This window comes from Streptomyces odontotermitis, assembly GCF_050510915.1.
Lineage (GTDB): Bacteria > Actinomycetota > Actinomycetes > Streptomycetales > Streptomycetaceae > Streptomyces.
In genome coordinates this window covers 1-55,605 of the sequence record NZ_JBNJLS010000034.1, presented here as the reverse complement: position 1 = coordinate 55,605, position 55,605 = coordinate 1, and the positions used below count along the sequence as shown (strand labels likewise).

The window sequence follows — 55,605 nt, the reverse complement described above, 5'->3', positions numbered from 1 at the left end:
GCCCGAACCGGGGTCGACGGCGAGGCCGTGGCGCATGCCGGAGACCGTGAACACCGCGACGGCGGGCTTGCCTTGAGCGTCGTCGTAGGTGTCCCGCGTCGTGTTGCCGGGCAGCGACTGGCTGCTGGACGGGGTCTGGCCCAGGCCCTGGACGTCGGTCCACTGGTCGCGCAGCGCAGTGGCGTTGGCGGGTGCGACGGTGGTGTCCGCGGTGCCCTGCCAGATCGCCACGCGCGGCCAGGCGGTCGTGCCGCCGGGAGCCGCGGCGCGCACCAGGTCGCCCCACTGGGCAGGGGTCTTGCGCGGTGGGGCGTACATGCAGGTGTAGGCGTTCGTCATGGTGTCGGCGCAGTGGGCGGCGATGCCGGAGTCGACGGCGCCGCCCGCGAAGACGTCGGGATAGGCGGCGAGCATGTCCGCGGTCATGGCGCCGCCCGCCGAGAGCCCGGTGATGTAGACGCGGCGGGCGTCGCTGCCGTACTGGGCCACGGCCTTGTCGACCATCTGCTTGAGGGACAGCGCCTCGCCCTGCCCGCGCGTGGTGTCGCCGGCCTGGAACCAGTTGAAGCACGAGTTGGCGTTGTTGCCGCTGCTGGTCTGCGGGAAGACGAGCGCGAAGCCGTACTGGTCGGCGAACTTCGGCCACCCCGAGTGGCCGTAGTAGTCGTTCGCGTTCTGGGTGCAGCCGTGCAGGGCGATGACCAGCGGGGCGTGGGCGGGCAGGTTGTCGGGGGCGTAGGTGTACATGGAGAGGTTGCCGGGGTTGGACCCGAAGTCGGTGACCTGGGTGAGCCCGGACGCGGCGTGCGCGGATCCGGGGTTCGTGGATGCGGAGTGCGCGGATGCGGAGTGCGCGGACGGTGCGCCGGCCAGCAGGCCCGCGGTGAGGGCGAGGGCCGCCGTCGCACGGGACATCCAGCGGCGCGGGGCGTGGGGTGCGGGGCGGTTCGGGGTGGGGGGATGAGCTGCCATGAACTGCTCCTGGGAAAGGGTGAGTTGCGGCTCGTTCACCGACCCGCAGGAGATCCGGGGGGCCGGTGTGACGTGCATCATGCGGGCGCCGGGTTCGGTACGGACATGGGTGGGGCGGCCACGCCGCGAGCGCGCGCTGTGTGCCCGGGAGCCATGTCGGGGGTGCCGCGCGGGCTCCTATCCTCCGAGCCCGCCCCTCCTCACCCCTTCTTCACCTCCCCGCATACCGGAGCCTGTTCATGCATCCCTTCGCAGATACGGCGGGCAGGACGGCCCGCACCGCCGCTGTCGCCTTCACCCTCGCCCTCACCCTCGTGACCTTGACCGGCACCGCCCTCTCCCCCGCCGCCGGAGCGAGCGAAGGGCGCAACGGAAGCAGCGGGAGCAGGGAAGGCGGGACGGGAGCCGCGCACTGCGCCCGCATGGCCCACCTCCGCGTCCCCGGCGCCGCCCACCAACAGGCCGCCTGCCTGGCCGAGTTGACCACTGCCGGGACCGTCGCCTCGGGCCACACCGACCCGGCCGACTGGGCCGGTCTGAGCCCGAAGGGCCTGGCGACCCCCACGGGTGTGCCCGGCGTGCAGATCGACGGGTACTTCCCCGACACCTCGGCCACGAACACCCATCACGGCTGGGACCACGACGCCCAGTTCGTCGTCCGGCTGCCCGACCACTGGAACGGCGGCCTGGTCGTGGCGGGTACGCCCGGCAACCGCGCGCAGTACGCCAACGACCGGGCCATAGCCGACTGGGTGCTCGCCCGCGGCTACGCCTACGCGGCCACCGACAAGGGCAACACCGGCCCGGCGTTCCACCGGGACGGCGCCGCGCCGGGTGCGGCCATCGCCGAGTGGAACCAGCGCCTCACCCAACTGACGCGCGCCGCACGGTCGGTGACGGTCCGGCACTACCGGCGTCCGCTGTCCCGCACCCTGGTGACGGGCATGTCCAACGGCGGCTATCTGGTGCGCTGGCAGCTGGAGAACCACCCCGAGCTGTACGACGGCGGCGTCGACTGGGAGGGCCCGCTGTGGCGCCCCGAGGGGCCCCACCTCCTGACGTCCTTGCCGGTCGCGCTGCGCTCCTACCCGCGCTACGCGGAGGGCGGCGCGGGGGCCCGGCGGGCACAGCAGGCCATGCACGCCGCCGGGTTCCCGGCCGGTTCGGAGTTCCTGTGGCCCTACCACCACCGCGTCTACTGGGATCTCACCCAGCGCATCTACCGCGAGGAACTCGACCCGGGCTTCGACGGCGCGGCCGAGGCCGGAACCCCGTACTGCCCGAGCGGCACACCGCGCTGCGACGCGGACTACGACTACTTGGCCCGCCCGCCCGAGGTCCGCGAGGCGGTGGCGGGGATCGCGCTGACCGGGCGGATCGGGAGGCCGCTCATCACCCTGCACGGCACCCTCGATGTGCTGCTGCCCATCAGCGAGGACTCGGACGTGTACGCCCGTATGGTGCGGCGGGCCGGGCGCGGCGGGCTCTTCCGCTACTACCGGGTCGAGGGCGGCACGCACACCGACGCGCTGTTCGACGCGTTCCCGGACCGGCTCCGGCCGATCACCCCGTGCCATCGCGCGGCCTTCGCGGCGCTGGAGCGGTGGACCGGCTCCGGCCACCGCCCGCCCGCGAGCCACACCGTCGCCCGGCCGACGGGGCCGGACGCGTCGGCGCTGCTGGCACGGTGCTCCCTCGCCGGCCCCGCCAGGCATCACGGCCCCGGCCGGAAGGCCGGACCTCTCGGGATGCGATGACGTGGAGCGCACACTTCCGCCCACTGGCCACATAGCGCCCTTACCCGCGCCCCCGCGCGGCGCCCACGATGGCCTGAGACCAGGACGGAGACCGGGACCGCAGAGGGGCAGCACCGCATGGGGCGACGGGCACAGGGCCGGTGGAGCAGGGCAGTTGTCGTGGGCGGGGGCCACGCGGGGCTGGTGACAGCCCGGGTGCTCACCGACCATTTCCGCGAGGTGGTGATCCTGGAGCGGGACCAGGTGGACGCGGACACGGGGGTGCATCCGCGCACCCCGCAGGGCTACCACGCGCACGCGCTGCTGGCGAAGGGCGCCGAGGTCCTGGAGAAGTACTTCCCCGGGCTGCGCGCCGAGCTGGAGGAGGAGGGGGCGCCGGTCTTCGACTACGGGGAGGGCCTGAGCTATCTGACCCCGGCCGGGTTCGCGCCGCGGCGGCGCACGGGGGTGCGCATCCAGTCGTTCACCCGGGACGGCCTGGAGCGGCGGCTGCGCCGACGGGTGCTCGCCCTGCCGGAGATCACGCTGCTCGCGGGCGTACGGGCCGAGGGCCTGGAGGCGTCGCGCGGCGGGACGGTGACCGGCGTGACGTACCGGACCGAGGACGACGGCCAACTGACCCACCTCGACGCCGACTTGGTGGTGGACGCGTCGGGTCGGTCCAGCGCGCTGAGCGACTGGCTGGAGCGGATCGGTGTCGACGTCCCGCCCAAGCGCGTGGTCAAGACGAGGATCACGTACACGTCGATGAACCTCGACCGGCCCGAGGACCCCGCGCCGGACTTCCAGATCGCGTACCAGATGACGTTGGCCCCGCACATCTCGCGCGGCGGCGTCATCCTCGCGGTGGAGCGCGGCCGTTGGACGTGCTCCCTCTTCGGATACGAGGACGAGCTCCCGCCGACGGACGACGCGGGCTTCCTCGACTTCGCCAAGAGCCTCGGCAACCCCCGCCTCGCCGAGCAGATCGCCCGCCGCACCACGCAGGAGCCGGTCCACCGGTACACCAACGTCAACAGCCAGTGGTTCCCGTACCACGCGTGCAAGAACTGGCCGGAGCGGCTGCTCGCGCTCGGCGACGCGGTGTGCGTCTTCAACCCGGTGTACGGGCAGGGGCTGACCGTCGCCGCCCTGGAGGCCGACCTGCTGCACCGCATGCTCGCCGGCCGCAGGTCGCGCGGCCAGGGGCTGCACGGGCTCAGCCGCCCCTACCAGCGGGGCGTGGCCCGCGTCGTGCTCGGCCCCTGGACCCTGTCCAGCAACTCCGACCTGATGTGGACCAGCGGCCGCAAGCCGTTCGGGGCGAGGGCGGCCCACTGGTACAACAAGCACCTCTTCGAAGTGGCCGTCACCGACCCGGCGGTCTGGCGGCGCTTCGCCCGGGTCGTCAACATGGTGGCCCCGCCGACCCTCCTGTTCCATCCGGCCGTGGCGGGCAAGGTGCTCGCGCGCGCGGTGGCGGGCAGGAGGTGACGGGCGGTGTGGGAGGCGAGGAATTCCGGGCCCGGGAGCCCCGCGCAAGGTCGGCCCGTCACTCCCCTTCGACCGCCAGCGGCGACACCTGGCGCTCGAAGAAGGTCTCCAGGACCACGGTCGCCTGCGTGCCGCTGACCCCGTCGATCGCGTAGATGCGGCGCAGCACGTCCTGGAGCTGCTCGGTGGTCGCGGTCCTGACCTTGACCAGGACCGAGGCGCTCCCGGCGATGACGTGGGCCTCCAGGATCTCGGGCAGCGCGGCGAAGCCGTCGGCCGAATCCCCCATCCAGGACGTCGAGTCGACCATCACGTACGCGAGGACCCCGCTGCCCACGGCCGCGGGGTCCACCTCTGCGGTGGTGCGCCGGATGACGCCGCGCTCGCGCAGCTTCCGCACGCGTTCGTGAGCCGCTCCCGCGGACAGGCCGACGGCCTCGCCCAGCGCCGCGTACGGCTGGGTGGCGTCCTGCTGGAGCTGGGCCAACAGGGCTCGGTCGATGTGATCCACGACTCTCCATTCGAATAAGGATTGCACTCACCGTATCTCATCCAGCAATCTTCACTCCGAGCCGAAGCTGATTCGGCAGACCGTGATGGGGAGGATCCGCATGACCAGGGACAGCGACAACGCCAGTGAGCGCCCCGCGCTGTACGAGATGCTCGACGACCGCTTCCGCACGGGTCGCTGCATGAACGGCGACCGGGACCTGGAAGTGCTCCACACCGGCTGCCGCTGGGCGGAGGGTCCGCTCTATGTGCCGGCCTGGCGTCAGTTGATCTGGAGCGACATCCCCAACGACCGGATGCTGCGCTGGGACGAGGAGACCGGCAGCGTCAGCGTCTTCCGCCGCTCGGCCGGGCACACCAACGGCAACACCCTGGACCGCCAGGGCCGGTTGATCACGTGCGAGCAGGGCAACCGCCGGGTCACGCGGACCGAACACGACGGCACCCTCACGGTGCTGGCGGACCGCTGGCAGGGCAAGCGGCTCAACAGCCCGAACGACGCGGCGGTCAAGTCGGACGGCTCCATCTGGTTCTCCGACCCGGACTTCGGCATCACCAGCGACTACGAGGGCTATCGCGCCGAGAGCGAGATCGGCGCCAACAACGTGTACCGGATCGACCCGGACAGCGGTGAAGTGCGCCTGGTGGCCGACTGTTTCGGCGCCCCCAACGGCCTGGTCTTCTCGGCCGACGAGCAGCAGCTGTTCGTCTCCGACACCCGCGCGGGCTGCATCCGCGTCTTCGACGTCCAGGGCGACGGCACGCTCTCGGACGACAAGATCTTCGCCGAGGCGGGCGCCCGCGAACGGGCCCGCTTCGACAACCTCCGCTTCGACGACGGCGGCCGTCTCTGGGCCGCCGCGATGGACGACGGCGTGCACTGCTACGACCCCGACGGCACCCTGATCGGCCGCCTCAACGTCCCCGAGGCGGTCGCCAACATCAGCTGGGGCGGCGCAAAGCGCAACCGCCTCTTCATCGCGGCGGAGACGAGCCTGTACTCGGTGGTCATGGGCGTCACGGGTGTGCACCCGACGGGGCCGGGGCGGCGGCCTTGGCTGGGCTGATCAGTCGCGGGACCAGCGGGCGGGCCGACTCCGGGTGGCGTGGATCGAGCCGAGCAGGGTGAGGGAGTGGGCGCTGGGGCTGCCGGGCTCTGCGTGGTAGATGACGAGTTGCCGGCCGGGCGCTTCGCGGACGTCGAACGCCTGGTAGGTGAGAGCGAGGGGGCCGACCTCCGGGTGGAGGAAGTGTTTGGCGTCCCGGGTCTTGCCGCGCACGGTGTGGGCGTTCCAGAGGCGGGTGAAGTCCGCGCTGTGCTCGGTGAGGGTGCGCACCAGGTCGCGCAGCCGTGGGTGGTCCGGGTCGAATCCGGTGGCGTCGCGGAGGTTGGCGACGGCGGCCTGTGCCGACCGGTCCCAGTCCGCGTAGAAGCTGCGGCCCGCGGGGTCGAGGAAGACCATGCGGGCCAGGTTGTCGGCCGGCGTGAACGGGGCGTACAGGGCATCGGCCAGGGCGTTGGTGGCGAGGAAGTCCAGGGTCCGGCTCATGACGAGCGCCGGAGTGTTGGGGTAGCCGTCCATCAGCTGTCGCAGCGCCGGGCTGACCGGCTCGGCGGCGTGGCCGCAGGGCCGGTCGTTCGGCGTGGCCCCGGCCAGCCGGTACAGGTGCGCGCGGGCGTCCGCGTCAAGGCGCAGCGCGCGGCTGAGCGCGTCGACGACCTGGGGTGAGGGGTGCCGCTCGCGGCCTTGTTCCAGGCGGGTGTAGTAGTCGGCGTTCACTCCGGCCCGGACGGCGACCTCTTCGCGGCGCAGTCCGGCGACTCTGCGGGCCCCGTGGCTCGTCATGCCGACGTCCTCGGGCCGCAGGCCGGCTCGGCGTGCGCGCAGGAAGTCTCCCAGGTGGTTGTCGTCCATGGGTGCAGGCTAGGCGGCTGTCGCGGGGGCTGCCTGGGTGTGCCGCACCCAGGCAGCGTGCGTCCTGGTCGATGGCGGCCGAGCTGCCCAGACTCGGTGGAGCGGGAGGGACCGCACCTCTCGCGAGACATCGCACCCTTCGAGGAGAGGAGTCCGCCTTGGCCGGGACCGTCGAGGGCGACGGCCACGTCGACGTGGTCGGGATGTGGGTGACCGCCGATGGCCACATTCGTCAGGAGCTGCTGCCGGACGGCCGCTACGACGAGGCCCGCGGCGAGCGGCGCAGCGCGTACACCGGCCGGTACACGGTGACCGGCAGCCACCTGGACTACGTCGACGACACCGGGTTCACCGCCACGGGCGACATCCGGGACGGAGTCCTCCATCACGAGCACCTCGTCCTCCACCGCGAGCAGTAGCCGACAACAACCAAGGACCAACTCCATGGCAGTACCACGACTTGACGGCAAGGTCGCGCTGATCACCGGCGCGACCGGCGGCCTCGGCACGGCGACCGCCGAACTCTTCGCCCGCGAGGGCGCCCGGCTGGTGCTCACCGATGTCGCCGAGGGCCCCCTGCGGGACCTGTCCCGCAGGATCGGGGCACACGGCGCGGAGGTCGTCGCCGCCCGCCTCGATGTCTCCTCCGCCCAGGAGTGGGACGACGTGATCACCGTCGTGCGCGAGCGCTTCGGAACGCTGGACGTCCTCGTGAATCTCGCCGGCATCCTGGACTGGCCGGGCATCGAGGACACCCGGGAAGAGGCGTGGGACCGCGTCATCGACGTGAACCAGAAAGGCACTTGGCTCGGCATGAAGGCGGCGATGCCGCTCCTGCGTGCGAGCGGCAACGCTTCGGTGATCAATACGTCGTCCGTCCTCGGCCTGGTGGGCAGCGGTGCGGCCGCGGCCTACCAGGCGTCCAAGGGGGCCGTGCGCCTGCTGAGCAAGACCGCCGCGGTCGAGTACGCCCGGCAGGGAGTGCGGATCAACTCAGTGCACCCCGGGGTGATCGCCACGCCGATGATCCAGGAACTCCTGGACGACCAGGGCGACCAGCAGCCGGACATCCGGCGCACACCCATGCGCCGAGCGGGCCGCGCCGATGAGATCGCACCCGCGATCCTCTTCCTGGCCTGCGACGACTCCTCGTTCGTCACCGGCTCGGAGCTGGTGGTCGACGGCGGGCTCACCGCGCACTGAACACCCCCGCCCGTGCGGCGTGCGGCGTGCGCGACGGCCCGTCGTGGCGCCGGTCAGGGCGCCGCGTTCAGCAGATCGAGCGCGCTGTGCTGGCGGTCCGCGCCGATCCGGTCGAGCGGTCCGGACCAGCGCAGCCCGTACTGGTCGAGCGCGTTGCGGTCACCGCCATGGGCGCGGTCCGCCTGGCGGCGCAGGTAGGCGGTGTAGGGGTGGTCGGGCAGTGCCTCGTTGAGCCTGCCGAGGCCCCGCACGTGCGCGCCCTTGAAGGACGGGCCGTCGCCGCCGCAGTCCCCGGCCGCCTCGCACGGGTCGGCGAGCACTCCGTCGGCCGTGTGCAGCTCGGGGGTGCGGACCGCCGCGTCGGCGATCTGGCGTGCGGCGTCGAGGAGTTGGGCGTCGCCCGTCGCGCGGTGCAGTTCGGTGAGGGCGCCGAGGAGGACTCCCTGGTTGTACGTCCAGATCTCCTGGCCGTTGTTGCGGCAGGTGCCGAGGTCGATGCCGTCGTTGACCAGGTGCGAGGAGTTGACCATGCCGGTGGAGCGGAACCACTCCCACCCGGCCCTGGCCCGTTGCAGATGGCTCGTGTCGCCCGGGATCCGGTTGTGCAGGGCCGCGTTCAGCTGGATGTAGAGGGAGTTGGCGATGGCGTTCTTGTACGTGCGCGCCGTGCTCCACCACACTCCCCCGCCGCAGGTGCCGTCCCAGTACGCGGCCATGTGCGCGGCGTCGGCGCGTGCGGTGTCCAGGTAGCGCTGCTCGCCCGTCGCGTCGTACGCGGCGATCCAGGCCAGGCCCCACCAGCCGGTGTCGTCGAGGTAGTCGTTGCGGAACTCGCCCTGGTAGGCGTCGCGTTGGAGCTCGTAGGTGCGGGAGATGGCGTATGCGTAGCTGCCCATGCCCGAGGCGTCGATGTTGTCGATGACCGCGGTCAGGGCGTTGGCGGAGTTCCACCAGCCGGTGGTCGCGAACAGGCCGGTGCCGTAGTCGTAGAACTGCATCTGGGCGGTGGCCGCGGCCCGGCGCCGGTCGCCCGCGTTCCACGTGGTGCGCGCCCACTCGGTGCAGGCGATCTCGGGGCGGTCGCCCGCCTTGCCGCAGGCCCTGAGCGCGCCCACGCCGTGGGCGGCCCAGTCGTCGACGTTGAACATCGTGGTCGTGGTGGAGCGTGCGCCCGCCGGTATCGCGGTGTCGCCGAGCCTGCTGCCCCGGCTCCAGGTCCTGCCGCCGTCGAAGGAGCGGTCCAGCCACAGCTCGTCGCCCGGATCGCCGTTGCCGATCGTGGCCCAGCCCATGGCGTCGGCGTCGTCGAAGCGCAGGGTGATCGCGCGGGAGTGGACCGACGTGCCGACCGACGTGCGGTCCTGGGGCGCGAGTGCGGGATCGCGGCCGTCGCAGTAGGTGTTGCAGATCGCGGCGGCCCGCACGGCGCCGGGGACCGCGGCTCGCTGCCCGCTCGGCTCGTCTCCGCGGGCCGCCGCGGAACCGCCGCCCAGCGCCGCCAGGAGCGCGAGTACGGCCGTGAGGACGGCGAGCGTGCGGCCGGGCAGGCGGACGGACAGGCGGGCAGGTGGGCGCGGTAACGGCCGTACCGGTGACGTCATCTGGCCCCTCCGGCGGCTTCGCATCGTTGTAAATCCGTGGCGGACTGCTACCGCAGCACCCCACGGCAACGCTGTCCAGACCTGCCACGGAGATGGCCACATCCCGCCCCTGCCCCACGGGCATCACCTGCCGACCGGCCCGGCCGAGGCCCCGTCTAGCATCGTGGGCATGGCAACACGAGCAGTGCGCAAGCGGGCCCGGAAGGTGCTGGGTGAGGAACCCGTGGCACTGGTCTGGTGCGAGATCCACAAGCCGATCCCCGCCCCGCCGAAGGACGTGCACCGGCCCGCGGGCAAGGGCCGGCTGAAGCCCGGTCACCACTGGCTGCTCTACGTCGGCGGCGCCGTGTTCTTCTTCGTCGTCGTCCCGTGGATGCTGATCGACAAGCTGGTCGGCCGCGTGGACGGGGGCACGCCGCAGCGCCGGAGCCGCGGGCCCGAGGTGGCCAGCCGCCCCGCGCCCGACCCTGCCCACGCCGTGTTCGACGGTGACTGGAACCTGACCGCGGGCCGGCTCCTCCTGCGCTGGTACGGGCACTCCCCCAACCCCAAGCGCCTCGTCCTGCTGGCCCGCGACCGCCTCTGCCTCGCGGCCTCACCACGACGCCGCCTCTCGCCCACCAAGGCCGACGACTTCAGCACCGTCGCGGAGTTCCCCCTGGCCGAGGCCCGCGTCGAGGCGGAGCCCGGCCAGCCGCGCGGGTTCGCCACCTTCCGGATCCGCTTCGCCGACGGCTCGTGGATCCAGGTCGGCCGCCTCGGAGAACCCGAGGACGCCGACCACTTCCTGCGAACAGCCGCCGCTACGGACTCTGGTGCGTCGGCTGCGGCGTGAGCGGCTGGAGCACCGAGGCCACGATCTGCTTGGCCAGGTCGATGCCGAAGGCCGCGAAGCTGTGCGACGTCAACAGGGACAGCTGCGTCGTCAGCGCGGTGCCGTTGGCCAGGACCCCGGCGTAGTCGCCGTTCGCCCGTGCCCGGGACAGCTGCCGGGTGTCCTTCTTGATCTCGTCCACGATGGCCTTGAGGACCGGGTCGGCGACCCGCCTGCTCGGCGCGCCGCCCGGGATGATGGCCAGCAGGTTGTCGAGCGAGGCGTCGACCTTGGCCTGGCCCTCGCGCACCTTCTTGGGGCTCATCCCGCCCTGGAACACATCGCCCGCGAACGTGGCGACCGTGGAGTTCGCGTTGCCCGTCCGGCCGAAGCTGTGGAAGGCGTGCGCCTGGTTCCGCAGCTCGCGTTCGGTGGCCGGGTTCGGTGGTGGTGGTTCCGCTGCCGATGCCGAGGGGAGCGGTCCGAGGACGATGGCTCCGCACGCGAGCGCCGCCGCGCATCCCAGAAGTGACTTACGCACACTCAACTCATCTCTCCGAACGGATATCTGTCGTGTGGTCAGATTCCGTGAGGAGTGATCACCCCGCCATCCGGAGCGGCGCGGCGTTGCTCCACTCGGCGGGCCGCCTCGGCCGGCCACGAGGCTCGCATCACAAGTGGGGGCCCTGTCTCGTCGTAAGGGGGAGGACCACGACACCAAGGGAGCAGCCACACCATGACGAGTGAGCGCCGCCAGCTGATCAACGTCGCCTACCGGCTCCTCGGCTCGCTCGCCGACGCCGAGGACGTGGTGCAGGAGGCGTACGCCCGCTGGTACGCAATGCCCGCACCGCAGCGCGGCCGTATCAAGTCCCCCGGCGCCTGGCTGACGACCGTCACCGGCCGCATCTGCCTCGACCTGCTCCGCTCGGCGCGCGCCCGGCGCGAGAGCTACGTGGGCGCGTGGGTGCCCGAGCCGCTGCCCGACCGCACGGAGTGGAAGGCCGGGGCCCGCGATGCCGGGACCGTCGACCCGGCCGACCACGTCACCCTCGACGAGTCGGTCAACATGGCCTTCCTCGTCGTGCTGGAGTCGATGACCCCGGCCGAGCGCGTCACGTTCATCCTGCACGACGTCTTCCGCTACTCCTTCGCCGAGGTCGCCGATATCGTGGGCCGCACCCCTGCGGCCTGCCGCCAGCTCGCGACCTCGGCCCGGCGCCGCATACCCGGGCCCCGGTCCGCCGCCCCGGTGAAGCCCCAACAGGCGGCGGTCATACGGCAGTTCAAGCAGGCGTGGGACGCCAAGGACATCGACGCCCTCATCGGCCTCCTCTCCCCCGGCGTCACGACCGTCGCCGACGGCGGTGGCGTCGTCAGGGCCGCCCTCCACCCCGTCCACGGCAGCGAGGAGGTGGCGCGCTATCTCGTCACGATCCTCGACCTGACACCCGGCCTGGAGGTCCTGGAGCGCACGGTCAACGGGCAGCCGGGCCTAGTGCTCCAGCTGGACGGCGCGATCTCGTCGGTGCTCGCCTTCGACGTCGTGGACGGGCGGGTCGAGCACATCTGGGCCGTGCGCAACCCGGAGAAGCTGCGGCCGTGGACGACGAGCTGACCCACCCGTACGACCTGGGAAGGGGGCGGCGTTCCTACAAGAACCTCCACAGGTGGTCCGCCGTCCCGTTGTCCTCGAACTGCACCACCTCCGCGCTGTTCTGCGTCGACATCCCGTCGACGCCCAGGACCTTGCCGCTGTGCTTGTTGCGGACGCGGAACCAGCCCTCCGTGTCCTGGTCGAGGCGCCACAGGTGATCGGCCGTCCCGTTGTCCTCGAACTGCACCACCTGCGCGCTGTTCTCGGTCGACATCCCGTCGACGCCGAGGACCTTCCCGCTGTGGCCGTTGCGGATCAGGAACCAGCCGTCGCCCCGGTCGACGAGCTGCCAGGCGTGGTCGCCGGTAGGAGTGTTGTCGAACTGGACGACGTGGGCGCCGTTGTCGAGGGACATGCGGTCGACGGCGAGGACCTTGCCGCTGTGCCTGTTCTCGATGCGGCGGAAGGGCGGGGCGGGCGTCCAGGCGGTGCCGTCCGGTGCGGCGGTCGGGAAGGACGTGAGGCGCAGCCGGGCCGCGCCCATGGGGATGAGCGTGATCTCCTCGACGGCCGCGTCGCTGCGGGCGGGGCTCTGCCGGAGCGGGGTGACGACGTGCTCGTCGTCGGCGGTCCACGCGGTGATGCGGCGGGCGCGTGCCGTCATGCTGACCGGGCTGCCCTCGTGGGTGAAGGGGTTGGCGGGGAGCGCGCCGCCGCGGCGGTGGACGGTGGGGGTCCGGCCGGGGACGAGGCCGTAGTTCCAGGGGGTGGTGGCGTGCACCTCCTGGTGGGGGAAGGTGGCGTCGCCGTCGTAACGGACGTACTTCTCCCCGATCTTGAGGGAGTACGTGAGGGGGCCGCGGTCCACGCTGACGGCGCCGTGCGGCCAGGTGCGCAGGGTGGTGCGCTGCGGCAGGCGCAGGGTGACCACGTCGCCGTCGCGCCAGGTGCGGTCGATCCGGGCGAAGGCGGGTCCGTCGGCGGCGGGCACCCGGCGGCCGTTGACCTGCACTTCCGGTGCGGTGCACCAGCCCGGGACGCGCAGGTACAGGGGGAAGGCGACGGGTCCTGAGGTGGTGGCGAGGGTGAGGCGGACCGTGTCGGTGAACGGGTAGTCGGTGTCCGACGTGACCGTGAGGCGCCGGCCCGCGCCGACCGTGGCCGTGACCTCGCTCGCGGCGTACATCGCGGCGGCGAGCCCGTGGTCGGGGGTGCCCAGCCACAGCTCCTCGGCGAAGTAGGGCCAGCCCATGCCGTAGTTGTGCGGGCAGCAGCGGTACTGGTGGATGCCCGGCTGGTACGCCTGCATGGCGAAGCCGTTCTGGAACTGGCCCTGCGTCTTGGCCTTGTCGTCGAGGTCGATGCTGTTGGCGCTGGTGATGTAGTGGACGCCCTTGCCTTCGGGGTCCAGCGCGGCGGGCAGCATGTTGAAGGCCAGGTCCTCGCAGCGGTCGGCCCACAGCGGGTCGCCGGTGAGCCGCGTGAGCAGCTCGTGGCTGGCCATGAACTCGACGATGCCGCAGGTCTCGAAGCCCTGGCGGGGGTCGGCGAAGCCGGGGCGGAAGTTCTCGTCGCCCGCGAGCCCGCCGCCGGGGAACTGCCCTTGTTCGGAGCGGGCCTTGGCGTAGGTGCGGTAGGTGGCTCGGGTCAGTTCCTCGTCGCCGGAGCGGCGCGCGTACTGGGCGGGTTCGCGGAAGCCCTGGGAGATGTTGACGTTGTGCGGCGAGGGGATGTTGTCGGACCAGTCGGCGCCCTGGGCGTGCATGGTGTCGCACAGGTCGAGGAGGAATGCGTCGCCGGTCCGCTCGTACAGCCATTGCGCGATGTCCTGGGCGTCGCCGAGCCGGTAGGAGATCCAGCTCTCCTTGAACACCTCGGGGCGCTGGGCGTTCATGTAGTGCAGGAAGCGGGTCAGGAAGGGGACGATGCGGTCGTCGTCGGCGTACTCCTGCCAGGTGCGCAGCGCCATGAGCAGCGGCAGGAAGGGCCAGAAGTCGGGTCCGCCGCCCAGCGCGGTGCGCAGCCGGCGCGGGCCGAAGAAGCCGTCGTCCTGCTGGGTGGCGAGGATCGCGTCGACCCACCTGCGGCTGGTGGCGAGGGCGGTGGCGTCGCGGGTGGCGATGGCGAGGGGGAGGTAGCCGCGCAGCCAGTACGGGAGTTCCTCCCAACCGTCGTTGTCGGGGTGGACCCAGCCGGTGGTGGCGAAGTCCAGATACGGGGAGATGTCCGCGAACTTGCCGCAGAGACCGGCGAGTTGCAGCTCCAGCTGCCCCGCCAGCCAGCCGCGCGCCCGGATGCTGCCGGTCTTCAGGCGGGTGAAGGCTTCGGGGGCCAGGGCGCTGCGGCCGCGCGCGGCGGTGGCGGTGGCGGCGTGAGTGGGGGCGGCCAGGAGCGGGGAGCAGGTGAGCGCGGTGAGACCGAGCGCACCGGCGTGCAGGAAGTCGCGTCGGTTCAGGGGCATGAGGGGCTCCAGACGAGGTGGGAGGTCCAGAGGGTGCGGGGGCACGGGGCTGCTCCCCCGGAGGCACCCGCTCCGCCCGCCGCAGCGGCCGGGGCGGGTGCCCGGAACAGCCGGCCTAGCGGGCGGCGCAGGGCAGCGTGCCGTCCTGCGCCCCCTTGATCAGCGCTTCGTGGGCGGCCTTGATGCGCTGCGCATCGCCCTTGAGCACCTTGCGGTCGTACGTCATCAGGCCGTTCAGCTCGCCCTCGACGTCGGTGATCTGCGTGTACACGGCGCCGTTTCCGCCCTTGCAGGCCAGTGCGCGGACCTCGTCGAGGCGCTTGAGGTAGTCGTCCGTGTACGTCTCCGGGTCGACGTTCACGTACGACATCTGCACCGACCAGGCGTGTCCCGGCACTCCGAGGCCGAGGCCGCCGTACTCGCCGCTGATCAGGGCCCGTTTTCCGTCGGGGGCGGGCAGGGCGGGGCTGGGGTAGCCGTGTTCGTCGATGAGGTCGCCCGCCTTGCCGTCGGCACCGAGGTTGATGCCGGACTGGTTGTTGACGAGGCGGGTCGGGTCCCAGGACTTGGCCTGCTCGGCGATGCGGGCGACGTCGTACTGGCCCCAGCCCTCGTTGAAGGTGACCCACATGACCACGGCCGGGCTGTTGCCGTGCTCGTCCATGATCTGCTTCATCTCGCGCTCGTACTCGGCGCGGGAGGCGGCGTTCGGGTCGACCCCGGCGGTCATCGCGGGCATGTCCTGCCACACCAGCAGGCCCAGCTTGTCCGCCCAGTAGAACCAGCGGTCGGGCTCGACCTTGATGTGTTTGCGGACGGAGTTGTAGCCGAGCTTCTTGTGGGCCTTGAGGTCGTACGCGAGGGCCTCGTCGGTGGGCGCGGTGTGCAGACCGTCGGGCCAGAAGCCCTGGTCGAGGGTGGCCATCAGATAGACCGGCTTGCCGTTGAGGAAGGTGCGCGGCGTGCCGTCGACCTTCTGGACGGAGACGGAGCGCATGCCGAAGTAGCTGCCGACCTGGTCGGCGCCGGAGCCGCTGCCCACGGTGACCTTCAGGTCGTACAGGAACGGGTCGTCGGGCGACCACAGGTGCGGCCTGGCGATGGTGAGGGTCAGCGGTCCGCTGCCCTTGCCGGACGCGGTGGCGACCTTCTTGCCGTTCTCGTACGCGGTGGCGGTGACGGGCACGCCGTCGCCGACTCCGCGTGCGGACACGGCCACTTGGCGCTTGCCGACGTCCGGGGTGATCTTCAGGGAGTCGGCGTGGTCGGTGGCGACCGGCTCCATCCACACGGTCTGCCAGATCCCGGACGACGGGGTGTACCAGATGCCGCTCGGGTCCAGGCGCTGCTTGCCGACGGGCGGGTTCTCCCCGTCCTTGGCGTCGGTCGGGTCGTAGACGCCGACGATCAGCTCCTGGGTGGTGCCGGGCTTGAGGGCGTCGGTGACGTCGGCACTGAACTTGTCGTAGCCGCCCTGGTGTTCGGTGACCTTCTTGCCGTTGACGTACACCTCGGCCTGCCAGTCGACGGCGCCGAAGTTGAGGTTCAGACGCTGTCCGGAGCCGATGCGCCAGTCCTTGGGGACGGTGAAGGTGCGCCGGTACCACATGCGGTCCTCGTGCCGTTCGAGGCCGGAGAGCTGCGACTCGACGGGGTAGGGCACGCGGATCTTCTCGGCGAGGTCCTTGCCGACGGGCGGCTGCTCCCCGGCCTTGGCGGCGGCGAACTGCCACCTGCCGTTGAGGTTCTGCCACTTGGTGCGGGTCAGCTGGGGGCGCGGGTACTCGCGCAGGCCCTTGCCGGACTCGGCGTCGTCGGCCCAGGGGGTGCGCAGTTCGTACGTGGAGTGGTTGGCCCCGCTGGACCAGAAGGCGCCGACGCTCTTGCCGCCGTCCGCGGCGGCCAGGCCGCCCTTGCCGTCGTAGCGCAGGTCGGCCATGCCGGGGGCGTTGCCCTGCTTGTTGCCGACGACCGGCTCCTTGAGGGAGACGAGGAGCGCGGTGGGGTCGGCGGGGTCCAGCGCGGCCTTGTCGAGGGGCCACTTGGCGCCGCCGATGATGGCTTCGACATGGTCGGTGAGGCCGGCGGGCGGGGCGGCCAGCTGCTGCGGGAAGGCGAGCCTGAGGGTGCGGCCGTCCTTCTCGACGGTGGCGTCGGTGGCCCCGTCGTAGTCCCAGCCCTCGGGGGTGCGCAGCACCGAGCGGGGCACGGCGGTCTTCTCGCCGCCGGGCGGGGTCCAGCGCAGGTGGAGGTTGGAGCCGCCGTAGTGCTCGAAGTACTCGAGCTTGATGTCGTAGGACTTTCCGGCGGTCAACTCGACGGCCTGTGAGGTCTGTTCCTTGTCCCAGTCGTCCACCCAGTGGTCGATGGCGAGCTTGCCGTCGACCCAGAGGCGGAAGCCGTTGTCGCCGGTGAGGGAGAACGTGGTCGGTCCCGTCGTGGCAGGGACGAGGCGGCCGGTCCAGCGGACGCTCACGTCGTCGCCCTGTCCGGTGGCGGTGCTCAGGCGCGGTTCCAGGTTGCCGAAGTCGACCTGGGGGTCGAGGACGGTGGCCTTGAGCTTGTCGAAGTCGAAGGCGCCGGGGGCGGATTGGGTGTAGTACTCCCCCTTGAGGCCCTGGATCTCGCCGGGCCCGGCGGCGTGTCCGGCTCCGGGCCGAGCTGCGGCTTCGGCGGCGGTGTCTACGGCGGTGTCGGCTCCGGCTCCGGGCGCCACCGCGAGTCCGGCGGCGCCGAGCGTGAGGGCGGCGAGTAAGGCCAGGGGGTTGCGCAGGCGTCGGGGTCTGCCCCGTTCGCTGGATTTCGGTGGGCGCACGGATCCTCCTTTGGTGAGGAAGGGTGGCGGCTCGTCGCTGCAGTCGGTACAACGAGTCTGTCTGTACAACGTTGGAAGGCGACGAGTCGCATGACAGCATGCGCCCCGGCGCGCTGTCCAGGGGGCGGCACGAGCCCTCCAGCCCCAGGCGCGTTATCGATGCAAGGAGAACCGGTGCGAGTAAGCCTCAAGGACGTCGCCGAGCGCGCGGGCGTCTCCATCAAGACCGTCTCGAACGTGGTGAACAACTACCAGCACGTCACCCCCGCGATGCGGACGCGGGTGCAGACGGCCATCGACGAACTGGGCTACCGCCCGAACTTGACGGCACGTCACCTGCGCAAGGGCCGCACGGGCATCATCGCCCTCGCCGTGCCCGAGCTCGGCAACCCCTACTTCGCCGAGCTGGCCGCGGCCGTCATCGACGCCGCCGCCGAGCACGACGTCACCATCCTGCTCGACCACACCCGCGGCGAGCGCGAGCGCGAGGTCCTGGTCAGCCAGGGCTTCAGGGCCGGGGTCATCGACGGGCTGATCCTCAGCCCGCTGGAGCTGGAGGCCGAGGACCTGCGCGGCCGCACCGACGACGTGCCCCTGGTGCTGCTCGGCGAGCGCGAGTACGACCTGCCCCACGACCACATCGCCATCGACAACATCGCCGCCGCGCGCACCGCGGTGCGCCATCTGCTCGGCCGCGGCCGCACCCGCATCGCCTACCTCGGGGCCCGCACCGACTCCGCCAACCGCCCCGCCCATCTGCGACTCCTCGGCTGGCGCGAGGAGTTGACCGAGGCCGGGATAGCCGCGCCCGACAGCCTGGTGGGCCCGACCGGCGGCTGGGACCGGGGCGACGGCGCCGAGGCGATGGCGCGGATGCTGGACGCGGGGGTCCGGCCCGACGCGGTGTTCGCCTATAACGACCTGGTGGCCATCGGCGCCATGCGGGTGCTGCACGAGCGGGGGCTGCGGGTGCCCTGGGACGTGGCGGTGGTCGGCTTCGACGACATCGCCGAGGGCCGCTACGGGGCGGTCACGCTGACCACGATCGCGCCGGACAAGCAGGCCATCGCGCGTCTCGCGGTCCAGTCGCTGCTGCGCAGCCTGGAGCACCCCGGCGAGCCCGGCGGGCGTGAACTCACCGCGGAATACCGCCTGGTGGAGCGCGAGAGCACCCTCGGGCGGCGCTGAGCCGACCCTCTCGCCGGACCGAGGACCCGGCGGACCCGGCAGCTCCGCGGGCGCCCAAGTGGCCGTGCGAGGAGGGTTTACAGCGTCTCTCCAACGATGTAAAACCCTCCCTAACGCCGAGCCGCGCACCGGAACCGCTCGCGATGTGCGCAGGTACCAATCCTCCCCGTGAGCGCTCCCAGGGCGCCGGGGCCGTGCCGTAATGGGGACTCCATGAAGCCGATCGCATCCGTTCGCCGCACCCCCGCCCGGACCCTCCTCGTCGCCGGCCTCGCCGCGGGCCTCGCGCTCGCCACCGGCTGCACCAAGTCCGAGGACGACGGCAGCTCCGGCTCCTCCTCCGCCAAGGGCGGGGCGGGCCAGTCGGTGAAGGAGAACAGCAGCGGAAAGACCTGCGCCATCGGCCAGTTCGGCGGCAAGAAGCTGGACCTGAAGAACGCCACCGTCGGCTTCTCCCAGTCGGAGAAGGAAGCGAACCCCTTCCGCATCGCCGAGACCGCCTCCATCAAGGCCGAGGCCAAACAGCGCGGCGTCAAACTGCTCACCGCCAACGCCCAGTCGCAGTTCTCCAAGCAGATCAGCGATGTGCAGGACCTCATCGCCAAGGGCGCCGACCTGCTCGTCATCGCCCCGCTCAACTCCGACGGCTGGGAGCCGGTGCTGCGCTCGGCCCAGGCCAAGCACATCCCCATCGTCACCGTCGACCGCAAGATCAACGGCGCGGCCTGCAAGGACTATGTGAGCTTCATCGGCTCCGACTTCACCGAGCAGGGCCGCCGCGCCGCCGACCAGATGATCGAGGCCACCGGCGGCAAGGGCGAGGTCGCGATCCTGCTCGGCACCGCGGGCAACAACGTCACCACCGAGCGCACCAAGGGCTTCGAGGAGCGCATCAAGGCCAAGGCGCCCGGCCTGAAGGTCGTCTCCCGGCAGACCGGCGAATTCGCCCGCGAGAAGGGCCAGTCGGTCACCGAGAACCTCATCCAGTCCAAGCCCGGCATCAAGGCCGTCTACGCCGAGAACGACGAGATGGGCCTCGGCGCGGTCAACGCCCTCAAGGGCGCGGGCAAGAAGCCCGGCGACGTCAAGATCGTCACCATCGACGGGACGCGCAACGCCGTCCAAGGCATCGTGAACGGCTGGATCAGCGGCGTCATCGAGTCCAACCCCCGCTTCGGACCGCTCGCCTTCCAGACCCTCGACTCCTTCACCAAGGGCGAGAAGGTCAGCGAGGACATCGTCATCAAGGACAGCGCGTACACGAAGGACAATGCCAAGTCCGACATCGACAAGGCGTACTGACGTGAGCGCACCCGCCGACGTCCTGGCCGTGCGCGGGCTGACCAAGCGGTTCCCCGGCGTCCTCGCCCTGGACGATCTGACCTTCACGGCCCGCGCCGGCGAGGTGCACGCCCTCGTCGGCGAGAACGGGGCCGGGAAGTCCACCCTCATCAAGGTCCTGACCGGCGTGTACAAGCCGGACGAGGGCGAGCTCTCCTACCGGGGCGAGCCCGTCTCCTTCGCCACGCCGCTCGCCGCGCAGCACGCCGGGATCTCGACCATCTACCAAGAGGTCAACCTCATCCCCCTGATGAGCGTGGCCCGCAACCTCTTCCTGGGCCGCGAGCCACGCAGCCGCTGGGGTCTGATCGACTTCGGCCGCATGCACCGCGAGACGGCGCGCGTGCTGCGCGAGTACGGCGTGGACGTCGACGTGCGCCGCCCGCTGCGCGAACTCGGCGTCGGCGCCCAGCAGATGGTCGCCCTGGCCCGCGCCGTCCAGGTCGACGCGCGCGTGGTCATCATGGACGAGCCCACCTCCTCGCTCGAACCGCGCGAGGTGGAGACGCTGTTCGGCGTCATCCGAGGACTGCGCGACCGCGGCATCGCGGTCATCTACGTCAGTCACCGCATGGACGAGCTGTACGAGGTGTGCGACACCGTCACCGTGCTGCGCGACGGGCGCCTGGTGCACACCGGGCCGCTGGCCGAGACCGACCGCCTCGGCCTGGTCGCGCTCATGCTCGGCCGCGACCTGGGCCAGGTGCGCGCCGAGGGCGTCACCACGTTCAGCGGCGAGCACGCGGCCGGGCAGGAACCCGTGCTCAGCGCCGAGGGCCTGACCCGCCCCCACCAGCTGCACAACGTCTCCGTGCGCATCCGCCCCGGCGAGGTCGTCGGGCTCGGCGGGCTGCTCGGCTCCGGGCGCAGCGAGACCGCGAAGGCGATCGCGGGGGCGCTGCCGATCGGCGCGGGGCGCGTCACCGTCGCGGGCGTGCCCGTGCGCACGGGCTCCACCCCGGCCGCCATCCGTGCCGGGATCAGCCTGCTGCCCGAGGACCGCAAGGCCGAGGGCATCCTGCCGGGCCTGTCGGTGCGCGAGAACATCGCGCTCGCCGCCATGCCGCGCATGTCCCGCTTCGGCCTGGTCTCCGAGTCCCGCGTCGACGCGATCGTGGACACCTTCATGAAGCGCCTGAGCATCAAGGCGTCCAGCCCCCGGCAGAAGGTCGGCGAACTCTCCGGCGGCAACCAGCAGAAGGTCCTGCTGGCCCGCTGGCTCGCCATGCAGCCCAAGGTGCTGCTCCTGGACGAGCCGACGCGCGGCATCGACGTCGGCGCCAAGGCCGAGGTCCAAAAGCTCATCGACGAGCTCGCCGACGACGGCCTGGGCGTACTGCTCATCTCCTCCGACGTGGAGGAACTCGTCGAGGGCTCCGACCGCGTGGTGGTCCTGCGCGACGGCGCCGTCGTCTCCGAGCTCACCGGCGACGACGTCACCGAGGGCCGCCTGATGCAGGCCATCGCCGCGGCGGCCGCACAGCACGCCGCTCCCCCGCCGGCCGAGTCCGGCGCCGACGCACCCGCCACCGCAGAGGGGACCACCCATGGCTGACCTCGCCCTGCGCAGAACGGCGGCGCCCGACCGTGCAGCCGTACTGCGCTGGCTCCAGGACTACGGCGTCTACGCGGGGGTCGCCGCCCTGCTCCTGTTCAACGCCGCCTTCACCGACCACTTCCTGTCCGCCGAGAACTTCCGCACCCAGGCCGTCCAGGTCGCCCCCGTCCTGATCGTCGCCCTGGGCATGGCCCTGGCGATCGGTACCGAGGGCATCGACCTGTCGGTGGGCTCGGTCATGGCCCTGGCCACCTCCCTGGTCTCCCTCTACATGGGATACGGGCCCTGGATCGCGCTCCTGGTGGTCCTCGTCGGCGGCGCCGTCGTGGGCCTGGCGGGCGGCTCGCTGATCGCCTTCATCGGGGTCCAACCCATCGTCGCCACGCTGGCGTTGATGGTCGGGGTGCGCGGCCTTGCCCTGGTCTTCCTGCCCCAGCTCAAGGACGTCAACGAACCGGGCATGGCGTCCCTCGGCTCCGGCGACCTGCTCGGCATCCCCTACCTGGCGCTCATCGCCGTCGCCCTCGCCGCGGTCGTGGCCTTCGCCGTCCGCCGCACCACCTTCGGCCGCCAGCTCCTCGCGATCGGCGACAGCCGCCCGGCCGCCCAGCTCGCCGGACTGCCCGTGCGCCGGGTACTGATCATCGTGTACGTGTGCTCCGGCGTCCTCGCGGCCATCGCGGGCTTCCTGGCCACCGCCCGCCTGTCGGCCAGCGACCCGACGTCGCTCGGCAACCTCATGGAACTGTCCGCGATCACCGCCGTGGTCGTCGGCGGCACCCCCCTGACCGGCGGCCGGGTCCGCATCGGCGGCACCGTGGCCGGAGCCGTCCTCATCCAGCTGCTGACGGCCACCCTCATCAAGCACGACCTGCCGCCCTCCTGGACGCAGATGGCCCAGGCCGCGGTGATCGTCCTCGCCGTGTACGCGGCACGGGAGAGAGGCAAGCGGTGACGACCACCAACTCCACGATGAAGACGCCCGGCACCCCCGTCATGACGGTCACGGCCCCCGAGGAACCTCCGGCGGTGCGCCGGGGCGAGCGTCTGAGCGCCCTGGCCCAACAGCACGGCGCGCTGGTCGCGTTGCTCGTCATCGCGACGGTCGCCTCGTTCTCCTTCGACTCCTTCGCCACCGACGGCAACCTCACGAACATGGCGCTGACGTCGGCGTTCCCGGCGCTCATCGCGCTCGGCATGACCTTCGTCATCATCACCGGCGGCATCGACCTCTCCGTCGGCTCGGTGTTCGTCCTGGGCGGCGTCCTCGCGGCCTGGGGCTCTCAATACGGCACGCTGGTGGGCCTGTTGGCGCCCCTGGCCGTGTGCGGTCTCATCGGCCTGGTCAACGGACTGCTCGTGGCCCGCACGGGCCTCGCCCCCTTCATCGTGACACTGGCGTCGATGCTGGCCGCGCGCGGTCTCATGCTCAACATCACGGACGAGGGCGCCACGACCTACCTGATCGGCAAGAACTCCGTCCTCTCCCGACAGCTGGGCCAGGGCGAACTGCTGGGCATCGGCGTCCCGGTGTGGATCACGGTGGCCCTCTTCGTCCTCGGCGCGGTGGTGCTGCGCCGCACCCGCTTCGGGCAGCGCGTCTACGCGGTCGGCGGCAACGAGGACGCGGCGGCCCTGATGGGCGCCCCTGTGGCCCGCACCAAGACCTCGGTCTACGTCATCTCCTCCCTGACCGCCGGGCTCGCGGGCATCCTCAACGCGGCCTGGCTCGCCTCCGGGGTGACCATCCTCGGCTTCGGCATGGAACTGGACGCGATCGCCGCCGTCGTCATCGGCGGCACCCTCCTCAGCGGCGGCCTCGGCTACGTCAGCGGCTCTCTGGTGGGCGTGCTGCTCCTGAAGGTGATCCAGAACATCATCAACCAGATCGGCACCCTCGACTCGGCCTACCAACAGGTGGTCAGCGGGGCGTTCCTGGTCCTGGTGATCATCGCGCAGACGTGGCTGGGCAGGCGGCGGAGGGTGGCCTAGCACGCACATCGGACCCCACACCCATGCCCCTGTGTCGGTCCTCTCCACTACGGTGCGAAGATGTCGAACTTCGTACTGGTCGCAGGGGCATGGCTCGGATCGTGGGCGTGGGACGAGGTGGGGCCGGGGCTTCGGGAAGCCGGCCACGGCGTCCATCCGCTGACGCTGTCCGGCCTCGCCGAGAGGCAGGACGAGCCGGCCGCGGGCGTCGCCGGACAGAAGACCCATGTGCAGGACATCGTCGGCGAGGTCGAGCGCCTCGACCTGCGTGACGTCGTCCTCGTCGGGCACAGCTACTCCGGCATCCCGGTGGGGCAGGCCGCCGAGCGCATCGGGGGCCGCCTGCAGCGGGTGGTCTTCGTCGACGCCAGCGTCCCCGTCGACGGCGAGTCGTTCGTCTCCACCTGGTGGCAGGGCCCGGACCAGCTCCAGGCGGCGCTCGACGCCAACGGCGGCATGTGGGAACCGCTCACCGCGCCCGACTGCGAGGGCCAGGAGCTCACCGGCGAGCAGATCGCCCGCCTCACGGGCGGGGCCACGCCGCACCCCGGCGCCTCCCTGGCCGAGGCCGCCGTGCTCGAACGGCCGCTCGGCGAGCTCCCGGCGACCTACATCAAGTGCCTGCTGGACGGCGCAGATCCCCAGGGCGACGCGGCAGAGCTGCTGGCCGGCAGCGACCGGTGGCGCCTCGTCGAGATGGACACCGGCCACTGGCCGATGTTCTCCCGGCCGCGCGAACTGGCCCGGATCCTCGTCGACGAGGCGGCCCGGGACGGCCACTGAGCGCACTCCTGCGTCCAGGGGCTCCGCCGACGGGCGGGCGAGGACGCGGCGAACGCGACGTGTACGGCCGATGCACTCTCGGCGCACCGCACGGACCTCTACAACCTCATCCGGTCCCGTGCGTGTCGAACTCTGCGCCTGGTCGCAGCAGATCAGGCGAGACCGACGACACCACCCACGGACTACGGAGTTCCCGTGCACCTTCGCCTACCGGTCGCCGCCCGGCTGACCGCGGCCGCCGCTCTCGCGCTCGCGACCGTCGTGGCCGCAGCCCCCGCCCACGCCGCGCAGGCCGCGCCCGCGCAGGACGAGCCGCCCGCGCAGGAGTTCACCGTGACGCTCTCCAGCAGCGCCGCGGCGACCGACTACGACCACCGTTCGACGAACCTCAGCGGCACCGTCACCCGCGCCGACGGCACCCCGGTCGCGGACGCGCCGGTCAAGCTCGGCAAGGACGTTCAGTACAACACCTGGAACCCCTGGGGCGACCCCATCGACCCGACCGAGCGGGAGAGCCTCGCGCTGGGCACCGTCCGCACGGACGCGAACGGCCGGTTCACGCTCGACGACGTGCGGGCCGACCGCTGGCAGGACACGGCCAGCGGCTACCTCTTCCCCCGCCACCAGGTACTGTTCTGGGCCACCTACGATCCGGGCGACCCCGACGACAACCACTACTTCTACGGCGATACGACGGTCAATGTGAAACCCGTTGCCAGCAGCATCAGTTACCACGTGAACCGCACCAAGGTGCGCGCCGGGGACACCCTCCTCGTCACCGGCAAGGTCACCTGGCCCGACGGGCACGGTCCGGTCGCGGGTACCCGGGTGCTGCTGCGGACGTACTACGAGTCCGCGTACAACGCCCAGGCCACGACCGACGCGCACGGCAACTTCGCCGTCCGCGCCAAGATCCGCGACTACGACAACCAGTTCGTGGTCTTCTCCGCGCCCAAGGACTACTACGTCGCGGGCGCGGACAAGACGCTGCCGGTCAAGAACGTCACCCGTCCGTAGCACCGCCCGAGCGCCCGCGTCGACGAGCGACCGCTCCTCGTCGGCGCGGGCGCGTACGGGGTGCCGGCCGGCGCTCAGTCGACGTCCGGCATGAGCGGCGGGCCGTCCTCCTCCACGGCGAGAGCCACCGTCCGCAGCAGGGCGGACAGCTGCCCCAACTCCCGCTCCGTGAGCGGCGCGAGCAGTGCGGCCTCGGCCTCCCGCTGGTCGTCGATCACCGCCGCCCACGCAGCGGCGCCCGCGGGCGTCAGGGCCACGAGCAGGCTGCGCCGGTCGCCCTCCGCGTGCTCGCGCGCGATCAGCCCGGACGTCTGGAGGCGGTCGAGGCGGTTGGTGAGCGTGGCGGGATGGACGCCGAGTCCCTGGGCGAGGCGTGTCGGGGTCATCCGGTAGGGCGCTGTGGCCGAGCGCAGGCGCCAGAGGATCTCGTACTCCCACAGCTTCAGGCCCTGGCGCGCCAGCGCGGCCTCCTTCTGCCGCTGCAGGTGCCGCACCAGCATCTGCATGCGGGTGACGGCACCCTCCAACTCCGGTACGAGCCCGGGGACTTCGCTCCGCCAGCGTGCGATGTGCCGGTCGACCGAGTCCGCCGCTCCCGCCGCCTTCTGCTGTGGTGTCACGGTGCCACCCTACCCGCAGGAATTACCGACTCAGAAATTACCGATCCAGATATTTTGATTTCGTAGTAACGTCTCGCGGCATGTCCTCCTTCACCCCCTTCACTCTCAGCGGCCGCATCGACGAGCACGTCATCGACAGCGCGCTGCTGCGCGACAACCCCCTCGGCGACCCGGCACAGCGCCCGCTGTGGGTCTACACACCACCCGGTTACGACGAGGCGTCCGAGCGCCGCTACCCCGTCACGTATCTGCTGCTCGGCTACGCGGGGACGCTGCCGATATGGCGCAACCGCACCCCCTTCCGGCAGCCCGTGCCCGAGCTCGCCGACCAGCTCTTCGCGCGCGGCGAGGCGCCGGGGACGCTGCTGGTGTTCGTGGACGCCTGGACCGCGTACGGCGGCAGCCAGTTCATCGACTCGCCCGGCACCGGCCGCTACCACTCCTACCTCTGCGAGGAGGTCGTGCCCTTCGTCGACGCCCGCTACCGCACGCTCGCGGCCCGCGAACACCGCGCCATCGCGGGCAAGTCCAGCGGCGGCCTCGGCGCCGCGCTCACCTCGATGCTCCGCCCCGACCTGTTCGGCGCCTTCGCCACCCACTCCGGCGACTCGCTGTCCGAGGCCCAGTACCACCCGCACTTCCTCACCGCGGCACGCCAGCTCCGGCCCTACGGCGGGGACATCTTCCGCTGGTGGGACGACTTCCGCTCGCGGGTCGCCTTCACCAAGGAGGAGGACCTCAACCTCCTGGAGATCCTCGGCGTCTCCGCCTGCTTCTCCCCCGGCCCCGACGGCACGCCCACCCTCCCCTTCGACCCGCGCACCGGCGCCCTGCGCGAGGAGGAGTGGGAGCGCTGGCTGGCCTGGGACCCCGTCCGCATGGCCGCGGCGCACGGCGACGCGCTCCGCTCCATGCGGGGCATCTGGATCGACGCGGGCACCCGCGACGAGTGGTTCCTCGACCTGGGCGCGCTGGCCTTCCGCGACGCTCTCACGCAGGCCGAAGTGGCCGACGAGCGCGTGCACTTCGAGCTGTTCGAGGGCGGCCACATCGCCGTCGAGTACCGGATGCCGCCCGCGCTCGGGTGGCTGGCGCACCGCATCGCCGCGCCCGCGGCATCGACGGCCACCTGAGCCCCCCGGCCGCGCACACGACCGAGGGCAGCGTCCCCGTCGCCCGGGGAGGCTGCCCTCTCGGTTCGTGCGGTGGCGGCGGTGGGGCCGCGGCTCAGCGGGTGGGCCGCTCGGCCAGTCGTACGGCGATCGCCGGGACGATGACCGCTGCGGCCACCAAGTGCGCGACGGCCAGCACGATCTGGGTGGAGACCGCGGTGTGCGGGGCCATGAACGGGGGCGCCAGGGAGAGCGCCGTGAGCACGACCGTCGTGACCGTGAAGGTGCGGGCCGGGCGCTCGGCCCAGCGGGCGAGGGCCACCGCGAGGACGACGCCGACGACCGCCCAGAACAGCACGCCGCTCGCGAAGCCGAAGTTCGGGATCGGCTCGGCGGCGTCCGCGCCGGGGCTCGCGGCCTTCATCGGGACGCCCAGGGCGCGCATGACCTGCGCGTAGACCTCGGTGACCAGCGCACCGGCGAGAGCGGCGAGGACGCCCGCCCGCCACACGGGCTGGGCGGCGAGGAAGGAACGGACGCGGCCCGAGGTGCGGGTGGTGCGGGCGGCGGAGAGAGCGGTGGTCGCGGTCATGGTGTGCCTCCGGGGAGTGACTCGGGCGAACTGCCCTGTGGCGTCGCTGTCACAGAGGTAGACCGGGACTCCGTACGGAACTCATCGCTCGCGGCGGAGGTTTCGAGAGGCACGTTCGGCGCAGCACCGCGCAAGCCACTTCCACGACGCCGGGTGGCCCGACTGCCACTAGGAGAGGCCGCGTTCGTGGTGACTCTGATAGTGCTTGCGCCACTTCGGGGTCGCCGCGCCGCCCATGACCGTCATGACGACGTCGTGGGCGAGCGTGTCGGTGACCGGCAGGTGGCCGAACAGGACGCGGTGGTACGTCGTCGCGGCCACCATGTCCAGGAGCAGGCCGATGTCGGCGTCCGGTGCGAGGTCGCCGCGCTCGATGCCGCGGCGCAGGGCCGCCTCGGTGGTGGCCCGCCGGGGGTGGAGGATCGTCTCGGTGAAGAGCCGGTCGAGTTCCGGGTCGTCGGCGAGCTCGGCGATCAGCGCGGGCAGGGTGCGCCGGCCGAGGGTGCCGCCGAAGGCGTTGGTGAGGGTCTCGATGCCGAGGATCAGGTCGCAGTGGGTGCAGCCGGTGTCCGGGGTGGGCGCGGTGCCGAGCGACTGGGCGAGCGCCGCGATCACGAGGCGCTGGCGCGAGGCCCAACGGCGGCGGATGGCGGGCTTGGTGGTCCCCGCGCGCCGCGCGACCGCCTCCATCGTCAGGTGCGGATAGCCGCTCTCCTCCAAGAGCTCCAGCGTCGCCGTGAGGATGGCCGCGTCGAGGCGGGTGTCGCGGGGGCGGCCGGCGGTGCGGGCGGCGTCGGGGGTTGCCATGGGGATCAGTATAGGTAGCATTCAATTTCGTTCCGATCCGGAACGGAATGTATTAGTGTCTCTAGTGGAGGGGGTTCACCCGTGCCCGACCAGGAGACCGCCGTCGACGGCGGTTCACCCACGTCCCCATCGGCGCCGCCGACCGTCGAGGCGGCCCGCACAGCCGACCGCGACAGCGTGTTCCGCGCCCCGTACGCCGCCCTGACCTGGGGCATCGTCCTGTCCGTCGGGCTCGTCGCCTTCGAGTCGATGGGCGTGGCCACGGTGCTCCCCGAGATCGCGGGGAAGCTCGGCGGGCTCAACGCCTACGGCTGGGGCCTGTCCGCGCTGATGCTGGCCAACCTCATCGGCACCGTCGCCGCCGGACTCACCGCCGACCGGCGCGGCCCCGCCCGGCCGCTGGGGGCGGGCCTCGCCGTGTTCGCGGTGGGCTGCGCGGTGGCCGGATCGGCGGGCAGCTGGCCGCTCTTCCTCGCCGGACGATTCCTCCAAGGGCTGGGCGTGGGCGCGGTGATGGCCCTCGCGTACACCGCGATCGCCCTCGCCTACCCGGAGCGGCTGCGGGCGCGGATGTTCGCGCTCGTGTCCGGCGGCTGGACGGTGCCGTCGCTGATCGGCCCCACGGTCGCCGCACTCATCGCCGACCACGCCTCATGGCGCGGCGTGTTCGTGCTGCTCCTGCCGCTCATCGCGATCGCCGCCGCCCTGGCCCTGCCCCCACTGCGGCGCCTGAACAGCACCGCGGACGGCACCGCGCGTCCCTCCACCGCCCGGTGGTGGACCGGACCCGTCGCCCGCAGCGTCCTGCTCGCCGCCGCAACGGCCGTACTCCTGGCGGGACTTCAACTGCGCCGGCTCACTCTCCTGATCCCCCTGGCGCTCCTGGGAGCGGCGGTCGCCGGGTACGCGCTGCGCTCGGTCACCCCGGCCGGGACGCTCTCGGCACGCCACGGGGTGGCGGCCGGTGTGGTACTGCGGTTCCTGCTGTGCGGGGCGTACTTCGGCAGCGAGGCGTTCCTGCCGCTCGGCCTGGTGGAGCTGCGCGGGCTGAGCGCGGCGCAGGCGGGGCTCGGCCTGTCGGCCGGTGCGATCACCTGGGTGCTCGGGGCCGCCTGGCAGGGCCGGGCCGACGGGCGCTGGAGCGGCCGCTCCCGTGCGGTGCCCATCGCGCTGGGCTTCGTGGTGCTGCTGGCCGGCATCGCGGTGATGGGGGTGGGCGTGCTCGTCGACTCCGTGCCCGCGCTCGTCGCCGTCGTGGGGTGGGCGATCGGCGGCGCCGGGATGGGCGTGGCCTTCAACGCCGCCACGACCGATGCGATGGAACAGGCCCCCGCCGACCGCCAGGGCGAGGCCAGCGGCGGCATGCAGCTCGCCCAGACCCTCGCGGTCGCGGTCCTCAGCGGCCTCGGCGGCGCGGCGATCACGCTCTCCGGCGCGTACGGGGGTTCGGTGACGCTCGCCCTGACGATCACGTTCACGCTGACGGGGGCGCTGGCCGCGGCCGGGATCGTGCTGGCACGACGCATCAGGCCGACCGTGAACAGCGCGGCGCCACACACCAGTTGAGGAAGCGAAGCCGTCGGAGCCCCATCGGAGCCCGCTGAAGCCGGACGCGAAAAGGGCACGGAGGTCGTCGTCCTCCCTGCCCTTTTCAACGTATAGCCCACCGGGGGGCTTGCGACAAGCCCCAGGTCATGCCGCAAGATGACCGGCCGAAGCCAGGACCTGCGGAAAAAAGGGGGCCGACCCAGTGGGTGCGGTGCGTGTGGTGTTGTCGACGTGGGGGTCGCGCGGGGATGTCGAGCCGCTGGCCGCCCTCGCGGTGGGGTTGCGGGACCTCGGGGCCGAGGCGCGGGTGTGCGCGCCACCGGACGAGGAGTTCGCGGAGCTTCTGGCCGGGGTCGGCGTGGAGCTGGTGCCGCTCGGCCCGACGGTGCGCTCGGTGGTGGCCGGCGAACGGCCGCCGAGCGCGCAGGACGCGTTCCGGCTGGCGCCCGAGCTGGTCGCCGCGCGGTTCGCGACGCTCTCCGCGGCGGCCGAGGGGGGAGATGCGATCCTCGCGACGGGCCTGATGCCTGCGGGCGCCCGGGACGTGGCCGAGGTCCTCGGCATCCCCTACCTGTTCGCGTGCTTCCATCCGTTCGGGCTGCCCTCACGGCACTTCCGTCCGGGGCGGCGGCCCGGCACACCGTCCCCGCAGGACGAGACCGACCTCGAGGTGCTGTGGGAGCAGGACGCCCAGCGCGTGAACGGCCTCTACGGGGAGGCGCTCAACCGCCACCGGGCGGCGCTCGGCCTCCCGCCCGTGGACAACGTCCGCGACCACGTCTTCACCGACCGCGCCCTGCTGGCGGCCGACCCGGTCCTGGGCCCGTGGCAGGAGCTGACGGAGCTCGACCTCGTACAGACCGGAGCCTGGATCCTGCCGGACGAACGCCAGCTCCCGGACGACCTCCAGGCGTTCCTGGCATCCGGCGAACCTCCCGTCTACGTGGGCTTCGGCAGCATGGCGTCGTACGCCCCGAAGGACGTCGCCCGGGTGGCCATCGAAGTGCTCCGCGCACAGGGCCGCCGCATCCTGCTGGCCCGCGGCTGGGCCGGACTGTCCCGGATCGACGCCGGGGACGACTGCTTCGTCGTCGGCGAGGTCAACCAGCAGGCCCTCTTCCCCCGGGTCGCCGCCGTGGTGCACCACGGCGGCGCGGGCACCACGACGACGGCCGCCCGCGCGGGCGCCCCGCAGGTGGTGGTCCCCCAGATCGCGGACCAGCCGCACTGGGCCGCCCGCGTCGCCGACCTGGGCATCGGTGTGGCCCACGACGGCCCGACCCCCACCTTCGCCTCCCTGTCGGCCGCGCTCGGCACCGCCCTGTCCCCCGGGACCCGGTCCCGGGCGAAGGACGTCTCCCGCACGATCCGCACCGACGGCGCGACGGTGGCCGCGCGCCTGGTGCTCGACGCCGTCGGGCGCCGACAGCCGCCCGCATCACGCGCCTCGTCCTGAACGTCGACGACGGACTTCGACCGGCCGACATCACCTCCTGCCAGCTACCCCTCCCAGCCCTCGGTGGCCTTCCCGATGTACGACTCCGCGAACGCCACCGCCGCGCCACGTGAGGTGAGGATCCGGTCCAGGCGGGCCGCCGCCGTGCCCGCCTGGAAGGGGTCGCCGGACGAGGGGCCGTGCAGCAGGTGCCCGAACCACTCGGAGAACTCCTGGTCGCGCCAGACGCGGCGCAGGCTCGCTGCCGAGTAGCCGGTCAGCCCGCTGTCGTCGCCCCGGGCGCAGTGCGCGATGAGGGCGTCGGCGAGCAGGAACGCGTCGTTCAGGGCGAGGTTCATGCCCTTCGCGGCGATCGGCGCCGTCAAGTGGGCCGCGTCGCCCGCGAGATGGAGGCGGCCGTGGGTCATGGGCGCGACGACGTAGTTGTGCATGTCGAGCATGCGCTTCTCGATCAGCCGCCCTTCGGTGAGGGGGCGGGCCCCTGCGGCCGCGAGGCGGGTGTGGAGCTCGGACCAGACGCGGGCGTCGGGCCAGTCGTCCGGGGTGTCGCCGGGCGGGCACTGGAGGTAGTAGCGGGTGATCTCGGGTGTACGGGCCATGTGGGCGGCGAGTCCGCGCGGGTGGATGCCGAAGACGACGCAGTCGCTGGAGGGCGGGGCCTCGGCGAGGAGCGCGAGCCAGCCGATGCCGTAGTCGTGCCGGGCGAGGGTGGTGTCCTGCTCCGGCAGATAGGTGCGCGTGACGCCGCGGGCTCCGTCGCATCCGGCGATCGCCGCGCAGGCGATACGTCGGCGCCGTCCCGTCTCCGGGTCTGTGTACGTGACCGAGGGTTCTTCGCTGTCGATGTCCTGGAGCGTGACGTCGCGGACGGTGAAGCGGATGTCGCCGCCCGCCTCGTCCGCGTACTGCCGGACCAGGTCCGTGACCAGCAACGGCTGTGGGTACACGTAGTGGTGATGGCCCGTCAGCTCGGCGTAGCGGAAGGCGTGGCGGGCACCCCCGTACCGGAACTCGCACTCGCTGTGGACCGGGGCGTGGGCCAGGAGCCGGCCGGCGAGGCCGTGGCGGTCGAGGCCGCGGACCGCCCACTCCTCGATGAACCCGGCGCGGGGCCGCTGTTCGATGAAGTCCCTGCTCTCGGTCTCCAGCACGACGCAGTCGACGGCGGCGGCGCGCAGGATGTTGGCGAGGGTGAGTCCGGCGGGGCCCGCGCCCACGATGACGACGTGGGTGCGTTCCGGAACAGGAGAAGAGGGAGAAGGAGTGGACAGGGTCGAAGGGGCGGAAGGGGTGGGGGCGGTCGACGCCTCGGGGTGTGCCACCCCGGCATTATGTCGGTGATCCGTCAACCTGGCCCCTGCCCCCAACTCGGCCTCACTGCAGGCTGATGCGCGGCGGATGGGCCGGGTCCACGGGGCAGGCGAAGACGTTGAGCCGTCCCCAGCGGCTGACCGTGACCTTCGTCGGCGTCGAGGAGCCGTGCTCCCCGATCAGGTGGCGGTCCTCGACCGGGACCCAACTGCGGTTGCCGCCGTCCCACTCGGAGCTGGCGATGGTGAGCAGGGGGTGCATCGGCTGCCCGCAGGCGCAGGTCATGGTGCCGGGCCCGGTCACGTTCCAGGGGGCGAAGCCACCGACCTTCCACCCCGGGGCGATGGAGAGGTCCGACTGGTAATCGCAGCCGGGCCCGCCACCCTCGCCCTCGCCCCCGTCGACTCCCTCGCCCTCGCCCTCGTCGTCGTCGCCCTCCCACTCCTCGATCCGCTCCAGCAGTTCCTCCGGCAGCAGTTCCCCGTACTCGTACTCCGTGACCTGCTCCGGATGCAGGACGCACGCCTGGGGCACATAGCCCTCGAAGCCGACGACCTCCGGCTCCGGCTGGTCCGCCAGCACTTCGCCCACGTCCTCCGCGCGCCGCCACACGAAGCGCACCGACATGCCGTAACCGCCCTCGCCGTGCCGGTCGAAGGGGCACCACAGGATCTGGAGGAGGTCGGCGCCGTCCGGCCCTGCGGCCAGGTCGGGCAGGTCGCGGCGGTGGAGCTGGGCCAGGGCGAGAAGCGGGACGGGAGTCGTGCCGGACGGGTCGCGCGGTGCGTGCCGGGCCTTCTTCTCCAGGTCCTGGAGGAGCTGGCGTTCGTCCTGCGTGGGGCCGGGGTCGGCGTCGCGGCGCCATGCCTCGTCGAGGATGCGGCGGCTTCGCCGTATGTCTTCGGTGCGCAGGCCGCGCCCGCGTTCGTGCGGCTCCGTGCAGGTGGGCCAGGGTTCGTCGGCGGGCCACAGGAAGGGCCCGCCCACAGAGCTGTCGTGCACGCCGGGGGCGCCGGGGCGCGGGTGGAGGCGGGTGGCTGTGCGGCGGTGTGCGGCCAGTTCGGGGAAGAGCGCCTCGACGTCGAGGGGGCGGGGCGGCGTGGTGCGGGTCATCGTCCGACCGTAGTCGGGTGTTCCCGCACCCGCCGCGTGCGGGGCTCGGCGCCGGGTGGTTCAGCGACGTTGGTGACGTGGACGGCCGACGGCCTCAGTGGCCGGGCAGGACGCAGACCGCGTCGATGCCGAGCACGTGGTTGAGGCGGCCGAAGGCCAGCCAGGAGCCGATGCTCATGGTGAGCTCCACGATCTCGGTCTGGGTGTAGTGGGCGGTCATGCGGTCCCAGAACGCCTCGTCCAGGCCGTGGTGGTCGAGGGCGTACCGCTCGGCGTACTCGGCGGCCAGGCGGGTGCGGTCGTCGAAGGCGTCCGTGGTGCGCCACTCGGTGACGGCGTCGGCGAAGCCGTCCTCGACCTTCTCGCCGTCGCGGTCGGTGCGCCAGTCCAGGCAGAAGAGGCAGCCGTTGATCTGCGCGACGCGCAGCCGCGCCGCCTCGAACTCCCGCAGGCCCAGCGTCGTGTGCTCGTACACCGCCATCGAGAAGTTCGCGGCGGCGGGCCCGATGCCGGGGACCATCTCGCCCCACACGTAGCCGATGGCGTCCTTCCCCTCGGGAACGTCGATGATCATGAGTGTTTCCTTCCGAGTCTGCCGACTGCGGGGCGCAGCGGGACGTCGAGGGCGTCGTAGAGGCCGGGTTCCGCGTCGATGAGCCAGTCGATGGCGTTGACCAGGCGGCCGACCGCGGTGGCGTTGCCGCCTGCGGAGCGGTTGTCGCCCTCGTCGGCCGCCTCGACGGTGACTTCGATGCGTGGCCGCCCCTCGATGGTCACGCGGTGGGCGCCGCTGCCGTCTGGCGGCGAGGGCCAGTCGGGGGCGGCGGAGGGGTGGATGCGGGTGATGTGCTCGATGACGATGCGGGGTTCGCCGTCGACGATGCCCTGGACCTCGAACCGGACCGCGCCCTGCGTACCGGCCTTGAAGACGCCCATGAGGCGGGTGGTGACCGTGGTGTCGAGGGCGCGCCGGTCCATCGTCTCGCGGATGTCGTCGAGTTCGACGCCGAGGGCGCGGGCCATGAGGCGCAGCTGTCCGCCCCAGACCATGGTGGGGATGGTGGGGGCGAGCATGAGCGGCTCGTACTCCATGGGGTGGCCCATGCCGATCAAGTCCCGTACGGCTGTTTCCTGTTCGTACGTGGAGTAGTCGAAGATCTCCTGGCAGCGGATGGCGTCGATCGTGGAGCCGAGGCCGCTCATGAGCAGCGGCAGGACGTCGTTGCCCCAGCCGGGGTCGACGCCGGAGACGAAGAGGGAGCCGCCGCCGTCGGCGATGGCGGCGAGGACGGGGTCCCGGAATTCGGGCGGGGCGCTGCGCTGGTCGTAGAGGGGATACAGGGCGGGCGTGACGACGACGGCACCGGCGCGCAGGGCGCGGGTGATGTCGGCGAGGGCGTCGTCGGGGCGGAGGTCGCCGGAGGCCGCGTAGACGACGGCGCGCGGCCGGGCGGCGAGCACCGCTTCGATGTCGTCACTGGCCGCGACGCCCAACTCGCCCTCCATTCCGGCGAGTTGAGCTGCGTCGCGGCCGACCTTCCGCGGGTCGTGGACGAGCACAGCCGAGAGGTTCAAGAGCGGGTGGGCCTCGACGGCGCGGATGGCCGCGCGTCCGACATTGCCCGTTCCCCAGACCACCGTGGCAAACATGCGCGGAGGGTAGCGCCGACCTCGCGAGGTTCCCATACGTGTGCGGGCTCGGCTTCCCGGCTGTGCGGGCGGGCGGCTGCCGGACCCCTGCTCGGCGGATCTGGCCGGTACCTACTCGGTGGATCCGGCCAGCGCGTCCATCTCCCTGCGAACCGCGGCCTGGTGGGCCTCGGCGTCCTCGCGGGCCCGCCTGGGGCTCCAGCGGCCCGCCATCACGAACACGAAGGGCAGGAAGAGGACCTGGCCGCCGACGCACACCCACCACCAGGTGCGCCACTCCCCCGGCCCGTCGTGTGCGGCCTTCTGGACGCGGGCTCCGTGCTCTTCCAGTACGGCGAGCTCGGGCTTGGCCTTCTGGACGACGGCGAGGTCCGCGGGTCCGACTTCCTTGGCGGCGCGGGCGGCCAGGGCGGGCGGTGTGGTGGCGGGGGTGTACTTCTTCAACTCGGCGAAGATCTGCGGGTGTTCGTCGATGACGGAGAGGGCGGGCGCGGCCTTCGCCTGGGCGGCCTTGACCTCGTCGCCGTGCTCGACGAGCGGGGTGACGGAGGTGACGACGACGGGAATGAAGGCCGCGGAGACGGCGACCACGATGCGCACGATCCAGCCCCAGACGGCGAGCCCGGCGGCCGTCGCGGCGGGGTTCCGCTTCTCCACGGTCTCGGTGAAGCTCGCCATCCACGGCGCGTAGGTGACGCCGCTGAAGACACCGATACCGACGAAGAGCCAGGCGAAGGTGTAGTAATCGGTGCCGGCATGGGTGGCGCGGGTGGCGAAGACGGCCGTCATGACGATGGTGCCGACGGCCCCCACGACCATGAAGGGCTTGCGGACCTTCAGCCGGTCGGAGAGCAGCCCGACCGCGACGAGGGCGAGGGCGTTGGCCGCCCAGTACCAGTTGGCCAGGGCGTTGGTGCGCTGCTCGGTGTAGCCGAAGGTGGTGGCGAAGTAGACGACGAGGTTGCCGACCGCCGCGTAGTAGAGGAGCAGGAAGGCGGCGACGGCGAACGCCGAGCCGACGATGTCGAGGTGCATCATCTGCCGCCACTCGCCGCGCCGGGCCGCCTCCGGGTCGATGCCCTGCGCCCGGGCCTCGACCAGCGCCCGGTCCCGCAGGCTCACCATGATCTGGTCCCGCAGGGCGGGGGCGAGTTCGCGCAGGAGGAACAGCGCGGCGACGAACACGACGAGCCCCGCGGCGGCCGAGTAGCGCAGTTCGTCCTGCCAACCGGCGTGGTCGAGGGTGTGGCTGGTGACCAGGGTGACGACGAGGCTGCCGATGATCGGGCCCACCGTCCAGTAGCCCATGGCGGTGGCCCGGCCGAGCTGGGGCGAGAAGTCCCGGATGAGGGCGGGAGTGGCGACGAGAACGATGCCCTCGACGAAGCTGAGCAGCGCGAAGAGCACCAAGTACGTCGTCTTGTCACCGGCGTTCGGCAGCCCGAAGAAGACCAGGAGCGCCGCGGCGAGCAGCCCGTAGACCACGAGGTTGGCCCGCCCCCACCGGTCGGCGAGCCCGGCCACGAGCGAGGCGAACGCCCCGATCGCGTTGCCGATCACCGAGACCCAGATGAAGTACCGGTAGGTCATGTCGAAGTGCGTGATGATCGACGTGGCCACCGCGTACTGGATGTAGAGCATGTAGTACAGGACGACGGTGGTGACGACGACGATCGCCAGATAGATCATGCGCCGGCCGGTGGCCGGATACTCGGCGAGCTCACGCCGGTAGAGCCGGGCGAGCGGCCCTACGGCGTCACGGTCTGCGCCGGCGGGGCGCTGTGACGCGGTGTCGGATGCAGCGGGGACGGCGGGCATACGGCTCCTTGATCAACGTCCGGATACCGGGGGCGACGTGCGCATGACGGATCACGGGCAGGACGGATCGCGCCATGGGCATGACGGATCACGCGACGCGGGCCGGCTCCGCGACGTTGGCCAGACGGTAGTACCGACTAGTCGGTACGCCTAGTCAGCGCGCATGGATTGCTTCCGGAGAGGCCGGAGACGCCGGGGAGCCCGGAGAGGAGCGCGAGGGGCGCGAGGGGCGCGGCTCAGCGCGTCAGCAAGTCGTCGAGTTCGGCCTCGAAGAAGAGAGCCGGGTCGAAGCCCATTCCGGTGAAGTGTCCGGCGAGTTCGAGGGACAGGAGGCCGTGCAGACGGGTCCAGAGGGCCAGGGCCCGGTGAAGGGAGGGCTCGGAAGCGGGGTGGCTGCCGGCCCAACTCCGGTGGCTTTCCAGGTTGGTGCGGAACGCCGCCGCCGGGCCCTTGGCCCCTCCTTCCTTCTTGCGCGCCTTCCCCGCCCCCTCCGGCTCCAGCTCCGCGCACGCGTCGAGCAGGTCCGCCATGATCCCGGCGGAGATGCCGGTGATGTCGTCGGGCGCGTGATAGCCGGGGACGGGGGTGCCGTAGATGAGGAAGTACCGCTGGGGGTCCGCCAGGGCCCAGCCGCGCAGGGCGTGGGCGAGCCCGGCGAGGTCGGCACCGTCGGCGGCGGCCGTGCGGATGGTCCCGGCGAGGCTCTGGTACGCCTCCCGGATGAGTTCGGTGATGAGCTCGTCGCGGTTGGCGAAGTAGCGGTAGAGGGCGGGGCCGCTCATGCCCATCTGCTTGGCGATCGCGTTGAGGGAGAGCGCGGAGGCGCCCGCCGAGGCGATCTGCTCCCAGGCGTGTTCCTTGATCTCGGCGCGCACTTGGGCGCGGTAGCGCTCGCGGGGGGTCTGGGCGTCGGGCTTGGCGCCCGACTTCACGGCGGACTTTGCACTCGCCTTTGCGTCCGACTTCGCCATGGCCTGCCGCCTCTCTCACCCAGGAGCCCTGGGCTACACCCGCAAGATTCCGTTAGAGGTTATCACCCACCCCATTGACCGCTCACCCCGAGACGGGTTACAACTTCTAACGTACGTACGCGCTTCTAACTCTCACGAGGTCGCGAGCCGCAACAGACAAGCCCCGCAAGCCCTTTGGCCACTAAGGAGAACGCGATGAACACCACGCCCCGCACCGCCACCCGCAGCGCCGCAGTCCTCTGCGCACTCCCCCTGACCCTCGGAATCCTCGGCACGACCGCCGCACCCGCAGGGGCCACCCCCGCCTCCCCCGCCTCTCCCTCCACCACATCCCTCACCTGCCGCGGGGAAGGCGTCGACCCCGACGCCCAAGTCCGCTACCGCACACAGAAGTTCATCCACGCACCGCTGCGCACCCTCTGGAAGCTGCAGACCGACGTGGAGCGCTGGCCGTCCTGGCAGGCCCCCGTCACGTCCGTGGAACGCCTCGACGGCGGCCCCTTCCGGAAGGGCTCGGCGTTCCACTGGACGACCCCGCTTCCCCCCAACCCCGCAACTCCCGCCACCCGCCTGGACATCACGTCCACCGTCCAGCAGCTCAAGCACCGCTCCTGCATCCGCTGGACCGGCCCCGGGGTCGCGGAGGGACTGCGCATCGACGGCGTCCATGTGTGGACCTTCACGAAGGTGAAGAGCGGTGTCCTCGTGCGCACCGAGGAGACGCACAGAGGCCCGCAGGTCGACGCGAACGTGCCGTACGCGACGGACGTCCTCCGCCAGGGCCTCGAGGCGTGGCTCGGCGACCTGAAGACGGCCGCCGAAGCCCGCACCCACCGCTAGGTCAGCAGAGTCGGCCCGTGTAGTGGGCGCCCTGGATCTTGCTGGCGGAACCCAGCCAGCTCCGGCCCGGTCCCACACACCGTTCGTAGTCGGGCCCCCACGACACCTCGACCTTGATCACGACGGTGGAGCCGTCATCGGTGCAGTGGTTGTAGAAGGCGTCGGAACCGGTCTCGTAGAAGCCGCAGGGCTCGGCGGCGGCCGACGGTGCCGCATGGGCGACGACGGCGCCCGGGAAGGCCAGGGCGAGGGCGGCACAGCCCACAGCGGCGGACAGCAGACGACGGATACGCACGACGAACTCCTCGAAGAAGAAGGAACAATGGCGGTGCCGGGAGGACCAGACGTCGAGAACCAGACGTCTAGGGCCTCCCGGCACGATGTGCGCCCAGGATCCTGGGCCCGGGACCTCCGACCGGGCGCGTGCCCACCGGCTTCACCCGCCGAATCGATTGCTCGGTGCGCCACTCGGGTGACCCGGGTCGGCGGTCCCCGCCGCCAACGAGGCCCCGCTCTCCGGCCGTTCATGCGGAATTCAACGTCCCGTACAACCCTCCCGCCCCATCCCGTGTCGAACTGGGCGCCGGACAAGGAACGGGCCCTTTCCGGACTCCCCCCGCGTACGCCCGGCTGCCTTCCTTTACAGGAGACACTCGTGCGCAAGAATCGTTCTGCCGCCATCGCCGCGGCTTCGTTCCTCCTGATGACGGGTGCGGGGATCGCCGCCGCGCCGTCCGCGTTCGCCGGCACCCCTGGGGGTACGCACGCCGACGACCGCAACAGCGACTTCAACGGCGACGGCTACGAGGACGTGCTGGTCGGAGCCCCCGGGGCGACGGTCAGCGGGAAGAAGGGGGCCGGACTCGTCACCGTGCAGTACGGCTCCTCCAGAGGCATCGGGACCAGCGATGTCGCCCGGTTCAGCCAGTCGACGGCGGGGGTCGCGGGTGCCGCCGAGGCCGGGGACGGGTTCGGGAAGGCCGTCGCCACGGGTGACCTGGACGGGGACGGGTACGACGACGCGATCGTTGGCATCCCCGGCGAGGACCTCGCCGACAAGGCGGACGCCGGCGGGGCGGCCATCCTGTGGGGTTCGAAGAACGGGCTCAGCGGGGCCGGCAGCGACTGGCTGCAGACCCAAGAACCCACCGCGGGCGCGCAGTTCGGCGTCGGGCTCGCCGCCGCGCACTTCACCGGCAAGACGCCGGGCGACGAACTCGCCGTCCTCGACCGCGACAGCCTGGAGCTCTTCGTCTACACCCCCGCGGCGCAGGCCAGGGGCGCGGCCCCGCTGAAGCACCAGGCCACCCAACGCCTCGCCGGGGCCGTCGGGATCCAAAGCATCCTGTCCAAGTCCCTCACCACCGGGGACTACGACGACAACGGCTACGCCGACCTCGTGGTGGGCGGAGTGACCGTGGGCGACGAGCCCGGGAACGGCTGGTCCACGTACTTCTCGGGGCACGAGGACGGGCTGAAGTACGAGCGGGATCTGCGCGGCGGGCCCGTGGCCGCGTCCGGCGACATCAACCACGACGGCTACGACGACCTGGTGACCGGCGAGCCCAACCCCCTCGACGACGGCGGGGAGTCCAAGACCGGCGGCGTGGTGGGCGTGCGCTACGGCGGTGCAGGCGGCCCGTCGGAGGACGTCGGCTGGTGGACGCAGGACACCGACGGAGTGCCCGGCACCGCCGAGCAGGGCGACGGCTGGGGCAGCGACCTCTCCGTCGCGGACACGGACGGCGACGGCTACGCGGACGTCGCGATCGGCGCCCCGGGCGAGGACATCGGCACGGTCGCGGACGCGGGCGCCGTCTGGGTGCTGCGCGGCGCGGGCAGCGGGCTGACGTCCAAGGGCGCCAAGTCCTGGGACCAGGACTCCGCGGACATCCCCGGGGTCCCCGAGAAGGGCGACAAGTGGGGCGCCCAGGTGCGCCTGACCGACCCGAACCGCGACGGCCGCTTCGGGCTGCTCGCCTCCGCGCCCGGCGAGAACGCCGGGGACGGGTTCGTGTGGGTGCTGTCCGCCGGTTCCGGCGGCATCACCTCGTCCGGGGCGTGGTCGTACGGCGCGCAGACGCTGGGCGCGCCGGGCACGGCGGCGGCGTTCGGCGCCGCCATCGACGAGTAGGGCGAACGAGGGGACCCGTCGAGGGGGCGCCGCCGCGCCTCAGGTGAAGCGTTCGATGCGCAGCTGGGTCGGTGGGATCGGATAGAAGGAGTCCGCGCCCACCGACCAGTAGCCGCCGTCGGTCCCCGGAATGCGTGCCAGGGCCAGGGGGAATCCGGCGCGGGGGCTCTCCGGGCCGCGTTCGCTGACCCAGGCCGTGCCGTTCCAGCGCAAGTAGTGGGCGCGTTTCTCGTCCCAGAAGTCCCAGCCGGAGATCAGGTCGGGACGGCCCTGCTCGTCGCCCATGACGGAACTCAAGATGCCGACGTTGAAGGGCTTTTGGACGCTGCTCCACTGGGTGCCGTCCCAGTGCTCCAGGGTGGCGGCGGGCGGCTTTCCGGCCGGGCCGCCGATCCCGTACGAGAGTCCGGTCAGCCACACGTCGTCGGGGGCGACGGCGAGGAGCCCCGTCAACGAGCTCCGGATGCCGTTCACATGGGGCACAACCGTCCAGGCGCCGTCCCAGCGGGCGATGATGTCGCCGTACACCCACACCTCGCCCCGATGGGTGACATGGATTCCGTACGGGACCGGCGCGGCCTCGTCGGGCAGGGGCTCGCACCAGCGCCAGGTCTTGCCGTCGCCGTGCATCACCCCGGCACGGCCACCATGGCTGCCCGCGACCCAGAACCGGCCACCGGGCCCGGCCTCGATGTCGGTCAGCCGCGTCCCCGGCGCGCCCCGGCCGGGGAAGCGCGCCTCACGCCAGGTCGCACCGTCCCAGCCGAGCAACTGGTCGTGGCCCGCGGTGTCGGTCCCAAGTGCCCATGCCCCGCCGCGCGTTGTGGCGGCGACCGCGCGCAGGCCGCCGGTGTAGGTGAGGTGGGAGACGTCGGTGACCGACCAGACGGAGCCGTTCCAGGTGAGGGCGATCGGGATGCCGTAGTGGTCGGGGCCCTGGTCCAGGTTCTGGATGCCCACGGCCCAGGCGCGGTCGGGCCCCGTGGTGGCCACCCCGAGCAGCCGGGTGGCGGGCACCCCGCCCGGCGCGGGCACCTGCTGCCAGGCCCCGGCGGCGGCGCCGGAGACCCCGGCGGCCGAGGCCCCTGCGGGCAGGGACAAGGGCAGCGCCAATCCGGCGCCGGCGGCCGTCAGTCCACGTACGAAGTCACGTCTTCGCATGAAGGGAAGCCCTTCCTCAAAGTCAAAGGGTCGGTGAGGGCCTGGCCGGTCCTGTGCCAGGCAGGGGCAACACCCTGAACCGGCGGCCGTGAGGCGTCAATGCACGTGGATGCGTATTTCTGCCGGGAGCGTGGACGGAACGGGCGCCGGTCGGCGCATACTGACGGCAATGACAAAGCCAGTAGCACCGAAGCGTCATCTGCCCACCAGCCCCTTCAAGGCGCCCGTCGCACCGCCTCTCAAACACTTCTCCGTCGGAGATCAGGTCACCCACGACATGTACGGTCTCGGTTCGGTGATCAGCATCGAGGAGGGGATCGCGGCGCTCGTGGATTTCGGCTCGACGCAGGAGCGGATCCTGAGTCCCTACGCGAAGATGAGCAAGCTGTAGCACCGTCCCGCCCGTAGTGCGCGCAGAAGAGCCTCCGTCGGTTCTCACCGACAGAGGCTCTTCGCGCTCCTGTGACCAGCGGCCATCTCGAACTCCCGGTTCAGCGGCGGTTCTCCTCCGCCACCCGCGCCGCCCGTGAGCGGGCCTCCGCCTCGGGCAGGCCGACGTCGCACACGATCGTCACCTGGCTGCCGTCGTCCAGCGACACGCGCCGCATCTCCACGCCCAACAGCCCGGGCCGCTCTTCCTGTTCCTGTTCCTGGTCCTGTTCCTGGTCCTGGTCCTCTTCCAGCTCCAGGTCCAGTTCCAGCTCCTGCACCCGCTCTTGCTCCTGATCGGACATGAGCACTCCCACCACTCGACGAGCCCCCACGTAACCATGCCGGTGGGCCTGACCCCGTGTGACCACGCCCACGTCACACTGACGCAGCACGGTCAGAAGTCGGGCGGCTTGAACGCGGGCGGGTCGTGCGGGGGCTGGCCGGTGAGGCGGGTGATCAGGTCGACGCACAGGTCGCGGAGTTTGACGTTGCGGTTCTGCGAGGCGCTGCGCAGGATCGCGAACGCCTCGGCGCTGGGGCAGCGTTGCTGGGCCATGATGATGCCGATGGCCTGGTCGATGGCGCCGCGGTAGCGCAGGGCCTGCTGCACGTCGTCGGTGAACTGGCGGGAGCGGGCCATGCGTTGGGCCAGTTCGATGGCGCCGGTGGCCTGGGAGGCGAGGGTGCGCAGGGAGTCGAGGTCGCTGTCGTCGAAGCCGTGCGGGTGCGGGCAGTAGAGGTTCAGGGCACCGGCGGTGTCCGTGTGCGGGGCGATGGGGAACGACATGGAGGAGCGGGTGCCCGCGGCCACCGCGTGGGCGGGGTAGGCGCCCCAGCGCAGTTCGTCCATGAGGTCGGTGACGAGGACTTCCCGGCCGGTGCGCAATGCCTGGAGGCAGGGGCCGTCGTCGAGGCCGTACTGCTTCTCGTCCAGGGCGGGGGCGCTGGTTCCCGCGCTGGTGACGGTCAGGAAGCGGCCGGCGCGCTGCAGGGTGATGCCGCATCCGTCGGCCTTGGGGGCGAAGCCCATGGCCTGTTCGGCCACGGCGCAGAGGAAGTCGGTGAGGGTCTCGGTGTCCAGCAGGAGGGTCACGATGCTGGAGCCGTCGTGCGGGTCGACGCGATCCGCGGGCATGGGGAGTCCCTTCCGCGGGCGTGGCGGCCCGCTGGCCGGGTCGGGGTGAGCGGTCGCCGAGGTCCGCGGAGTCCTGGTCCGCGGGAACACCTCCCGGCGGGCGGTCGGCACCCGGTTCGCCGACGAACAGGGAACCTGCGGACATGAGCCGCTCCTTCCGACTGCCCCTGTCCCGGCGACCGACACCCTCTCCTGCCCTGCTCCCGTACGTCAGTTCTTGAGCGTCTTCAGGACCGTCGCCGCCTGGTGGTCCGCGCCCAGCTCGTTGGGGTGGAGCGGGACCGCGAGGCCGGGCGGGTTGGTGGTGAGCGGGACGAAGCCCTCGACCCATTTGGTGCCGGGCAGTTGGCAGACGTCGTGGCCGACGCTGCCGCTGTAGGTGTCCACGAGTCGCACGTCGAAGTCCCGTACGTCGTGCTTGGCGCGGTGCACGGCCCGGCCGAGCGCCCCGTTGAGCTCCTTGAGCTTCGCGCCGATCCACATCAGGTCGCCGTCGTTGACCTGGACGTACGGGTAGCAGCCGTGGTCGAGCGGGACGCCCGCCAGGTAGTCGACGACGAGGACGGTGGCGTCGGGTGCGAGGGCGTGGGTGCGCTTGAGGGCGTCGTACACCTTGTTCTCGACGGGCTTGATGCGCCGGGACATCTCGTCCACGCCGTTCTTCACCCACTTCTTCCTGCACTGGCCGCCCAGCGGGGCGGGCAGGCCGACGCCGGGGAGCAGTTCCAGGGAGGGCAGGAGGTTGAAGCAGGATCCGGCGGCGCTCGCCAGGCCGGCGTCGTTGCCGCCGATGCCCATGGTGACCAGGTCGGTGGTGGGTGAAAGCCGGGAGAACTGACGGGGGTTGCTGCCCCGGATGACACCCAGGTGGTTGATGTCCTGGGCCTTGTCGAACTCCTCGGTGGTGGCGGCTCCGCACGTGGCGTCGCGGAAGGTGCGGGCGCCGAGCGCCTTCGCGACCTTTTTCGGGTAGTTCCACGTGGACTGGAAGCAGGCGTACGGAGTGTGTTCGGTCGAGACGTGTCCGAACAGGGCGACGTCCGCGGACCAGGAGTCGCCGAGCGCGACGTACTCCTCGTACTTCTTCGGCCCGCCCTCCCGGGTGTGCTGGGGTGCGGCGTGGGCGGGCAGCGCGGTGGCGAGGAGGGCGCCGAGCGCGGCGGCGACGGTGCGCGTGAGACGACGGGGCGTGCGGGGTGTACGGGATCGCATGCGGGCTCCTGGTGCGGGGCGGGGCGGTGGCTTCGCCCATCCCGCCATGGAGCCGGTGCCCCGTGCGGGATTCCCGCCCCGCGTTCACCCGCGCGCGCCGGATCGGTCGCCCGACGGTGCGATCACCCCGTTCGGCCTGGCCCGATCGGGCCAGGCCGCAGGGCGGCCGGGGTGGGTCAGCGGGCCTGCTGCTCGTAGCCCACCAGGCGCACGCACACCGCGAGTCCGTGAATGGCCTGCTCCAGCTCGGCCAGGCCCGGGTAGCTGGGGGCGATGCGGATGACGGCGTCGCGCGGGTCGTCGCCGTAGGGGTGCGTCGCGCCCGCCGGGGTCAGGACGATGCCGGCGTCGGCGGCCCGGCGCACGACCTCCTTGGCGCAGCCGTCCGGCACCTGGAGGGTCACGAAGTAGCCGCCCTTGGGCGAGGTCCAGCTCGCCAGGCCGGTGCCGCCGAGCTCGGCCTCGAGGATGCGGGCGACGGCCTCGAACTTGGGCTGCAGCAGGGCGCGCTGGCGCTCCATGTGGGCGCGCACGCCGTCGGCGTCGCGCAGGAACATGACGTGGCGCAGCTGGTTGACCTTGTCGGGGCCGATGGACCGCTTGGCGTTCTTGGCGAGCAGCCACTTCAGGTTGGCGTGGGAGGAGCCGAAGAAGGCGACGCCCGCGCCCGCCGCGGTGATCTTCGAGGTGGAGCCGAAGACGAACGCGCGGTCCGCGTTCCCGGCCTCGGCGCAGGCGCCGAGCAGGTCGGCGATCTCGGCGGGCTCGTCGGTCAGGTGGTGGGCGGCGTAGGCGTTGTCCCAGAAGATCCGGAAGTCGGGGGCGGCGGTCTCCATGGCGGCGAGGCGGGCCACGGTCGCGTCGCTGTAGGTGACGCCGTCGGGGTTGCTGTACTTCGGGACGCACCAGATGCCCTTGATCGCGGGGTCCTCGGCGACGAGCCGCTCCACGACGTCCATGTCCGGGCCCTCGTCGGTCATGGGCACCTGGATCATGTCGATGCCGAACCGCTCGCAGAGCCCGAAGTGCCGGTCGTAGCCGGGCACCGGGCACAGGAAGGCGATGCGCTCCTGGTCCACCCAGCGCGACTCGGCGCCCGGCAGCTCGCTGAGCAGGGCGTGCACGATGCAGTCGTGCATGAGCTCCAGGCTGGAGTTGCCGGCCGCGAACAGCTGGTCGGCGGGGACCTGGAGCACCCCGGTGAAGATGTCGCGGAGCTCGGGCAGACCCTGGAGGCCGCCGTAGTTGCGCACGTCGGTGCCGTCGGCGGCGGTGTGCCGCCCGCCGGGCAGGCTCAGCAGGTCCTCGGAGAGGTCGAGCTGCTCGGGCGCGGGCTTGCCCCGGGTGAGGTCGAGGGAGAGGCCGCGCCCGGCCAGCTCCTCGTAGTCCGTGCGGGCCGACTCAAGGAGTCCCGTCAGCGCGTCGGGGCTCAGCTCGGTGGTCATGGTGGTTCCTCTCCCGGTGTGCCGCCATCGAGGGGCGTCGATGGGTGGTGCCTGCCGAGAATACAAAGCCGGGCGCGGGCCGTGTGCCACCGGCCGGGGGCGGGCACCACGCCCCACCAGGCGCGACGGCCGGATATCGGCCATCACAGGGCTCGCCGCCGACCAGCATGCGGGACCGGCCGCTACGGTGAGTGCCCTTCTGATCGAGGAGAGTGATCCCGTATGCGCGTCAGGTCCTGGTTCCGGGTGCTGCTCGCGCCCCTGGTCGTGGCGGCGGTCCTGCCGCCCGCGGCCGAGGCGTCCACGCCGCCCGCCCCCGCCGCCCAAGGCCGTACGCCCGTCGTCCTCTTCCCCGCCTTCCACCTCACCAAGCTGCGCGTGGACGTCGACGGGCAGTCCACCGCGCCCGGCTGTCCGCGCCGGGGCAGCTTCGAGGACTGGTATCTCAACGACCACCCGAGCAACGAGTTCAGCCAGGTCTGCCAGGACCGCCTGCTCACGCTGCGCCACGACTCCTCCGCGGCCGGGCGCACGAAGCCGATGACGGCCCGCTTCAGCGAGCAGCCCGGCGTGCGGGTCTCCGTCGTCGACTACGGCAGCACGCGCAGCGCCCCCTTCTACGAGCCGCTGTACCGGACGCTGGAGCGGCACGGGTACCGGCGGGACGCCGATGTCCGGGTCGCGGGCTACGACTCCCGGCTCACCCCGGACATGGCGGGCTTCGTCCCGCGCACGCGCCGGCTCGTCGAGGCCACCTACCGTGCGAACGGCGACCGCCCGGTGCGCCTGGTCGGGCACTCGAACGGCCCGCTGTACGCCCAGTACCTGCTCACCCACACCTCCCAGGCGTGGCGCGACAAGTACATCCAGGGCTTCACGCCGATCGCCGGGAACTTCCCCGGGCAGGGCCTGCTGTACCCGGTGCTGTTCTCCGGGCTCAACATCCAGGACTTCGGCTATCCGACGACCCGGGCGAACGCGCGGAGCAGCGCCCGCATGTACCTGAACGCCCCGTCCACGTACATGAGCGCCTCCGACCCGCGGGTCTTCGGCGACCGCGAGACGGTCATCAAGGACGCGTCCACCGGCCGGAGTTACACCCCGAGCGACTACCCGAAGCTCTTCGCCGACGCGGGCCTCCCGGCGGCGAAGGAGCTCGCCGACCACTACATCGGCTTCGTGAAGTTCGCCGGCCCCCGGTGGTTCCCCCACGTCGACGTGTCGGCGGAGAAGGGCTCGGGCCTCGCGACGCCCGTGGGCGCGCGGCTCGAGAACCTGAAGGTGGGCCAGGTGATCTCCACGGACCAGTTCCTGAACCGGGACGGCGACAGCAACCAGGAGGACATCACCAACGAGGCGGTCCTGGCCTGGCGTTCGATGCCCTGCCACCGCTTCTCCCTGACCGACCACCCCGGGGTGGGCCACTTCGACCTGCCGGGCGACCGGGCGGTGCTCGACCGGCTGGTCGGGGACCTGGGACGGGAACGGGCCGACTGCCCGTAGGAGACGGGAGGAGGCCCGCAGCAGACCCTGCGGAGGTCAGCTCTCCTTCCGGGAGGCGCGCGCGCCGTGCGTCTCCCGGGCGAGCGCGGTGTCGGCCGCGGCGAGGATGTTGGCGAAGGTGCCGGTGATGATCGGCTTGGCGAGGCGGCGGGTGAGGAAGGGGCCGACCAGCGGGACGGGGATCTCGGCGCGGGTGACCCACTCGACGTGGGTGCCCTCGTCGACCTCCGTGAACGTCATGCGCCCCAGCTCGTGCCGCGACGGCGGCAGGCTCCGCTCGACCACGTACTCGGTGGCGTACGGCGGCTCGTACTGCGTGATGCGCTCCCGGAACCAGCCGATGAGCCATGTGTGGTTGCGCACCGCCCCGACGCCGTAGGGCGCGCCCTCGCCGCGCCGGGCCAGGCGGCAGCGCAGGACGAGGGGTGAGCGGGTGTAGTTGGTGGTCGTGGTGAGCCAGGCGAACACTTCGTCGATCGGGGCGGCGATGGTGCGCTCGACGGTCATCGTCTCCATGGCGGGCTCTCCTGTGCAGTCGCGTGTTTTCGTCCGACGCAGTGGAGACAAGACAGCTCCGCGATCCGTGACATCACGCTCGGGTGACGTGCTTCACACGGTGCTGACGGGGTGGGCGGAACGGTCCGCTAGCTCCCGAAGCGGTGCACGTACAAGTCCCTGAGCAGGGAGATCTCCGCTCCGTGATGGATCGTCTCGCGGTTGATGTACAGCACGAGCGTCGCGAGCGGCTCCTTGGCGTACGCGCCCTCGGCCGGGCCGCACGGCCGCGCGAGCCCCTCCTCGCCCAGGCCCCGCACCCCGGTGATCCACGCCTCGTACGCCTCGTCGAGCCGGTCGAGGGCCTCGGCCGCCGTGCCCGGCCACGGATAGGTCATGTAGTCCATGGGCGGCCCGCCGAAGTGCGCGGCGGTGCGCATGCCGAGCACGCCGACGAGGATGTGGCCGATGCGCCAGGCGACGGTCGTGACCGGGGCCGGATCGGGCGCCGGGTAGGCCCAGTCGATGGTGAGGCCGCCGCGTTCGGGGTCGGGACGCACGGTCCAGCAGTCGGGCACGGGCTGCCAGAAGTACTCGTCGTCGGTGAGGCCGTCCAGGCGCGGGCGCAGCTGGTTGTGCCAGTGCCAGTCGAGCTGGTCGGCGAGGAGCGGGTTCCAGTCCAGTGCCATGGGGCTCACGCTAGGGCGTACCGGACCTCTCGGCCTCCCGGCCCTCCCTCCCAAGGGGCTGCTTACCCCGCCAGGGGATGCACGAGGAACGGCAGCCCTTCGGGGCTGTACAGCCGCAGCGGTGGGCTGTCGGTGTCCTGGGTCCAGGCGGCGTGCCCCTGACCGTGGTCCCGTGCGCGGGAGGCGACGGCCTCCAAGTCGGCCACGGCGACGGCGAGTTCCCACTGCGGGGCGGCTGCGGTGTCGCGTGCTGCGGCGAAGCGTGCGGACGTCAGCGGGGCGCCGGTGACCTCTTGGTAGAAGTCCCGGGCCCGGTCGGGCCGGTCGCAGGACAGGACCAGGTGGTGCGGGGCACCCTCCAGGCGGGGCGGAAGGCGCCAGCCGCTGAAGGTGTGGGGCTGCCACAGGGAGAAGGCGGCGCCCACCGGGTCGATCAGGGTCGCCGTCCGGCCCTGGTCGCCCGCGTCGAAGGGCTCCACGACCAGGCGCGCGCCGTGTGCCGTCGCGGTCTCGGCCCGGCGGTCGACGTCGTCGACGGCCAGGTAGAAGGCGATGTGGGCGGGCGTGTCCGGCGGGTAGACCGGGTTGGCCAGGTCGCTGACGCCGCCGATCCGGTGGCCGTCGACGGAGATCTTCGTGGCCCGGCGCCAGTCCTCCTCGTCCACGGCGAAGGTCCAGCCCAGCGCCTGTGACAGGAAGGCGGCGGCGCCGGACGGGTCGCGGGTCTTGAGGTCCAGCCAGCAGAACTCGTTCAGCGAGCCGAGGGCGGTCATCGCGTCGTCCTCCGGATGATGTCCGCGATCTCCCGCGGGTGGGTGAAGACCAGTCCGTGATCGGTGTCGAGCCGGGTCACGGGGGTCTGTGGCCGTGCGCGCAGGAGGCGGTCGATGCCGTCGCGCCACAGCTGGTTGAAGCGCGGGACGGGGTCCTCGGTGCCGTCCCCGGCCATCGAGGTCGACATGATCATGCTGAGGGGGTGTGGGATCTTCCCGTGGCGGTCGAGGGTCTGCTGCGTCCGCACGGCGTCGACTTCGAGGTTCAGGTCGAGGATCTCCTGGCCGGTGAGCAGCACTTGGCGCGGGGTGCCCTTCGCCCGGGCGACCTCTTCGCTGTTCGCCTGCTCCTCCCACATCGTGCGGAAGAGCGGCAGGTCGGCGGGCGTGAGGAAGGGTTCGGGCACCGGGTTCGCCCCGTCGATGAGGACCAGTCCGGCGAGGGGGACGGCGTCGGGGTGCTCGGCGGCGTAGTGGAGGGCGAGGTCCGCGCCCAGGGAGTAGCCCACGAGCAGCGGCGGGGTCGCGGACGGGAGGCCGCGGCGGGCGAGCTCCGCCAGCACGGCCGCGAGGTCGCTGCCGAACGCCTCGAAGGAGTACGAGCCGGCGGCCGAGGCCAGGCCGTGGCCTCTGAGGTCGAAGGTGGTGACGTCGAAGTCGTGGCGCAGCTCTTCGGCCAGGTCGTGCAGGTCCGCCTGCGTGGAGCTGAGGCCGGGACACAGGACCAGGGGACGTCCGCGGCCGCCGCGCGTGACCGGGAGCGTCACGCCGTCGTGGTGGACCGTGAAGCGCTCCACGGTTCCCTTCCCCACGGCTCCCTCCTCCACCGCTCCCTCCCCCATCACTTCCTCCTCCGTTCCCCTCTCCCTCAACGGGCCGCCTCCGCCGTCGACTTGACGTGCGCGTTGCGCGAGCGGATGAGGTGCGGCATGTACCGGTTGAGGGCGAGCCACTCCGCCAGGCGGCCGAGCGGGCCCAGCGGGGCCGTGAACTCGATGACGTCGCGCATGCGCGTGCCGCCGTCGCCGTCGGGCTCGAAGTAGTGGGCGTGGTACCAGCGCCGGAAGGGGCCGGAGACCTGTTCGTCCACGAAGTGGCCCGGCGGGTCGTAGGCGGTGATCCGCGCGGTCATCCGCCAGGGCACTCCGAAGTGCCGGGCCTGCCAGGTCACGGTCTCCCCCAGCGCCATGCGCCCCGCCGCGACGCCGCCGACGACGCGCTCGCCGGACCCGGCCATCGACGCGGTGTGCACGTCGACGTCCAGCGAGGTGTCGAAGACGAGCTGCGGGGGCGCGGCGATGCGCGTGACGACTTCGAAGCGGGTCACAGCGTGAACACCACGCCGCGCCAGGTCCAGCCCGCGCCCAGGACGGCCTCCTGCAGGGGGTCCTTCATCTCGGCTGGGTCGAAGCGGAACACTTCCCGCTTCTCCCTGCGGCCGTCCTCGTTCCGCTCGTACGTCCATTCCCGGGTCACCGTCTTCACCCGGCCCCGGGAGTACTCGCGCGAGCGGGACAGCCGCGGGGTGTCGCCCGCCCACGCGACCTCCCACTGTTCGTCGAGGGCGCGCACCTCGTGCTCGGCGGCGTCCAGGCGCATGCGGGTCTTCAGGGTCCGGTCCAGCTGGGTCCGTACGAAGAAGGTCCGCCAGGCGGGCTCCAGGACCCGCCACTCCGCCACCAGGTCGGCGTTCTCGTCGGGGGTGGCGGCGCGCACCAGCCACGGCACGTCCGGCCCGCCCAGCGCGAGCAGCGCGGCGCGCACGTCCGCGGCCGGACGCGGCGGCACGCCGTCGTCCGGCCGTCTGGTTCCGGTCAGTCGCTCGAAGAGGCCCATTGGACGAACCCTACGTGCCCCCTCGGACCGGTCGGATCAGCAGGCGGATCAGCAGGCGGATCAGCAGGCGGTGTCCTTGTCCGGGCGCACGCCCGTCGCCAGGTAGCGGGAGACGGTCCGGTCGCCGCACGCGTTGCCGTTGGCGAGGTAGACGTCGTGGCCGGAGGAGTCCACGGTGACCATGGTGGCGCGCCGGCCGAGGGCGTCGCGGAGCTTGCGGGCGCCGCTCAGCGGGGTGTTGGGGTCGCGCTCGTTCTGGATGAGGAGGATGTTGGCGGGGCCTTCGTCGGTGATCCGCACCGGCGGCTCCTGCGGCTTGTACGGCCAGGCGGCGCAGGGCATCGCGCTCCGGGGCATGCCCGCGGTCAGCGGGTACTTGGCGCGGCTCTTGGCAACGGCCTTCTGGTAGGCGGCCGTTGACGAGGGCCAGGCGACGTCGTTGCAGAGCGTGGCCAGGCCGACCCCGATGACGTTCTGCAGCGCCTCCTCCGGGGGTCCGGCGGGCGCGGGCGGAACCGTGCCCTTCCGGGCGGCGAGGATCAGCTGGGCCAGGGTGGGGTAGGCGTCGGGCTCGGCGAGGGTCTCGAGCATCGTCTGGCGCAGGACGTTGCCGCTGAGCTCCTCCGGGTTGGCGCCCGGCCACGGGATCGGCTTGCGGTCGAGCCGGGCGGCGAGCTTCAGGAACAGCGGCCGCACGTCTTTGGCGCTCCGGGCCAGGCGGTACGGGTTGCCGGGCTCGGCCGCCCACGCGGCGAAGTCGGGGAAGGTGTCCTCGACGCCTTGTTCGTGGCTTGCCACCCAGGCGCGGTTGCCCTGCTTCGGGTCGGGGTTGTCGTTGCTGTCGAGCACGATGCGGTCGGTCCGCCCGGGGAACAGCTGGCTGTACACGGCCCCGACGTAGGTGCCGTACGAGACGGCCCAGGCGGAGAGTCTCTCCTCGCCGAGCGCGGCCCGTATGCGGTCGATGTCGCGGGCCTCGTTGGCGGTGCTGAGGTGGCGCAGCAGCTCGCCCCCGTTGCGCTCGCACGCCTGGGACATGCGGCGGGCGGTGGCCATGTTCTCCGTCACCGACCCGTCGGCGCCGGGCCAGGGGCGCAGCCGGGACGTGGCGAGGTCGGCGTGGCCGAGGCCGCAGCTGACGGGGTTCGAGGCGCCGAGCCCCCGCGGGTCGAAACCGATCAAATCGTAGGCGTCGCGCACCTCTTGGGGCAGCTTCTGCCCCTTGCCGGAGGGGTCGTTGAGCGCGGATCCGCCGGGCCCGCCGGGGATGAGGAACAGCGCGCCGCGCCGTGCCCCGGGCTTCTCGCTGGGGATGCGGGAGATGGCGACGGTGGTCTTCTTCCCGTCGGGGTCCTTGTAGTCGAGCGGCACTTCGACGGTCGCGCACTGCTGGCGGGGGTCGACGTCGGAGCCGGTGCACTTCTTCCAGTCGAGGTTCGCCTGTCGGCCGACGGGGGCGGGGGCGGCGGCGACTGCGGTGGCGGCGAGGGGGGCGGTGAGGCCGAGGGCGACGGCGGATGCGGCGAGCAGGGTGGCGTTGCGTTTCGTCTTCGTCGTCGCCTTCATCTTCGTCGTCGTCTTCGTCGTCGTCTTTGTCGTCACGCCGTGCGTCGTGCGCGTCATCGTCTGGTTCGTCGCCTGCTTCGTCGTCTGCTTCGTCGTCTGCTTCGTCATACAGACGATCTTTGCCGAGGCACCCCTGCCGCCACATCCTCCCAACTGACCACTGTGGATGGGGGTTTACCCCGATCAACCCCCTAGGGTGGCGAACACTCCCCGGGCCCGGCTCCCGTCCAGCAGCCGCCAGCTTCCGCCGACATGACCGACCGTTCCGTGCGGAGCGGACACCTCGCCGTCCGGGGCGGGCTGCAGGACCCGGCACAGGCGGAGGGTGGCGGCGATGTCGCCGTCGACCGACAGGGGCCCTCGCCGGAGTAGGAGCCGACGACGTCCAGGTCAGGGACGTCGCTGGTGTTCTGGTCCTGGGCCTGCACCCGCCCCTCGAACAGGGCCAGCAACTGGGCGACCAGGACCGGGTCGTGGCGGCCGTCGTAGGCCCAGCGCCGCCCCAGCACACCGTGCTCCATGGTGCCGACGAGTGCGTGCTCCGCGCCGTCGAGCGGGGCACCGCGGTAGGTGAGGGGCACCAGGTAGGCGGCCGGTGCACGGCCGGGGGCCGCGTCGGTGACGACCAGGAACTCCATGCCGACCTCGCCCTGCGGGTCGTCGAGGCGGAAGCCCCCGGCCTTCTCCAGGACCGGCGCGCCCTCGCCGCCGCGATACCAGGAGCGGGTCGGCAGCCAGGAGGTGAGCAGCTCCAGCTTGGTCGGCTTCAGGACGGTGTGGTGGATGACGGCCATGTCGGCGGCTCTCTTCCCCTGGTGATCAAGTGGAGGCGGACCCGCACAGCCTCCCCTCCGTGCGGCCCGGAGAGACCGGCGCACGGAGAGGACGGTGGTGCGCGGCGGGCCACAGGCGCGGGAAGCCCGGGGTCGGCGGCCACTCCGGCCGCGCGTCGAACATCATCACCACCGAGTCGCCGATGCGCACCTCGGCGTGCTGGATGCTGCCGCGAGGAAGTTGGCCGCGGTGTAGGTCAGTTGCTGTCCTGGTTGAGCAAGTGGGGTCGGAGCGCGGGCCTTCGCGTACGGCGACGGCTCGGGCCTTCGCGTACGGCGACGGCTCGGGCCTTCGCGTACGGCGATGAGCTGATGCACGAGGGCGGCCGCCTCGCAGGCCCGCGCTCCGGCCCCTGAGGGTCAGTCCTGGTGCACCTCGTTGCGGCCGGCGCCGCCGGAGAGCTTGTCGGTGCCCGCGCCGCCCCACAGGACGTCGTCACCACTGTTGCCCCACAGCGTGTCGTTGCCCGCCTCGCCGTACAGCTTGTCGTTGTTCTTGCCGCCGTACAGGACGTCGGCGCCGCCCCCGCCGCGCAGGATGTCGTTGCCGTCGTCGCCGTGCAGGTTGTTCTCCTCGGCGGTGCCGATCAGGGTGTCGTTCCCGGCCTCGCCGAAGCAGTCCTGGCCGCAGTGGGTCAGAGTGTCGTTGCCCGCGCCGCCGTAGGAGCCGAAGCCGAACGGGCCGCCGCCGCCGTCCAGCTTGTCGTCGCCGTCGCCGCCGTGCAGCATCGCGTTGGCGGAGCCCTTGATCACGTCGTTGCCCGCGCCGCCGTAGACCCCGGCCCACGCGTCGCTGTCCGCGCCGAGCGTCGCGGTGTCGTCCTTGTCGCCCAGGTCGATGTCGTAGCTGTCCGAGTCGTCCGAGCCCTGCGGGATCAGGACGGCGCAGCGCACGGCGGTGCGGTCGCCCTGCGTCGGGTACGCGCACTCGTCCGACTCCGCCGCGCTCGCGTCGATCGCGATGTCGTTGCGGTCGTGGAAGGTGAGGATGTAGTACGACTCGAACTCGCCGCGGTGCTCGATCTTTTCGTCGACGGTCAGCCGGTTCTGCTGGCCCGGGGCCGCCTTGTACCAGAGCTCGCCGTCGGCGATGACGACGGAGGCCGTCGATGCCGCCGGGGCGGCCTGGGCGGCCGGGACCGCTAAGGCGAGGGCACCGAGGCCCAGGGCTGCGGTGGCGGCGAGAGTGCTGTAAGTGCGCATGCGGAAGTGTTCCTTTAGTATGTCTGGTTGCGGTGGTTCTTGTGGTCATTGAGTGAGACATGGGGGCCCGTACGGGAGTTGCACCCTCGACCGTGAACAACGGCGGACCAGTCGGTGGCCGGGACATGGACTGCACGGGTGCCCGCCGCCGTGGACCCGCCGCGTCCCACTTCCGCGTTCCAGGCATCCCGCATATCCCCAGGTCACAGCGTCTTTACGTGTTCCAGCGTCCCCAACTGCCCGGATTTACTGGCCTCTGGGGCAGCGCACCCCGCAGGCTCGGAGCGTGCCCACCGGGAGCCGGACCGCTCTGAACGCCTCTGAACGCCTCTGAGCGGTTCTCAACGTGGGC

50 protein-coding genes and 3 pseudogenes (1 of these 53 only partly in view) are annotated in these 55,605 nt (G+C 71.9%); 21 read left to right on the top strand and 32 right to left on the bottom strand.

Annotated features, from left to right (window positions below):
- Positions 1–915 (bottom strand): annotated as a pseudogene (locus ACQB60_RS44410) (extracellular catalytic domain type 1 short-chain-length polyhydroxyalkanoate depolymerase) (its annotated part extends 84 nt beyond the left edge of the window); the annotation flags it as partial.
- A 296-nt stretch (positions 916–1,211) separates the two neighbouring features.
- On the opposite strand from ACQB60_RS44410, the gene ACQB60_RS44405 reads away from it, so the two are divergent.
- Entirely contained in the window at positions 1,212–2,729 is a 1,518-nt protein-coding gene (locus tag ACQB60_RS44405; protein ID WP_496931802.1) for a tannase/feruloyl esterase family alpha/beta hydrolase, read from the top strand.
- A 117-nt stretch (positions 2,730–2,846) separates the two neighbouring features.
- On the top strand, positions 2,847–4,202 hold the full coding sequence (locus ACQB60_RS44400) for an FAD-dependent oxidoreductase (RefSeq protein WP_496931801.1): 1,356 nt from the start codon (positions 2,847–2,849) through the stop codon (positions 4,200–4,202).
- Positions 4,203–4,260: 58 nt separating this feature from the next.
- Here the strand turns inward: ACQB60_RS44400 and ACQB60_RS44395 are convergent, their stop codons facing one another.
- A complete protein-coding gene (locus ACQB60_RS44395) occupies positions 4,261–4,713 on the bottom strand; it encodes an Lrp/AsnC family transcriptional regulator (RefSeq protein ID WP_496931800.1) in 453 nt (150 codons plus the stop codon).
- Between the two features lie 100 nt (positions 4,714–4,813).
- On the opposite strand from ACQB60_RS44395, the gene ACQB60_RS44390 reads away from it, so the two are divergent.
- Entirely contained in the window at positions 4,814–5,779 is a 966-nt protein-coding gene (locus tag ACQB60_RS44390) for an SMP-30/gluconolactonase/LRE family protein (RefSeq protein ID WP_496931799.1), read from the top strand.
- Here ACQB60_RS44390 and ACQB60_RS44385 read toward each other — a convergent pair whose 3' ends face one another.
- Entirely contained in the window at positions 5,780–6,628 is an 849-nt protein-coding gene (locus ACQB60_RS44385) for a helix-turn-helix transcriptional regulator (RefSeq protein ID WP_496931798.1), read from the bottom strand. It lies immediately after the preceding gene.
- Between the two features lie 203 nt (positions 6,629–6,831).
- On the opposite strand from ACQB60_RS44385, the gene ACQB60_RS44380 reads away from it, so the two are divergent.
- Together ACQB60_RS44380 and ACQB60_RS44375 are read left to right on the top strand one after the other, a co-directional pair.
- A complete protein-coding gene (locus ACQB60_RS44380) occupies positions 6,832–7,047 on the top strand; it encodes an Atu4866 domain-containing protein (protein ID WP_496931814.1) in 216 nt (71 codons plus the stop codon).
- 25 nt (positions 7,048–7,072) lie between these two features.
- Positions 7,073–7,831, top strand: a complete 759-nt coding sequence (locus ACQB60_RS44375; RefSeq protein WP_496931797.1) for an SDR family NAD(P)-dependent oxidoreductase — start codon at positions 7,073–7,075, stop codon at positions 7,829–7,831.
- Between the two features lie 53 nt (positions 7,832–7,884).
- Here ACQB60_RS44375 and ACQB60_RS44370 read toward each other — a convergent pair whose 3' ends face one another.
- Entirely contained in the window at positions 7,885–9,432 is a 1,548-nt protein-coding gene (locus ACQB60_RS44370; RefSeq protein WP_496931796.1) for a glycoside hydrolase family 76 protein, read from the bottom strand.
- Positions 9,433–9,601: 169 nt separating this feature from the next.
- On the opposite strand from ACQB60_RS44370, the gene ACQB60_RS44365 reads away from it, so the two are divergent.
- Positions 9,602–10,267 carry a hypothetical protein gene (locus ACQB60_RS44365; RefSeq protein WP_496931795.1) on the top strand — a complete coding sequence of 222 codons (666 nt, stop codon included), beginning with the start codon at positions 9,602–9,604 and terminating at the stop codon, positions 10,265–10,267.
- Here ACQB60_RS44365 and ACQB60_RS44360 read toward each other — a convergent pair.
- Entirely contained in the window at positions 10,236–10,787 is a 552-nt protein-coding gene (locus ACQB60_RS44360; protein WP_496931817.1) for a hypothetical protein, read from the bottom strand. The two genes, ACQB60_RS44365 and ACQB60_RS44360, sit on opposite strands and share 32 nt — an antisense overlap.
- Positions 10,788–10,982: 195 nt before the next feature.
- Between ACQB60_RS44360 and sigJ the strand changes: the two genes are divergently transcribed.
- The gene (sigJ, locus tag ACQB60_RS44355; protein ID WP_496931794.1) at positions 10,983–11,864 is read left to right on the top strand and encodes an RNA polymerase sigma factor SigJ; all 882 of its coding nucleotides are present in this window, start codon (positions 10,983–10,985) and stop codon (positions 11,862–11,864) included.
- Between the two features lie 34 nt (positions 11,865–11,898).
- On the opposite strand, the gene ACQB60_RS44350 is transcribed toward sigJ, so the two are convergent.
- Both ACQB60_RS44350 and ACQB60_RS44345 read right to left on the bottom strand, forming a co-directional pair.
- On the bottom strand, positions 11,899–14,304 hold the full coding sequence (locus ACQB60_RS44350; RefSeq protein WP_496931793.1) for a beta-L-arabinofuranosidase domain-containing protein: 2,406 nt from the start codon (positions 14,302–14,304) through the stop codon (positions 11,899–11,901).
- Positions 14,305–14,419: 115 nt separating this feature from the next.
- The gene (locus tag ACQB60_RS44345; RefSeq protein ID WP_496931792.1) at positions 14,420–17,119 is read right to left on the bottom strand and encodes a PA14 domain-containing protein; all 2,700 of its coding nucleotides are present in this window, start codon (positions 17,117–17,119) and stop codon (positions 14,420–14,422) included.
- A gap of 174 nt (positions 17,120–17,293) precedes the next feature.
- Between ACQB60_RS44345 and ACQB60_RS44340 the strand changes: the two genes are divergently transcribed.
- The 7 genes from ACQB60_RS44340 (at position 17,294) to ACQB60_RS44310 (ending at position 24,998) form a co-directional block, all read left to right on the top strand.
- Positions 17,294–18,307 (top strand): LacI family DNA-binding transcriptional regulator, encoded by a 1,014-nt coding sequence (locus ACQB60_RS44340; RefSeq protein WP_496931791.1) that lies wholly within the window; start codon positions 17,294–17,296, stop codon positions 18,305–18,307.
- Between the two features lie 213 nt (positions 18,308–18,520).
- A complete protein-coding gene (locus tag ACQB60_RS44335; protein WP_496931790.1) occupies positions 18,521–19,609 on the top strand; it encodes an ABC transporter substrate-binding protein in 1,089 nt (362 codons plus the stop codon).
- Complete coding sequence (locus tag ACQB60_RS44330; RefSeq protein ID WP_496931789.1) at positions 19,578–21,203, top strand: sugar ABC transporter ATP-binding protein; 1,626 nt, start codon at positions 19,578–19,580, stop codon at positions 21,201–21,203. The genes ACQB60_RS44335 and ACQB60_RS44330 overlap by 32 nt, the downstream gene beginning before the upstream one ends.
- Complete coding sequence (locus ACQB60_RS44325) at positions 21,196–22,161, top strand: ABC transporter permease (RefSeq protein ID WP_496931788.1); 966 nt, start codon at positions 21,196–21,198, stop codon at positions 22,159–22,161. The genes ACQB60_RS44330 and ACQB60_RS44325 overlap by 8 nt, the downstream gene beginning before the upstream one ends.
- A 41-nt stretch (positions 22,162–22,202) precedes the next feature.
- Positions 22,203–23,198 (top strand): ABC transporter permease, encoded by a 996-nt coding sequence (locus tag ACQB60_RS44320; protein ID WP_496931813.1) that lies wholly within the window; start codon positions 22,203–22,205, stop codon positions 23,196–23,198.
- Between the two features lie 60 nt (positions 23,199–23,258).
- Positions 23,259–23,981 (top strand): alpha/beta fold hydrolase, encoded by a 723-nt coding sequence (locus ACQB60_RS44315; RefSeq protein WP_496931787.1) that lies wholly within the window; start codon positions 23,259–23,261, stop codon positions 23,979–23,981.
- 195 nt (positions 23,982–24,176) lie between these two features.
- On the top strand, positions 24,177–24,998 hold the full coding sequence (locus tag ACQB60_RS44310; RefSeq protein ID WP_496931786.1) for an acyl carrier protein: 822 nt from the start codon (positions 24,177–24,179) through the stop codon (positions 24,996–24,998).
- Between the two features lie 74 nt (positions 24,999–25,072).
- Here ACQB60_RS44310 and ACQB60_RS44305 read toward each other — a convergent pair whose 3' ends face one another.
- Positions 25,073–25,618, bottom strand: a complete 546-nt coding sequence (locus ACQB60_RS44305; protein ID WP_496931785.1) for a MarR family winged helix-turn-helix transcriptional regulator — start codon at positions 25,616–25,618, stop codon at positions 25,073–25,075.
- Between the two features lie 80 nt (positions 25,619–25,698).
- Between ACQB60_RS44305 and ACQB60_RS44300 the strand changes: the two genes are divergently transcribed.
- Positions 25,699–26,751, top strand: coding sequence for an alpha/beta hydrolase (locus tag ACQB60_RS44300; RefSeq protein ID WP_496931784.1), 1,053 nt, complete (start codon positions 25,699–25,701; stop codon positions 26,749–26,751).
- Positions 26,752–26,845: 94 nt separating this feature from the next.
- Here ACQB60_RS44300 and ACQB60_RS44295 read toward each other — a convergent pair whose 3' ends face one another.
- Together ACQB60_RS44295 and ACQB60_RS44290 are read right to left on the bottom strand one after the other, a co-directional pair.
- The gene (locus tag ACQB60_RS44295; protein WP_496931783.1) at positions 26,846–27,322 is read right to left on the bottom strand and encodes a DUF6069 family protein; all 477 of its coding nucleotides are present in this window, start codon (positions 27,320–27,322) and stop codon (positions 26,846–26,848) included.
- A gap of 168 nt (positions 27,323–27,490) precedes the next feature.
- Positions 27,491–28,129: a TetR/AcrR family transcriptional regulator gene (locus tag ACQB60_RS44290; RefSeq protein WP_496931782.1), complete on the bottom strand. Its 639-nt coding sequence runs from the start codon at positions 28,127–28,129 to the stop codon at positions 27,491–27,493.
- Between the two features lie 81 nt (positions 28,130–28,210).
- Here ACQB60_RS44290 and ACQB60_RS44285 point away from each other — a divergent pair, with 81 nt between their 5' ends.
- Both ACQB60_RS44285 and ACQB60_RS44280 read left to right on the top strand, forming a co-directional pair.
- The gene (locus ACQB60_RS44285; protein ID WP_496931781.1) at positions 28,211–29,695 is read left to right on the top strand and encodes an MFS transporter; all 1,485 of its coding nucleotides are present in this window, start codon (positions 28,211–28,213) and stop codon (positions 29,693–29,695) included.
- Between the two features lie 193 nt (positions 29,696–29,888).
- Complete coding sequence (locus ACQB60_RS44280) at positions 29,889–31,133, top strand: glycosyltransferase (RefSeq protein WP_496931812.1); 1,245 nt, start codon at positions 29,889–29,891, stop codon at positions 31,131–31,133.
- A gap of 44 nt (positions 31,134–31,177) precedes the next feature.
- Here the strand turns inward: ACQB60_RS44280 and ACQB60_RS44275 are convergent, their stop codons facing one another.
- The 6 genes from ACQB60_RS44275 to ACQB60_RS44250 form a co-directional block, all read right to left on the bottom strand.
- Positions 31,178–32,404 carry a 4-hydroxybenzoate 3-monooxygenase gene (locus ACQB60_RS44275; RefSeq protein WP_496931811.1) on the bottom strand — a complete coding sequence of 409 codons (1,227 nt, stop codon included), beginning with the start codon at positions 32,402–32,404 and terminating at the stop codon, positions 31,178–31,180.
- 103 nt (positions 32,405–32,507) lie between these two features.
- Positions 32,508–33,557 carry a hypothetical protein gene (locus ACQB60_RS44270; RefSeq protein ID WP_496931780.1) on the bottom strand — a complete coding sequence of 350 codons (1,050 nt, stop codon included), beginning with the start codon at positions 33,555–33,557 and terminating at the stop codon, positions 32,508–32,510.
- 94 nt (positions 33,558–33,651) lie between these two features.
- The gene (locus ACQB60_RS44265; RefSeq protein WP_496931779.1) at positions 33,652–34,131 is read right to left on the bottom strand and encodes a carboxymuconolactone decarboxylase family protein; all 480 of its coding nucleotides are present in this window, start codon (positions 34,129–34,131) and stop codon (positions 33,652–33,654) included.
- Positions 34,128–35,207 (bottom strand): NAD(P)H-dependent amine dehydrogenase family protein, encoded by a 1,080-nt coding sequence (locus ACQB60_RS44260; protein ID WP_496931778.1) that lies wholly within the window; start codon positions 35,205–35,207, stop codon positions 34,128–34,130. Before ACQB60_RS44260 ends, ACQB60_RS44265 begins: the two co-directional genes overlap by 4 nt.
- A gap of 111 nt (positions 35,208–35,318) precedes the next feature.
- Entirely contained in the window at positions 35,319–37,025 is a 1,707-nt protein-coding gene (locus tag ACQB60_RS44255) for an MFS transporter (protein WP_496931777.1), read from the bottom strand.
- A gap of 236 nt (positions 37,026–37,261) precedes the next feature.
- A complete protein-coding gene (locus ACQB60_RS44250; protein ID WP_496931776.1) occupies positions 37,262–37,996 on the bottom strand; it encodes a TetR/AcrR family transcriptional regulator in 735 nt (244 codons plus the stop codon).
- 195 nt (positions 37,997–38,191) lie between these two features.
- Here ACQB60_RS44250 and ACQB60_RS44245 point away from each other — a divergent pair, with 195 nt between their 5' ends.
- A complete protein-coding gene (locus tag ACQB60_RS44245) occupies positions 38,192–38,836 on the top strand; it encodes an SRPBCC family protein (RefSeq protein WP_496931775.1) in 645 nt (214 codons plus the stop codon).
- A gap of 1 nt (position 38,837) precedes the next feature.
- Here the strand turns inward: ACQB60_RS44245 and ACQB60_RS44240 are convergent, their stop codons facing one another.
- The gene (locus tag ACQB60_RS44240; RefSeq protein ID WP_496931774.1) at positions 38,838–39,131 is read right to left on the bottom strand and encodes a DUF6355 family natural product biosynthesis protein; all 294 of its coding nucleotides are present in this window, start codon (positions 39,129–39,131) and stop codon (positions 38,838–38,840) included.
- 360 nt (positions 39,132–39,491) lie between these two features.
- Here ACQB60_RS44240 and ACQB60_RS44235 point away from each other — a divergent pair, with 360 nt between their 5' ends.
- The gene (locus ACQB60_RS44235; protein WP_496931773.1) at positions 39,492–40,970 is read left to right on the top strand and encodes an esterase; all 1,479 of its coding nucleotides are present in this window, start codon (positions 39,492–39,494) and stop codon (positions 40,968–40,970) included.
- A gap of 39 nt (positions 40,971–41,009) precedes the next feature.
- On the opposite strand, the gene ACQB60_RS44230 is transcribed toward ACQB60_RS44235, so the two are convergent.
- Positions 41,010–42,131, bottom strand: a complete 1,122-nt coding sequence (locus tag ACQB60_RS44230) for a hypothetical protein (protein WP_496931772.1) — start codon at positions 42,129–42,131, stop codon at positions 41,010–41,012.
- Positions 42,132–42,300: 169 nt separating this feature from the next.
- Between ACQB60_RS44230 and ACQB60_RS44225 the strand changes: the two genes are divergently transcribed.
- Positions 42,301–42,522, top strand: coding sequence for a hypothetical protein (locus tag ACQB60_RS44225; protein WP_496931771.1), 222 nt, complete (start codon positions 42,301–42,303; stop codon positions 42,520–42,522).
- 100 nt (positions 42,523–42,622) lie between these two features.
- On the opposite strand, the gene ACQB60_RS44220 is transcribed toward ACQB60_RS44225, so the two are convergent.
- From ACQB60_RS44220 to ACQB60_RS44205, 4 genes are all read right to left on the bottom strand, one after another.
- The gene (locus tag ACQB60_RS44220; protein WP_496931770.1) at positions 42,623–42,865 is read right to left on the bottom strand and encodes a hypothetical protein; all 243 of its coding nucleotides are present in this window, start codon (positions 42,863–42,865) and stop codon (positions 42,623–42,625) included.
- A gap of 92 nt (positions 42,866–42,957) precedes the next feature.
- Positions 42,958–43,698, bottom strand: a complete 741-nt coding sequence (locus ACQB60_RS44215) for a GAF and ANTAR domain-containing protein (RefSeq protein WP_496931769.1) — start codon at positions 43,696–43,698, stop codon at positions 42,958–42,960.
- 210 nt (positions 43,699–43,908) lie between these two features.
- Positions 43,909–44,910, bottom strand: coding sequence for an SGNH/GDSL hydrolase family protein (locus ACQB60_RS44210; protein ID WP_496931768.1), 1,002 nt, complete (start codon positions 44,908–44,910; stop codon positions 43,909–43,911).
- 176 nt (positions 44,911–45,086) lie between these two features.
- Positions 45,087–46,355 (bottom strand): aspartate aminotransferase type Ic, encoded by a 1,269-nt coding sequence (locus ACQB60_RS44205; protein ID WP_496931767.1) that lies wholly within the window; start codon positions 46,353–46,355, stop codon positions 45,087–45,089.
- A 222-nt stretch (positions 46,356–46,577) separates the two neighbouring features.
- Here ACQB60_RS44205 and ACQB60_RS44200 point away from each other — a divergent pair, with 222 nt between their 5' ends.
- Positions 46,578–47,858 (top strand): lipase/acyltransferase domain-containing protein, encoded by a 1,281-nt coding sequence (locus tag ACQB60_RS44200; RefSeq protein WP_496931766.1) that lies wholly within the window; start codon positions 46,578–46,580, stop codon positions 47,856–47,858.
- Between the two features lie 36 nt (positions 47,859–47,894).
- Here the strand turns inward: ACQB60_RS44200 and ACQB60_RS44195 are convergent, their stop codons facing one another.
- From ACQB60_RS44195 to ACQB60_RS44150, 10 genes and pseudogenes are all read right to left on the bottom strand, one after another.
- A complete protein-coding gene (locus ACQB60_RS44195) occupies positions 47,895–48,374 on the bottom strand; it encodes an SRPBCC family protein (RefSeq protein ID WP_496931765.1) in 480 nt (159 codons plus the stop codon).
- A 128-nt stretch (positions 48,375–48,502) separates the two neighbouring features.
- The gene (locus ACQB60_RS44190; protein ID WP_496931764.1) at positions 48,503–49,042 is read right to left on the bottom strand and encodes a DinB family protein; all 540 of its coding nucleotides are present in this window, start codon (positions 49,040–49,042) and stop codon (positions 48,503–48,505) included.
- A gap of 62 nt (positions 49,043–49,104) precedes the next feature.
- Positions 49,105–49,815, bottom strand: coding sequence for a VOC family protein (locus ACQB60_RS44185; protein WP_496931763.1), 711 nt, complete (start codon positions 49,813–49,815; stop codon positions 49,105–49,107).
- Positions 49,812–50,657: an alpha/beta fold hydrolase gene (locus tag ACQB60_RS44180; protein ID WP_496931762.1), complete on the bottom strand. Its 846-nt coding sequence runs from the start codon at positions 50,655–50,657 to the stop codon at positions 49,812–49,814. The genes ACQB60_RS44185 and ACQB60_RS44180 overlap by 4 nt, the downstream gene beginning before the upstream one ends.
- Before the next feature lie 26 nt (positions 50,658–50,683).
- Positions 50,684–51,142 carry an SRPBCC family protein gene (locus ACQB60_RS44175; protein ID WP_496931761.1) on the bottom strand — a complete coding sequence of 153 codons (459 nt, stop codon included), beginning with the start codon at positions 51,140–51,142 and terminating at the stop codon, positions 50,684–50,686.
- The gene (locus ACQB60_RS44170; RefSeq protein ID WP_496931760.1) at positions 51,139–51,651 is read right to left on the bottom strand and encodes a hypothetical protein; all 513 of its coding nucleotides are present in this window, start codon (positions 51,649–51,651) and stop codon (positions 51,139–51,141) included. The genes ACQB60_RS44175 and ACQB60_RS44170 overlap by 4 nt, the downstream gene beginning before the upstream one ends.
- Positions 51,652–51,711: 60 nt before the next feature.
- Positions 51,712–53,217, bottom strand: a complete 1,506-nt coding sequence (locus tag ACQB60_RS44165; protein ID WP_496931810.1) for an alpha/beta hydrolase — start codon at positions 53,215–53,217, stop codon at positions 51,712–51,714.
- 183 nt (positions 53,218–53,400) lie between these two features.
- Positions 53,401–54,011 (bottom strand): annotated as a pseudogene (locus tag ACQB60_RS44160) (maltokinase N-terminal cap-like domain-containing protein).
- 111 nt (positions 54,012–54,122) lie between these two features.
- A pseudogene (locus tag ACQB60_RS44155) lies at positions 54,123–54,222 on the bottom strand (VOC family protein); the annotation flags it as partial.
- Positions 54,223–54,410: 188 nt separating this feature from the next.
- Complete coding sequence (locus ACQB60_RS44150; protein WP_496931759.1) at positions 54,411–55,253, bottom strand: calcium-binding protein; 843 nt, start codon at positions 55,251–55,253, stop codon at positions 54,411–54,413.
- Positions 55,254–55,605: the final 352 nt, after the last annotated feature.

What these genes read in the sequence shown, in the direction of transcription:
- ACQB60_RS44265 (WP_496931779.1), bottom strand. Translation starts at nt 34,131, where the DNA reads ATGATCATCGACGTTCCCGAGGGGAAGGACGCCATCGGCTACGTGTGG.
- ACQB60_RS44220 (WP_496931770.1), bottom strand. Translation starts at nt 42,865, where the DNA reads ATGTCCGATCAGGAGCAAGAGCGGGTGCAGGAGCTGGAACTGGACCTG.
- ACQB60_RS44295 (WP_496931783.1), bottom strand. Translation starts at nt 27,322, where the DNA reads ATGACCGCGACCACCGCTCTCTCCGCCGCCCGCACCACCCGCACCTCG.
- ACQB60_RS44390 (WP_496931799.1), top strand. Translation starts at nt 4,814, where the DNA reads ATGACCAGGGACAGCGACAACGCCAGTGAGCGCCCCGCGCTGTACGAG.
- ACQB60_RS44180 (WP_496931762.1), bottom strand. Translation starts at nt 50,657, where the DNA reads ATGGGGGAGGGAGCGGTGGAGGAGGGAGCCGTGGGGAAGGGAACCGTG.
- ACQB60_RS44385 (WP_496931798.1), bottom strand. Translation starts at nt 6,628, where the DNA reads ATGGACGACAACCACCTGGGAGACTTCCTGCGCGCACGCCGAGCCGGC.
- ACQB60_RS44375 (WP_496931797.1), top strand. Translation starts at nt 7,073, where the DNA reads ATGGCAGTACCACGACTTGACGGCAAGGTCGCGCTGATCACCGGCGCG.
- ACQB60_RS44195 (WP_496931765.1), bottom strand. Translation starts at nt 48,374, where the DNA reads ATGGAGACGATGACCGTCGAGCGCACCATCGCCGCCCCGATCGACGAA.
- ACQB60_RS44400 (WP_496931801.1), top strand. Translation starts at nt 2,847, where the DNA reads ATGGGGCGACGGGCACAGGGCCGGTGGAGCAGGGCAGTTGTCGTGGGC.
- ACQB60_RS44315 (WP_496931787.1), top strand. Translation starts at nt 23,259, where the DNA reads ATGTCGAACTTCGTACTGGTCGCAGGGGCATGGCTCGGATCGTGGGCG.
- ACQB60_RS44300 (WP_496931784.1), top strand. Translation starts at nt 25,699, where the DNA reads ATGTCCTCCTTCACCCCCTTCACTCTCAGCGGCCGCATCGACGAGCAC.
- ACQB60_RS44150 (WP_496931759.1), bottom strand. Translation starts at nt 55,253, where the DNA reads ATGCGCACTTACAGCACTCTCGCCGCCACCGCAGCCCTGGGCCTCGGT.
- ACQB60_RS44380 (WP_496931814.1), top strand. Translation starts at nt 6,832, where the DNA reads ATGTGGGTGACCGCCGATGGCCACATTCGTCAGGAGCTGCTGCCGGAC.
- ACQB60_RS44330 (WP_496931789.1), top strand. Translation starts at nt 19,578, where the DNA reads ATGCCAAGTCCGACATCGACAAGGCGTACTGACGTGAGCGCACCCGCC.
- ACQB60_RS44190 (WP_496931764.1), bottom strand. Translation starts at nt 49,042, where the DNA reads ATGGCACTGGACTGGAACCCGCTCCTCGCCGACCAGCTCGACTGGCAC.
- ACQB60_RS44165 (WP_496931810.1), bottom strand. Translation starts at nt 53,217, where the DNA reads ATGAAGGCGACGACGAAGACGAAACGCAACGCCACCCTGCTCGCCGCA.
- ACQB60_RS44215 (WP_496931769.1), bottom strand. Translation starts at nt 43,698, where the DNA reads ATGCCCGCGGATCGCGTCGACCCGCACGACGGCTCCAGCATCGTGACC.
- ACQB60_RS44205 (WP_496931767.1), bottom strand. Translation starts at nt 46,355, where the DNA reads ATGACCACCGAGCTGAGCCCCGACGCGCTGACGGGACTCCTTGAGTCG.
- ACQB60_RS44320 (WP_496931813.1), top strand. Translation starts at nt 22,203, where the DNA reads ATGACGGTCACGGCCCCCGAGGAACCTCCGGCGGTGCGCCGGGGCGAG.
- ACQB60_RS44210 (WP_496931768.1), bottom strand. Translation starts at nt 44,910, where the DNA reads ATGCGATCCCGTACACCCCGCACGCCCCGTCGTCTCACGCGCACCGTC.
- ACQB60_RS44185 (WP_496931763.1), bottom strand. Translation starts at nt 49,815, where the DNA reads ATGACCGCCCTCGGCTCGCTGAACGAGTTCTGCTGGCTGGACCTCAAG.
- ACQB60_RS44230 (WP_496931772.1), bottom strand. Translation starts at nt 42,131, where the DNA reads ATGCGAAGACGTGACTTCGTACGTGGACTGACGGCCGCCGGCGCCGGA.
- ACQB60_RS44250 (WP_496931776.1), bottom strand. Translation starts at nt 37,996, where the DNA reads ATGGCGAAGTCGGACGCAAAGGCGAGTGCAAAGTCCGCCGTGAAGTCG.
- ACQB60_RS44260 (WP_496931778.1), bottom strand. Translation starts at nt 35,207, where the DNA reads ATGTTTGCCACGGTGGTCTGGGGAACGGGCAATGTCGGACGCGCGGCC.
- ACQB60_RS44335 (WP_496931790.1), top strand. Translation starts at nt 18,521, where the DNA reads ATGAAGCCGATCGCATCCGTTCGCCGCACCCCCGCCCGGACCCTCCTC.
- ACQB60_RS44290 (WP_496931782.1), bottom strand. Translation starts at nt 28,129, where the DNA reads ATGGCAACCCCCGACGCCGCCCGCACCGCCGGCCGCCCCCGCGACACC.
- ACQB60_RS44200 (WP_496931766.1), top strand. Translation starts at nt 46,578, where the DNA reads ATGCGCGTCAGGTCCTGGTTCCGGGTGCTGCTCGCGCCCCTGGTCGTG.
- ACQB60_RS44370 (WP_496931796.1), bottom strand. Translation starts at nt 9,432, where the DNA reads ATGACGTCACCGGTACGGCCGTTACCGCGCCCACCTGCCCGCCTGTCC.
- sigJ (WP_496931794.1), top strand. Translation starts at nt 10,983, where the DNA reads ATGACGAGTGAGCGCCGCCAGCTGATCAACGTCGCCTACCGGCTCCTC.
- ACQB60_RS44325 (WP_496931788.1), top strand. Translation starts at nt 21,196, where the DNA reads ATGGCTGACCTCGCCCTGCGCAGAACGGCGGCGCCCGACCGTGCAGCC.
- ACQB60_RS44225 (WP_496931771.1), top strand. Translation starts at nt 42,301, where the DNA reads ATGACAAAGCCAGTAGCACCGAAGCGTCATCTGCCCACCAGCCCCTTC.
- ACQB60_RS44270 (WP_496931780.1), bottom strand. Translation starts at nt 33,557, where the DNA reads ATGACCCGCACCACGCCGCCCCGCCCCCTCGACGTCGAGGCGCTCTTC.
- ACQB60_RS44170 (WP_496931760.1), bottom strand. Translation starts at nt 51,651, where the DNA reads ATGGGCCTCTTCGAGCGACTGACCGGAACCAGACGGCCGGACGACGGC.
- ACQB60_RS44245 (WP_496931775.1), top strand. Translation starts at nt 38,192, where the DNA reads ATGAACACCACGCCCCGCACCGCCACCCGCAGCGCCGCAGTCCTCTGC.
- ACQB60_RS44350 (WP_496931793.1), bottom strand. Translation starts at nt 14,304, where the DNA reads ATGCCCCTGAACCGACGCGACTTCCTGCACGCCGGTGCGCTCGGTCTC.
- ACQB60_RS44365 (WP_496931795.1), top strand. Translation starts at nt 9,602, where the DNA reads ATGGCAACACGAGCAGTGCGCAAGCGGGCCCGGAAGGTGCTGGGTGAG.
- ACQB60_RS44405 (WP_496931802.1), top strand. Translation starts at nt 1,212, where the DNA reads ATGCATCCCTTCGCAGATACGGCGGGCAGGACGGCCCGCACCGCCGCT.
- ACQB60_RS44255 (WP_496931777.1), bottom strand. Translation starts at nt 37,025, where the DNA reads ATGCCCGCCGTCCCCGCTGCATCCGACACCGCGTCACAGCGCCCCGCC.